Here is a 57,131-nt window from a genome sequence, read left to right on the forward strand (position 1 = left end):
GCTCGATGGGCTGCTTCTTGGCCCGGGAAATCACACCACGCACTGTCTGACTCATCTCAGGGTGCCTCGCTGAGTGCCGCGACCGGGCACGCATCGACTGCCGCGCGAACCGCTGTTTCGATTGCGGTCGGGACCTCTTGCCCCTCGAAGTGGTAGTTCAGATTTCCATCGTCGTCGAGTTCGAAGGCACCGGGTGCTTGGGCGACGCACACGCCGTGGCCCTCGCAGCGGTTGTAATCGACGTTCACATGCATGGTTGTCCTAACTGGTGATGGCGAGCTCGAGCGGGGGTCGCTCGAAGCGGTGAGTTGTCGATTACGCGCGCCTAAGCGGCAATCAGCTTGAGAGGCAGGCGTTCATGGCGGCGGATGATGTTGTTGATCGCCCATTTGGGCGTACCGGTCAGCTCGATCCGGTCCACGCGCTCGAGCAGCGCCCGCAACATGGCGGTGGTTTCCAAACGCGCCAGGCCCTGTCCGGCGCAGGCGTGGGCACCGTGTCCGAATCCGACGTGACGGCCGGCGTCACGTCGGATGTCGAACACCGTGGGGTTTTCCCACTCGCGTTCGTCGCGGTTGGCGGAGGCGTAGATCACCAGGACTCGTGCGCCCGCGGGGATCCGCACTTCAGCGATTTCAGTCTGCTGCGCCGTGCACCGCGCGAAGGCGCGCAGCGGTGGCTCGTAGCGGACGATCTCATTGACCGCGTTCGGCAGGAGGTCGGGTTCGTCCTTGAGCAGTTGCCACTGGTCGGGGTGGGTGGCGAAGAGACTCAACGCGTTGGAGATGGCGCTCATGGTCGTATCGATCGACGGGGCGATGTAGTCGACGAGCAGCGGCGGGCATTCGTGGTGCGCCAGTTTGCCGTCGTCTGCGGCGGCGAGTAGCTCGTGCGCCATGCTGCCCTCGATGACGTCGCGTTCGCGAACTACGCGCCGGGCGAAGTGCAACATGCGCATGGTGTTGGGCACCGCTTTGATCGACTGCCAGTTGAGCGGGCCGAGTACATCGAATGTTGCTCCGGCCCAGGCAATCAGGTGATCGCGTTGATCGTGCGGCCAGCCGATGAGGTCGGGCACGACCGCCAGCGGCAGCGCGGCCGCGAGGTCGCTGACACCGTCGATATCGCCCTTGTCGAGCGCAGTTTCGACGACGCTGCGGGCCGTGTCATCGACGGTGTCACTGATGGCGCGCAGAGCGCGCGGCAGCATGCGGTGCGCGACGCGCTTGCGGCGTTGTTCGTGCTCGACACCGTCGCTGTTGAGCGTGGTGCCGTACGACATTCGGTTGGTGATCGGATTGAGTGCCACACCTTGACCCGACAGAAAGGTCGTGTCGTCGCGGAGCACCGATTTACACTCGGCGTAACGCGGCACCGCATACGCCCGTTGCTTCGCCAGCCATACCACCGGACCGAGGTCGCGCATTCTCTGGTAGTGGGGGTAAGGGTCGGTGATGGCGTCGACAGAGTAGATGTCGGGCTCGTAGACGGGCAGGCCGGCGGGTCGGCGTTGCATTGATGTTCCTCTCATGACTTCGGCGGTGGACGATTACGCGCGGGGCGGGTCAGCGATGAGGGACCGGGCCGACGCGAATCCGGGTATGGCCGCGCAGAGTTTCCACACGTCGCGGCCGGCGCACATCACCGTGCGGTCGGGTCGGACGACGGCGGCGGTGGCGCGGCCGCGGCGTAGCCACCGCTCCAATTCGCCGCCGGGTTCGGCGACATGAACGACGACGCCGTGGTCCTCGAGCAGGGCGAGTTGGAAAGCCGAGGGCCGTGTGCTGGTCAGGAGCGCAAAGCTGTTGCCCAACAGCATGTCCAGGCGTCGTCCGTCGGCCAGTGCCGGGTTGGGGCACAAGGTTCCGGCAAGCCGGCGCGGGCTCCGGCTTTTCACGACCAAGGCAGACTCATGCAGCCGGGGGGTGGTGCCGTTGGTGAGCTTGTCGCGAAGGCCGGGTATCAACCGCAGCCGGGGTGTGACGGTCCGCCGCACCATGTTTCCCGCATGGCCACCGGCCGTCATCGCCCACCCCATGGCCAATGCCAAGCCGATCATGCTGCGCGCGTGGGGTTTCCGTTCCTGTTCGTAGGTCGCCAGCAGTGCCTCGGGTAGCTCTCCGTTGATCACGCCGGCAACTTTCCATGCCAGGTTCATCGCGTCGCGCAGGCCGGCTCCCATGCCCTGCCCGATGAATGGTGGCGTGAGGTGGGCGGCGTCGCCGAGGAGGAACACGTTGCGTTCCCGCCAACTGTCGGCGATCTGGGCGCGAAAGGTGTACTCGGTGACGCGCACGAGGTTGAGTTCCTCGTTGGCCACGTCGCCGATCCAGGGGGCGACCAAGGGCCTTAGGGTCGCCATCGTGCTGAAGTCAGCCGCGGTTTCCGACGGCAGCAGCCGAAACTCCCAGCGGTAGCGGTGGGGCCCGATCCGCATGTACGTCGCGGCCCGGATGGGATCGCAGACCTGGTGCACGCCGTCCCACTGATCGAGTTCGGCCTCGGTGACCACGTCGGCGACCAGCCAGCGCTGCTCGAACCGCAGGTCTTCCATTGCGGCACCGATGGCGGCTCGCACGATGCTGTTGGCCCCGTCGCAGCCCAGCACGTACCCGGCTTCGACGACGTGCTCCGTTCCGGTGGCACGGTCGGAGTAGGTCACCCGGACGCGGCCCGGTTCGTGCTGGGTGATGCCGGTGACCTCGGAATTGCCGCGCAGCTCCACATTTGGGCGCTTGGCCAGGTTGCCGCGCAGCAGTTCTTCCAGTTCGGGTTGGTCGAACATGTTGGCCTGGGGGAAACCATGCCGGCTGCGTGCCGGGTCGCGGTCGAACTGTGCCAGCGTGTGGTGGTTCTGGTCGAGCAGGCGTAACCCGAGCGCGGGTCGGGATATCGCGGCGAACTCGTCGGCCACGCCGAGGCGGGCGAGGATGCGGTGGATCTCATCATCGAGATGCACGGCGCGCGGCTGGGGATACACCGATTCCCAGCGATCGAGAACCAGCGTCGGCACGCCGTGGTCGGCGAGCAACGTCGCCGCGGTGACACCGGTCGGTCCCGCTCCGACGACGATAACGGGCACGGATTTCGTTGCTGGCTCAGGCATTCCAGCCCCCGTCGGTCGATGAGGCGTGGTCACGATCGTTCCTTGATGCCCCACGCGAGCGCATAGCGACCGAGGGTCGCGGCAATGGCGTCGGTGTCGGCCTCGGCGTCCACGATGACGGCCACCGCGACGGAGCCATCGTCGACGGCCCCCTCGACGTCGACGATGCCGGGCGCGCCCGTCAGCGCGTCGGCGACAGCACCGCGGGCGGCGTCGGCCCGAAGCGGCAGCTTGAACGGCTTGCCGACAGCGGTCACGGGGATGGCGTCGATCACGATCACTGATTTGGGCGCCGCGGCCGGCTCGGCGACGCGCTCAACTGCCCACTGCCGCAACAACTCCGGAGTCGCGGCGGCGTCGGGTCGCAAGGTCACATATGCGACCGGCACCTCACCGGCGTGCACATCGGGCCGGCCCACCGCGGCAACGCCTGTGACGTCGGGGTGGGCCAGCAGTGCGTCCTCGATCATCGCCGGGTCGATGTTGTGCCCGCCGCGGATGATCAGGTCCTTGGCGCGTCCGCACAGATGGACGAAGCCCTCGTCGTCGATCCAGGCGAGGTCGCCGGTATCGAGCCGACCGTCGACGAGCTTGCCGTTGCCGTCGAGCACGAAACCATCAGCGTTTCGGCCCATGACATACCCGGGAAACACGGTGGGTCCACCGATCACGAGGGTGCCGATCTGACCGGGCGGCAGTTTATGCCAGACCCCGTCGTCGTCGATGCGTACCGTCGTGAGCTGCTGGTAGGGAAGCCGCTGACCAGCTGAGCCGGGCCGGGGATGGTCGGGGAAGCTGCGCGCACTCGCGCAGGTGGCCTCGGTCAAGCCGTAGCCCTCCAGCAATGGGATGCCGGTGTGCGACTCGAAATCATTGCGCACCGAGGGCGGCAGCGCGGACGCACCGACAATCGCCAACCGCATGCTGGAGATGTCGGCATCGACAGGGCATCGGCTCAGCACCGAGTACACCGTGGGTACGGCGCTCATGGTGGAGATCCCGTAGCGCTCAACGATTTTCCAGAAGCTGCCGTACAGCGCCATGTCCCGGTAGCCGAGCGGGCCGGCCCACAGCACCTGCTGTCCGCGGAGCAGCGGCGCCAGCAGGGTGACCACGAGAGCGTTGACATGGAACAGCGGCAACGCGGCGAACAACACCGACGCTTCGTCGAGCAATGTGTTGGCGGCGATCATCCAGGCGTCGGCGACCTCGTTGGCGTGAGTGTGGGCGGCCAACTTCGGTGCGCCGGTGGTTCCGCCGGTGTGGAACAGCGCGGCCAGATCGGTGGATTCCGGTGTCGTGCCGTGGAATCGAGTGCCGTCGTGTTGCGCGGACAGTCGCGTCAGGTAGTCGACCTTCGCCCCCGTCACCGTGGGCACGTCGATCGGATCGGCGCCTGTTGGTCCGATCAGCAGGACGGTGTCGATCAAGCCGGCGCCGACGAGACGCTCTGCGACCGCCGATGCCGAGGGGTCGAGTTGAGCGTCGGCCGTGATGAGGACGCGGGCGCCGGATCGCAGCACCAGTTCACTGACGTGCTCGGGAGAGAGTGCGCCGTTGATGGGCGCGGCAATGCCGGCGACCTGGGCTGCCAGTGTCGCGGTGATCAGGTCGTCGCAGTTCGGTGCGATGAGCGCGACCGCGGCGCCGCGCTGAACGCCCAAGTCACGCAGCAGGTTTGCGCTCTGGTGCACGTCGTGCAGCAGTTGGCCGAAGGTGCGGCGCACCGGGTGCTCCCAACGCGCGCCGTCGGGCAGGACTGTGACGGCGTTGAGCTCCGGCCACAGCTTGGCCGCCCGTACCAGCATTGCGTAGGTGGAGGTCGGCAGCCCCCGCTCACACAGCGGCACCGACTCGATCGCCGCCAGGTCGGTAGGGCTGGAGTACCTGGGCCACAACAGGTTCGCGTTCATGCGAACTTCACGGTGTTGCGCTGGGCACCAAGGTCGATGGCGCCGTCGTCGGTGGCGACGGTCGTCTCGACGACATCACCGTCGTGCAGGTATTTCGGATTGCGTGCCTGGCTCTTGAAGAATGCCTTCCATTTCACAGCGGGCGGCAGCAGCGAACCGATGAGCGCGACCGCCTTGGGGGGCGCGCTCAGCGCGGTGCCGACGGGCGTACCCGTCAGAATCAGGTCGCCGGCGCTGAGATCCTGGAAGCGCGTCAGCGATTGCAGGGCCTGCAGCGGCGAATAGATCATGTCGCCGGCAACCCGCATGTCTTGCCGCAGCTCGCCGTTCACGCGCAGCTTCAGGCGCAGTTCGCCGAAGCGCTTCAGCTCTGCGGCGGTCAGCAGCACCAGGGCCGGTCCGACGGGCGTGAAGGTGGGGTAGGACTTGGCTTCGTAGAACTGTGTCTGGGGCAGCTGGATGTCGCGCGCGGACACGTCATTGGTGATCACCAGTCCAGCCACGTAGTCGGCGAGGCTGGAGTCGGCGATGGTGCTGCCCACCGGGATATCGATGCCGATGACCAGACCGATCTCCACTTCGTAGTCGAGGAACCGCACGTGGCTCGGTTTGACGATCGCGTCCGACGGGCCGGTGATGGACGCCGACGACTTACGGAAGAAGGTCAACGGGATCGCGGCCGGTTCCATCCCGGCGTCTTTGACATGCGAGGCGTAGTTGGTCATCTGGGCGACCACGCGGCAGGGCGCAGTCACGGGGGACACGAGCTCGAGGCTGTCGACCGGCACCGTGGTGGTGTCGGCGGCAGCGGCTTCGATAGCGGCGCGGTCGGCGAGCAGGGCGCCGGTGGTGGTCGCATCGGTGGCGATCTTGGCGGCTCCGGTGGCGGTGTGCACCCACCACGCGTCGGCGGTGCGCAGAACGGAGATGGTCATGACTTGGCTGCTTTCAGTAGGCCGATGAGGCGGTTGACGTCGAATTCGTTGTGGCTTCGGAGTGCGGTGAGCAGTTCCCGTACTTCGCCGCGTGCGTGCCGGGGACTGGTGCCGAGGAAGTCGGCGGTGGCCGGCGGTCCCCACTGGGCGAGGCCGGATGCGGTGAACTCCGCCCATCCGGGTTCGAGTGTGCTGTCGAACATGTCGCCGTCGGTGAAGTGCTCGACCATGAACCCGTCGGGGTCGCGCCAGTAGTCGAAGATCTGGCTTCCCTGGATGTGCCGCCCGATGCCCCAGGAGCGTTGGTAACCAGAGTCTTTGAGGTATTCGCCACCGGCGGCGAGGGCATCGAGGTCGCTGACCTGATAGGCCGAGTGGACGTAGCGGTTCGCGGGTCCCAGCGCCAGCGCCAGCGTGTGATGGTCGGTCGGGATCGAGCCGCGGTCACACCGGATGAAGCTCATGGTGGGACCGCGCTCGCGCTGCCCCGGGAAGTACAGGAAGTCGCTGACGATCAATCCGAGCGTATCGAGGTACCAGTCCAGTGCTGCACGGTATTTGGTGGACTGGACGACGACGTGGCCGAGGCGTTGCACCGTCGTCGGCACCCGTGGCGGCCGCTGGGTGGCGTTGATCCGCTCGACGCCGTGGCCGAGGTTGTAGGTGTGCGGTGCTTGGGCCGGCAGCGTGCTGAGCGGGTGGGTGCCGGACACGACGCGTACCGGGATACCGCTGGGATCGGTCAATTGCACGCCCAGCCCGCCGATCGATTCCGGTAGGTCGGTGACCCGCGAGCCGGTCTTGTCGGCCAGTCGCACCAGGTCTGCGTCGTCTCCGGCGACGAACGCCATGCCGCGGAAACGCGTCTGCGGGCCCCGCCGGATGAGGACGCACGGGGCGTCGGGATCGCTACCGCGCAAATGCAATTCGGTGTCTGTGCGCACCGCGGTGCCGAAGCCGAACGCATGGGCGAAGGCCTCGGCGCGCGCCAGGTCGGGTTTGTCGAATTCCAGCCAGGCGAGGTCCGTCACCTTGATCAGCGGGTTGCGGGAGCGTCCCGGGTGCTCACCGGCCCGGGCCCCTTGAGCGCTGTGCAGGCCGTTGTGGGCGCCAATGGTGTTGCTGCTCATCGTGAGTACTCCTTTTGCGACGTTCGGACTGCAGTGCCGACCGCACCCCGGACCTTGTCGATCACGGCCGTCGCGTCGGTGGGGCTGTGGTCTCCGCGCCATGCCACGTGCTGATCGGGGCGGATCAGCACCAGGTCGCGTTCGTAGAGCTTCCGGGTGGGCGCGTCGCGGACGTCCACGACGGTCAGCGGTACGCCGCGATCCACGGCAGCGGACGTCAGCTCGGTGACGTCGACATCGGTGAAACGCAGCAGGGTGAACCCGGGCCCGAAGAAGTCGAACAGCGGTGTGCCGTCGGGCAGGAAGACACTCGGCGGGCGGGAGCCCGGCACGGTGCTCGGGATGTACCGATGTGTCGGGCCGGCCGGCTGCCGGCCCGGTTCCGTACAGATGACCGGTGAGGCGTCATAGCGGTACCCGTATTCGATTCCGTCGGCCTCGTTCTCGAGGTTACCGAGGTCCAGAATCTCGCGTCCCAGGCGTGCGCGGTCGCGGTCGCCCGCCCAACCCTGCCCGGAAAGCGCTGCGCGGTTTGCCATTTGAATGGCCAGGCGCACCAGGGTGTGCCGCGCGGAGGCATCCCGATTGGCGATGCCGACGGCGCGCCGCTCGGCGGCATAGGCGCTGAGCAGGCGCGGACCGCCCCAGCCGTTGGCGACAGCGGCAAGTGCCCAGCCCAGCCCGACGGCGTCGCCGACGCCGGTGTTCATGCCGTAGCCGCCGTTGGGGACCACCTGGTGGACGGAGTCGCCGGCCAGCCAGACTCGGCCATGCCCGTACGAGTCGGCCAGCGACAGCCGGGGCCGCCATTCATTGGCAACGATGATGTCGCAATCGAATTCGATGCCCAGCCGGGCGAACAGAAACTGCTTCGGATCGATGTCCTCGGTCTTGACGCCCATGCCGATCAGCGTGTGCAACGTCCAGGTGTCGCGGTCGTTCTGCGAGATCAGGGTCCAGCCTTCGGGGGACTGGGTGTGCCAGGTGGTGCCGAACCGCTCCAGCATCTCCCGTGCCGGGGAGGTGAAGTGCACCATGTAGACGCGGCCGTCCATCGGGGTCTGTCGCTGTTCCACGAATGCCCGCGCGGTCCCCGCGAGAACCTTGCGCAGCCCGATCTCACGCGCGGCCATGCGGCGGATATCGGTGTCGTGCAACGCAATTCCGAGCTGACGGCGGACGATGCTGCCGGCGCCGTCGCAGCCGGCCAGATAGTCCGCGCGGACGGTTCGGGTCTCGCCGGTGGCGCTGCGGCTGATGACGGCGTCGACGCCGTCGGCGTCCTGGCGAAACGACTGCAGCGCCCACCCGTACCGGACGTCGACGTCGGTGCGGGTCTCCAGGATCTCTTTGAGTGCCGGTTCGAGAATTGCCTGCGACACCCGCATCGGCGGCTCCAGCGTCATGGTGCCGTCGGTGCAGGCGCGGATGGCGTCGCGGCGCGCGGCCACGCTGGGGTATTCGAACCGGGCCAACTCCCAACCGCTGAGCTTGGTGACCCAAGCGACGTCGAACGGGTTTTCTTCCGGCACAGCCACTTTGCGGAGCTCGTCGGCGATGCCGAGCCGCCGGTACAGCTCCATGCTGCGGCCGTTGGTGATGTCCATCTTGGGGTGGGTCGTCGTCGCCGGATTGCGTTCGACAAGCAGCGCCTGCACGCCTTGTTGCGCCAAGGTCAGAGCCAAGGTGAGGCCGACCGGCCCGCCTCCGGCGATCAGTACCGGGACTCGGTCAGTCGGCGAGGTTTCGATCATCGTTGATCCCTTCACGTGACAACAACTATGTATCGAATTGAACAGTAGTGTTCAACTCAAGTCAAGGGTGTACTTTGAACAAGGTTGTTCAGAACAGGGATGGTGTGTGCAATCGTCGTTGCTATCGTTTTGAATTGGACACGTGATGCGGGCGGTATGGAAGGAGCGGCGCGATGACCACGACCGACGACCGGATTGTGACGGCGGCAGTGCGGCTCTTCGTCGAGAAGGGCACCACGCAGGTCACCATCAGCGAGCTCGCGCAAGAGGCGAACGTGGCCCGCGGCACCCTGTACCGGAACGTCGGCTCGATGGACGATTTGTTCGATCGGGTCGTCGCCGAGATCACCGCGGACCTGCATCGGCGCGTTTCGGCTTCGTTCGCGGCGATTGATGATTCCGCGACGAGGCTGGCCACCGGCATCCGGATGTGGGTCCGATACGCGCATGAGAATCCGCAGCTGGGCAGGTTCGCCGTCAAGTTCGGCCTGAGCGAGGAGGGGTTGCGGTCGTGGATGGCAGGGCCGCCGAGCGGCGATGTCGACGCCGGTGTTGCGGCCGGCCGCTACCAGCTGGGCGAGGTCGGCGTCGACAGTGTCGCCTCACTGGTCCTCGGCGCCACGGTGAGCGCCATGTGGATGGTGCTCGAAGGTCATCAGACGTGGCGTGAAGCCGGCTCGTCCACTGCGGAACTTGTGTTGCGCGCCTTGGGGATCGATGTCGAAGAGGCGCACCGAATCGCCACCGATCCGCTGCCCGTCCTACCCCCGTCCGCCTGAATGCCTGCTGGCATGGCCCGCGTTCGCCGCTGCTCGAGGTGGCTCGCTGCCGTCATCGGATTGGTCGTCGCACTCGTGGCCGGCAGCTGTCTGTGGGTGCGCCCGTCGCTCGTCGCGATGCCGGTGGTGCCCGCCGGCGGCTACGGATTCAGCGTCGGCGCGCCCCAGTCGTGGATGAGCGACGCCGACGCCGACCGCGAACTCGATGCCGTCGCCCGCACCGGGGCGGAGTGGATGCGCGTGCTGATCGACTGGCACCTCGTGGAACCCGTTAAGGGCCAATACAATTGGCACTATGTCGACCATTGGGTGAACGGCTCGAAAAAGCGCGGGTTGAAGGTACTCGGACTGATCGCGTACAGCCCCACCTGGGCTCGGGCGCCGGGCTCGTATTTCAGCGCGCCACCGGTCAATCCGGCGGACTACGCCGCGTTCGTCACGGCGGTCGTACAGCGCTACGGCGACCGGGTCGCCGACTGGGAGATCTGGAACGAGCCGAACCTGCCGCTGTTCTTCGGGTTCACCGATAACCGCGCCGCGGTCTACACCGAGCTGCTCAAGGCGGCGTATCCGGCGATCAAGGCCATTCAGCCTGACGCCACGGTCGTCGCCGCCGGGCTGAGCCGCGCCACCGGTCCGGACGCGCCGACGAAATTCCTTGCCGACATGTATGCCAATGGTGCGCGGAAGTTCTTCGATGCCACCGCGATGCACCCGTACGTGTTCCCCGGTGGCATCGCCGAGGACGGTGACAACGGGTGGTCGGACCTGGTGCGTGTGCACGACCTGATGACCGTCAACGGCGACGGCGACAAGAAGGTCTGGATGACCGAACTGGGTGCCTCGACGTGCGCGCCGCAGGCCCGGGGCGTCAGCCAGGACGAGCAGGCGCGCCAGATCCTGCAGGTGCTGTCGGGTGTGGCGGGGGCCGGTTGGAGCGGTCCGGCGTTCATCTTCGCGGTGCGCGACACCGACACTGCCAAGCGTGACGACCTCGAATCCAACTTTGGCGCGTTGCTGACGTCGGACTGGAAACCCAAGTTCACGGCCGCGGTGCTGGCTCGGTAGCCCACCACGGCGGCCGCGCCGCTCGTATAGTCGAGGCGTGGCAGGCCGTCCGATTCATACGTTCGAAGTACTCCGCACCCAGCGCCTGACCCCGCACATGATTCGTGTTGTGTTCGGCGGCAACGGGTTCGACACCTTCACTCCCAAGGAATTCACAGATTCCTACGTCAAGTTCGTCATCGTGCCCGCGGGTGTCCAGGTGGCCGGCCTGGCGCAGCCCCTGACGCTCGACAGCTTCGAGGCGCTGCCGGCCGACCAGCGCCCGACGGTGCGCACCTACACCGTGCGCAGCGTCGACGTCGAACAGCGTGAACTCACCGTCGACTTCGTGGTGCACGGCGACACCGGTGTGGCGGGACCGTGGGCGGAGTCGTTGGCGCCCGGCGACCCGGCGTACCTCATGGGACCCAACGGGGCCTACGCCCCGAACCCCGCCGCCGACTGGCACCTGCTGGCCGGCGACGAAGCCGGGCTGCCGGCGCTCAGCACCGCGCTGGAAGCGTTGCCGCCCAACGCGATCGGCCAGGCCTTCATCGAGGTCGGCGGGCCCGACGACGAGCTGGATCTGACCGCGCCCGCAGGCGTGAAGATTCAGTGGATTCACCGTGGTGGCCGCGCCGACCTGGTGCCAGACGACCAGGCGGGGGACAACGCGCCGCTCATCGCGGCGGTCCGGGCGGCCGACTGGCTGCCCGGCCAGGTCCAGGTGTTCGTGCACGGCGAGGCGCAGGCCGTCATGCACAACCTGCGGCCATACCTGCGCAAGGAGCGCGGCGTCGGCGCCGAATGGGCGTCCATCTCCGGCTACTGGCGCCGCGGCCGCACCGAGGAGACCTTCCGGCAGTGGAAGGCCGAACTGGCCAAGGCCGAAGCCGGGGCATAGGCCGAAGCCACCGCGCCGGCCGACGCTAATGTGCGATCCTCAGCCGAAGTGGCAACGGAAGGGCGGGCCTGATGGCGTTCGGTGACTACCAACTCGAGATCTATCTGCAGGGGCTCGGCGGTGTCGTCCCCACGCTGCCGATCTCGTTCGCCGAACTCGAGGAGCGCGCCCAGGCCGCGATGCCGCCGTCGATCTGGTCGTACGTCGCCGGCGGCGCCGGTGACGAGCGGACGCAGCGCGTCAACGTCAGCGCCTTCGACCGCTGGGGACTCATGCCGCGGATGCTGGTCGGGGCCACCGAGCGCGATCTGACGATCGACCTGTTCGGGCTGAAGCTGCCGTCGCCGCTGTTCCTGGCGCCCATCGGCGTCATGGGCATCTGCTCGCGGGACGGCCACGGTGACCTGCATGCCGCGCGGGCCGCCGCCCAGACCGGCGTACCCATGATGGTCTCGACGCTCACCAGCGATCCGCTGGAGGATGTGGCCGCCGAATTCGGTGACACCCCAGGCTTTTTCCAGCTGTACACCCCGAAGGACCGGGACCTGGCGGCCAGCCTGGTCGGCCGCGCCGAAGCCGCGGGGTACCAGGGCATCGTCGTCACCCTCGACACCTGGGTGCCCGGCTGGCGTCCCCGCGACCTGTCGACAGCCAACTTCCCGCAGCTGCGTGGCCACTGCCTGTCCAACTACACCAGCGACCCGGTGTTCCGGGCCAAGCTGCCCGCGCCGCCGGAGCAGAACCCGCAGGGCGTGGTGATGCAGTGGGTGCAGGACTTCGGCAACCCGCTGACCTGGGATGATCTGCCCTGGCTGCGCTCGCTGACGAAGTTGCCGCTGCTGGTCAAGGGCATCTGCCATCCCGACGACGCGCGGCGCGTCCGCGACGCCGGGCTCGACGGCATCTACTGCTCCAACCACGGTGGCCGGCAGGCCAACGGCGGCATTCCGGCCATCGACTGCCTGCCCGGCGTCGTCGCGGCGGCCGACGGCCTGCCGGTGCTGTTCGACTCCGGCGTCCGAACCGGTGCCGACGTCGTCAAGGCGCTGGCGCTGGGCGCGACCGCCGTCGGTATCGGGCGACCCTACGCGTACGGGATGGCACTCGCCGGCACCGCCGGCGTCGTCCACGTGGTGCGGTCCCTGCTGGCGGAGACCGACCTGACCATGGCCATCGACGGCTACCGCGCGCTGGCCGATCTGACGCCGGATGCCTTGCGCCGCGTCGAGGGGCGTTGACGCGCGTACTCGATAAGTGGATGCAATGATCGATATTACATCCACTTAATCTATAAATGGATGTAATATCTCGGTGTGCATCCACTTGACGCCGTCACTTATGAGGATGTGCGCTGGGAGCCGCAGGTTCGTTATGCAGGCATGCCACCCAAGTACGGCACCTATCACCCGGCTGTACCGGCAAGCATCGCCGAACTGGACCTGGCATTGCCCTACGGCGTGGTGGCCGAGGCTGAAGCGGCGAGCCGCGAGATAGCCCGGTTCGACGCCGAACTGGGCGGTGAGATGGTGCCGTTCGCTGCGGTCCTGCTGCGGTCGGAATCCGCCGCCAGCTCACAAATCGAAAACCTCTCGGCGTCGGCACGATCTATTGCTGAGGAAGAGCTCGTCGGTGGCACAGGCAAGCGCAACGCCGTCGACATCGTCGCGAACACCGCCGCGATGCGGGCGGCATTGGCGCTGTCGGGGACCATCGACGCCGCTGCCATCTTGGCGATGCACGCTGCGCTCATGGCCGATCAGCCGCGGCATACCCCGGGGCAGTGGCGTACTGAGCCGGTGTGGATCGGTCGCGGGTCGGCACCGATCGGAGCCACGTTCGTAGGCCCACGTCACGAGCTCATTCCCGCTGCGATCGACGACCTCATCGCGTTCACGAAGCGCACCGACACTGCGGTACTGCCACTCATCGCGGTGGCCCACGCGCAATTCGAGACACTGCACCCGTTTACTGACGGCAACGGCCGCACGGGGCGTGCGCTGGTGCAAGCGCTGCTGCGCAACAAGGCATTGACCCGTCAGATCACCGTGCCGGTGTCGGCGGGTTTGCTGGCCGATACGGACGGATACATCGGGGCACTGATGGCGTACCGGGAGGGTGACGCCGCGCCCATCGTGGAGCGATTTGCCGAGGCGAGCGTGCGCGCGACGGTCAATGGTCGGCAGCTGGTCACAGACTTGCGCACCATCCGCGCCAGCTGGAACGACAGGATCACCGCGCGCGCGGATTCCGGAGCGTGGAAAGTGGCCGACCTACTGACCAGCCGTCCAGTGATCAATGCCGCGTTGCTCGTGGACGCGGGCATCGTGGCCCAAACTGCACATGCCCAGCGAGTGCTGACCCCCTTGGTTGAGGCGGGCGTAATCATCGAGACCACCGCCGGCCGCCGCAATCGCGTATGGCGATCCGCGGAAGTTCTTGCCGCGCTCGATGCGTTCGCCGAACGTGCGGGCAGGCGCGTCGACGTCTGAGGTCACAGCTCGGCCACCGACGGGTGGCGTGACAGGCGATCGGCCGAGGGTTCTGCCAACGTAGGGGAGTGCACCAGGCGGTTCTCGATGAGTTCGATCAGTACCTCGAACTCGAATGCGGCCGTTCCGAGCACACCCGGCGGGCCTATCTCGGTGACCTGCGGTCGCTCGGGGAATTCCTCGGCGACGACGCGACCATCGCGGACCTGGACCTCATGACACTGCGGGCCTGGCTCGCAGAACAGGCAAGCCGGGGCGCCGCGCGCACGACGCTGTCCCGCCGGACCTCGGCGGTCAAGACTTTCACCGCCTGGGCGGTGCGGCGGGGCCTGCTCGAGACCGACCCGGCCGTGCGGCTGCAGACCCCCAAGGCTCATCGTGCGCTGCCTGCCGTGCTGCGTCAGGACCAAGCCGTCGATGCCATGTCGGCGGCGAATTCCGGTGCGGAGCAAGGCGATCCGATGGCGCTGCGGGACCGGCTGATCGTCGAGATGCTGTACGCCACCGGCATCCGCGTCAGCGAGCTCTGCGGCCTGGACATCGACGACGTCGACCAGGGCCGCAGGTTGCTGCGCGTCCTCGGTAAAGGCGACAAGGAGCGCACCGTGCCCTTCGGTGAGCCGGCCTCCAACGCGCTACGGGCGTGGCTGTCCGACGGCCGCCCGGCACTGGCGGTCGCGACGTCGGGCCCGGCGCTGCTGCTCGGGGCGCGGGGACGACGCCTGGACCCCCGCCAGGCGCGGACCGTCGTGCACCAGACGGTCTCGGCGGTCGACGGCGCGCCCGACATCGGGCCGCACGGGCTGCGGCACAGCGCGGCCACCCATCTGCTGGAGGGTGGCGCCGACCTGCGGGTGGTGCAGGAGCTGCTGGGCCATTCGTCGCTCGCGACCACCCAGCTGTACACGCACGTGACCGTCGCCCGGCTGCGCGCCGTCCACGACCAGGCCCACCCCCGCGCCTGACCCACCTGCCCTGGCTCACCCATTCACCTACACCTCCGCGAGCGGTCAAGGCGGCAGGGGTTTGAGGCGCACGGGGGTTTCGGCGAGGAGGCCGAGGGGGTCGACGTAGTCGGCATTGGACGCCGCACCCCACATCGCGCCAAAGTGCAGGCAACTGCCGCATCCCGGATGCCCGGCAACCAGCGTGCCGAGCGGCGATCCCGCGGTGACGGCGGCGCCGGGCCGGACCGCGGCACGAACGGGCTCGTAGCTGGACCGCAGCCCGCCCGGATGCGCCACCGATACGACCGGACGGCCCGCGAGCTCCCCGGCGAACACCACGGTGCCCGGGGCCGCGGCGTACACGGTCTGGCCGGGCGCGCCGGCGAGGTCGACGCCGCGATGCCCGCGCTGCCAGTTCGGCTGTGGCGCGTCGAACGCGCGCACGACGGCCGGCCGCGGGCGCAGCGGCCAGTCCAGCCGGTCGCCGTCGGCGTGCGCCACGCCGGCCGGCCAGACAGTGGCGAGCACCACAAGTAGGACGATTCGCATCAGCCCAGTTCAGCGCTCCGTCCGGGGCTTCGGCACCCCCGCAAACCCGATCTGTGGATAACCGGCGCACTGTGGACAAAAGCACCCTGGCAAGCGTGTAAACTTCCACCTGCAATCCGCATTCGTGGGTTGACTTCGCGCGCCTGCACAGCGGCTCGATCTCGGGTCGCCATCGCATGCCGGGCGGTCCCTCCTCGGGCAACCGAGTTGGGTCCGGCACGCAGCAGACGCCAGGGTCCGGGATCACCCGAAACCGGACGACAACCGATAACTAAGTGAGGCACCAACATGGCCGTAGTGACCATGAAGCAGCTGCTTGATAGCGGCGCACACTTCGGGCACCAGACCCGTCGCTGGAACCCCAAGATGAAGCGGTTCATCTTCACCGACCGCAACGGCATCTACATCATCGACCTGCAGCAGACGCTGACCTACATCGACAAGGCGTACGAATTCGTCAAGGAGACCGTTGCCCACGGTGGCACCGTGCTCTTCGTCGGTACCAAGAAGCAGGCGCAGGAGTCCATCGCTGACGAGGCCACCCGCGTCGGCATGCCCTTCGTGAACCAGCGCTGGCTGGGCGGCATGCTCACCAACTTCTCGACCGTTCACAAGCGCCTGCAGCGCCTGAAGGAACTCGAGTCGATGGAGCAGACCGGTGGCTTCGAGGGTCGCACCAAGAAGGAAATCCTCATGCTGACGCGTGAGAAGAACAAGCTCGAGCGCAGCCTCGGCGGTATCCGGGACATGCAGAAGGTTCCGTCGGCCATCTGGGTCGTCGACACCAACAAGGAGCACCTGGCCGTTTCCGAGGCCATCAAGCTCGGCATCCCGGTCATCGCGATCCTGGACACCAACTGCGATCCCGACCAGGTCAACTACCCGATCCCGGGTAACGACGACGCCATCCGCAGCGCCGCGCTGCTGACCAAGGTGATCGCCTCCGCGGTTGCCGAGGGTCTGCAGGCCCGCTCGGGCGCCAAGACCGAGGCCGAAGGCGCCGAGCCGCTCGCCGAGTGGGAGCAGGAACTGCTCGCCGGCGCCACGGCAGGAACCGAGACCGCGACTTCTGCGGAAGCCGCCACCGAAACCACCACCACAGAAAGCTGAGATGGCTAACTACACCGCTGCTGACGTAAAGCGACTGCGGGAGCTCACCGGCTCCGGCATGCTCGACTGCAAGAACGCACTGGTTGAGACCGAGGGTGACTTCGACAAGGCCGTCGAGGTCCTGCGCATCAAGGGTGCCAAGGACGTCGGTAAGCGCGCTGAGCGCGCCACCGCCGAGGGCCTGGTCGCCGCCAAGGACGGCGCCCTCATCGAGCTGAACTCCGAGACCGACTTCGTCGCCAAGAACGCCGAATTCCAGGCTCTCGCGGATCAGATCCTCACCGCTGCTGTCGCGGCCAAGGCCAACGACGTGGAGACCCTCAAGGCCGCCACGGTCGACGGCACCACCGTCGAGCAGCTGGTCGCGGACCTGTCCGCGAAGATCGGCGAGAAGCTGGAACTGCGCCGGGTCGCCTACTTCGACGGCACCGTGGAGACCTACCTGCACAAGCGCGCCGCGGACCTGCCGCCGGCCGTGGGCGTGCTGGTCGAGTACACCGGTGCTTCGGAAGAGGCCGCCCACGCGGTCGCGCTGCAGATCGCCGCGCTGAAGGCCAAGTACCTCACCCGTGAGGACGTCCCCGCCGACCTGGTCGCCAACGAGCGTCGCATCGCCGAGGAGACCGCCAAGGAAGAGGGCAAGCCCGAGGCCGCACTGCCGAAGATCGTCGAAGGCCGCGTCACCGGCTTCTACAAGGACGTCGTGCTGCTCGACCAGCCGTCGGTGTCCGACAACAAGAAGACCGTGAAGGCCCTGCTGGACGAGGCCGGCGTCACCGTGACCCGCTTCGTGCGGTTCGAGGTCGGCCAGCAGTAAAAACTTGGGCAGCACACCCGCTGCCCACTGACAAAACCCCGCGCACAAACCCGGCGATCCCGGAGTGCGCGGGGTTTTGCTTTTCTTCGGCTAGGGCCGGGGGAGTTTGCGGTGCAACGGATTTGTGGTCACCGGCACGCGCCGGCGACTCGCCGGCAGGCTGCGGACGACGTCCGGGCTGTCCGCCGTCGCACGGGTGGCGTCCTGCACCCGTATGCCCGGCGAGTTGCCGGCGCCCAGCGCGGGCGCGCCTATTCTGCGCCTGGCCTGGCCGCTGCAGCCGGGGCACGGGGTATCGGCGGGCGCGGTCGCCATCGAATGCTGTTCGGTGAAGTCCGGGCAACCCCGTCCACACCGGAATACGTAGGTAGGCACGACGACACCATAAGCCCTCTCCGGCAACGTCATCCGGATGTAACTTGCCCGATCCGCAGACGAGACACCTCCAATATTGAATACTTCCATTCGGAAGTAAGTGTTTTGTGTCGCTACGGAGGTCAAAGTGCCCGAACTGCTGTTCCCGCTGGATTCGACGAAGAAGTTCACCGACCAACAGCTGGTCGGCCACAACCGCTGGCACCCGGATATCCCGCCGGCCGTCACCGTCAAGCCGGGCGACAGCTTCCGGGCACACTGCCGGGAGTGGTTCGACGGTGCCATCCGCAACGACGATTCGGCCGAGGACATCCTCAATGCCCCGCTCAAGGGTGTGCACTGCCTGTCGGGGCCGTTCGCGATCGAGGGCGCCGAGCCGGGCGACCTGCTGATCGTCGACATTCTCGATGTCGGGCCGATTCCGCAGGAAGACTCGGGGCCGCTGGCAGGGCAGGGCTGGGGATACACCGGCATCTTCGCCAAGCAGAACGGTGGCGGGTTCCTCACCGACCAGTTCCCCGATGCCTACAAGGCGATCTGGGACTTCTCCGGTCAGAAGGCCACCTCACGCCACGTGCCCAGGGTGAAGTACACCGGGATCGTGCATCCGGGCCTCATGGGTACCGCGCCGTCGGCGGCCCTGCTGGCCAAATGGAATGCCCGCGAGGGCGCGTTGATCGCCACCGATCCCGACCGCGTGCCGCCACTGGCCTTGCCACCCGAACCTCAGGACGCGATTCTCGGTTCATTGAGCGGTGACGCCTTCACCAAGGCTGCCGCGGAAGCAGCCCGCACCGCGCCGCCCCGCGAGAACGGCGGAAACCAGGACATCAAGAACCTCACCAAGGGCAGCCGGGTGTTCTATCCGGTGTTCGTCCCCGGTGCGAACCTGTCGTTCGGCGACCTGCACTTCTCGCAGGGCGACGGCGAGATCACGTTCTGCGGGGCCATCGAGATGGGCGGGTTCATGGACCTGCACGTCGATCTGATCAAGGGCGGCATGGAGACCTACGGCGTGCACGAGAACGCGATATTCATGCCCGGCAACACCGACCCGCAGTACTCGGAGTGGCTGGCCTTCTCCGGCACATCGGTGACACTCGACGGTGAGCAGAAGTACCTCGACTCGGATCTGGCCTACCAGCGCGCATGTCTGCACGCCATCGACTACCTGACGAAGTTCGGCTACAGCCCCGAGCAGGCCTACCTGCTGCTCGGGTCCGCCCCGATCGAAGGTCGGCTCTCCGGAGTGGTGGACATCCCGAATTCCTGTGCGACGGTGTACATCCCGACGGCGATCTTCGACTTCCCGGTGGCGCCGTCGGCATCCGGGCCGTACCAGATCGATCCCGGAATGGGCGCGCCCCACGCCAGTTTCTGATCCCGCAGCCGGCAGCCAGTTCCCCGATTTCCTTGGGGGACTGGCTGTTTGGCGGGTGTCGTGGTCAGCCGTGGAGATCTGCCGGAGAGCCCGGCTGCTGCAGCGTGCTCAGCAGTTCGGCCAGTGCCTCCGGCTGCAGTGACGTCGACGTGCACAGCGCGGCCAGCTGCTCGGACTTGCCCAGCCGCTCGCGGATCTGGCGGTACAGCGAGCCGCCGCGTCGGGTCTGGTAGACCAGCACCCGGCGGCGATCGACGACATCGGCCTTGCGCAGCACCAGATTGTCGTCGACCATCCCGTCGACGAGCCGGGTCAGACTCGGCCCGGGCAGCAGCGTCACCTCGGCCAGCGCCGTCATCGGTTTTCCGGCGCCGCCTTCGAGCGCGGCCAGCACATGCCATTGGCGCACCGTCAACCCGGCCAGGTGATCGGTCACGACGCGGTCGAGTTCGAACGCGACCGACTTCACCAATCGAGCGAGCTCCTCGATGGTGTCGGCACGGGCGCCGGGCTTCATATCCATGGTGGCGCCCAGCCTACCGTGGCGGGACCTGTCGTCTCGCCGTGAAACAGCGCTGATCGGCAGGTATCTTCAAATTGAATTCTGGTCACCCGGGCGGCGGACGTCGTGGTCGTCGCGACCGGTGTGGCATGGCTGGGCCGGTGTCCCAAGGTGAGGTGATGGTGAACCCGAAACCTGCGACGACTCCCGCGCGCCCCGACCGTGATGTGGTCGACATTGCGCTCGTGGTGCCGTTGAGCGGGCCCGCCGGCATGTTCGGACCCTCCTGCGAGGCGAGCGCCGAACTCGCCGCCGAGGACATCAACGCCGCCGGCGGCATACTGGACCGGCCGGTCCGGATTCATCCGGTCGACGCCGGGGCGCCGTTGAGCGATCTGGCGGACGAGCTGGGCCGCCTGGTCGCCCAGCAGCGGATTGACGCGGTGGTGGGCTGGCACCTGTCCAATGCCCGGCGTGTCATCACGCCGCAGACGGCCGGGCGGGTGCCCTACGTGTACACCACGTTCTACGAGGGCGGCGAGAGCACCGACGGCGTCTACATGGTGGGGGAAACGCCAGAGCAGCAACTGTTTCCGGCGTTGACGTGGTTGCGCGAGCACCTGGGGCTCAAGCGCTGGTGCATCGTCGGCAACGACTACATCTGGCCGCGGCAGACCGCCAGGGTGACCAAGGAATACATGTGGCGATCGGGCCTCGAATTCGTCGGTGAGGCCTTCGTGCCGCTGGGCGGACGAGATTTCCGGCCCATGCTCGACGTCATCGCCAGCTCGGAGGCCGACGGGGTGCTGGTGTTGATGGTGGGTGCGGACAACGCGGCGTTCAATCGCGCGTTCGCCCGTGCCGGCCTGGACCAGAGTGTCGTGCGCCTGTCGTTGATGATCGGTGAGGATGTGTTGTGCGCCAGCGGAAGTGGGGCGACCACCGGCCTGTACACCGCCTGCGGCTACTTCGAGAGCCTGCCCACCGAGGTGAACATGGGATTCGGCTCGCACTATCAGCAACGGTTCGGTAGCGCGGCCCCGGCGCTCAACAACATCGGTGAATCCTGTTACGAGGGACTGCTGTTGCTCACTGCGCTGGCGCAGACGGCCCGCAGCCTGGAGGTGGCCGCGATCGACCGGGCGCGTGCCAATGTCGCCTATCAGGGGCCGCGCGGTGAGGTCGTCATGCGTGGTGCTCATACTCGTCAACCGGTGTACCTCGCCAGCGCCGACCAACTCGAATTCGATGTGATTGCCGAGCTGACGCCCTGACCGACAGCCATGGCCCCGCCCGATGATCTGGACGAGGCCACGGCGGTTCGTCAGCTCGACTGCGGTGTCGTCGCGGTTTTCAGGAGCTCCGTGCTGGTGGCGTCGGTGTAACCGTCCTTCTTGCACATGTCATGGCAGTCCTTCGTCAGGGTGCAGGTCAACGAGGACACGGTGCCGTGATGAAAGGGGCAGTCGTGCACCATGTCCGGCAGTTCGTACCGCTTCTGGTCGACGACGTCGAGCAGCGTCTGGCCTGCCCACAGCGGCTCCTTCTCGATCTCCTCACGAATCGGATTGCGGCGGGCCAGGTAGTACTTGCCCTTGGTCGCGATACAGATCACCGGGGAGAGGACGAACGCCAGCGTCAGCGCGAGATAGGGCGACCAGGCCGCGAGAAAATCACCGAAAGCGTGATAGAAGGCCAGGATCGAGAACACCGAACCCACCAGCATCGAGACGAATCCGACCGGATTGATGCTGTAGAGGTAGGCCCGCTTGAACTCGACGTAGGACGGACTGAGCTTCAGCAGTGGCTTGTTGATCACCAGGTCGGCAACGATCGCGCCGACCCACGCGATCGCGACGTTGGAGTAGAACCCCAGGATGGTGTTGAGCACCGCGAACATGTCGCTGAGCATCAGCGCCAGCGCGATGGCGATGTGCAGACCGAGGTACACCACGCGTCCCGGGTGCACGTGCAGGATGCGGCTGAAGAAGTTCGACCAGGACAACGATCCCGAATAGGCGTTTGTCACATTGATTTTCACCTGGGAAAGCAACACCATCAGCGTTGCCAGAGCGAGCGCGGCGACGTCGTTGTGGATGACCGAACCGAAACCGCCGAGGAACTGCTCGATGGGTTCGGTAGCGGCGGCGAATCCGACCTTGCCCGCGACGTAGAAGGCCAGGAAGGCGCCGCAAATCTGTTTGGCCGCACCGAGGATCACCCAGCCGGGCCCCGCGGCGAGTACCGCACCCCACCAGCGCAGTGGCGGTGTCTCGGACTTCTCGGGCATGAAGCGCAGATAGTCGACCTGTTCACCGATCTGGGCGATGAGTGACAGTGCCACGCCCGCACCCGCACCGACCCCGATGGCCGTCACCTGTTCGCTGCCACCGTTGCCCGCCCAGCTCAGGAAACCGTGGAAGCCCGCGGGATCCGCGGTCGCGATGAACGCGATCGGCGCGACGAACAGGATCAGCCACAACGGCTGGGTCCAGACCTGGAATTTGGCCAGCGCCGTCATGCCGTAGAGCACGAGCGGAATGATGATCAGCGAGCCGATGATGTAGCCCAGTGCCAGCGGAAGACCGAATGCCAATTTCATCGCCTGCGCCATGATGGCGCCTTCGAGCGCGAAGAAGATGAAACAGAAGCTGGCGTAGATCAGGCTGGTCAGGGTCGAGCCGAAGTATCCGAAACCCGCTCCGCGAGTGAGCAGATCCATGTCGATGTTGTACTTGGCGGCGTAGTAGGCGATCGGGATGCCGGTGAGAAAGATGGTGACCGCGGCGACGAGGATGGCGACGACCGCGTTGGCCGCGCCGTGGGTGACGGCGATCGAGGCGCCGATCGAGTAGTCGGCGAGGTATGCGATTCCACCCAACGCGGCCACGGCGCATGCCATCGGTGACCATTTGCGAAAAGACTTGGGCGCGTAGCGAAGTGAGAAGTCCTCGATGGTGTCCTGGTTGGCCCAGGTGACAAAACGGGACCACGGGCCGACGCGTGCCGCGGCCAGCGGTTGGCCGTGCACTTCCTCTAGTGATTGCTCGGTAGTCATGTACGCGTTTCCTGTCGAATCCGTCGTAATCGCCAGTGATGCAATGCATCAGGAAGGCAGGCAGGTCGGATGCGGGCGCCGATGACCGGACCGGTGCGACCTGCAGCAGCCGGGTCGAACGGAAATTAGCACCAGTTACTTCCATATGGCAGTAGTCCAAATGGAACGTTACGGCCGGGAAACTACCTGTTTACACTGCGCATTCGCGCGCGCCTGAAGTCGGTGTCCGGGCTCACAATGCGAAATCTGGGGGTAAGGCGAGCTGGCGGTACTGCTTGGTACCGTGGGTGCCATGACACGCATCAGCACTTTCGGTGACGACGCCCTCGGCGACCTGGACGCGGTCGGTGTCGCCGACGCGATCCGCCGTGGCGAGGTGTCGGCGGCCGAGGCGGTGCAGGCGGCGATCGCCCGTACCGAGAAGGCGCAGCCCGAACTGAACGGCATGGCGTACGAGGCCTTCGACCAGGCGCTCGAAAAAGCGAGGGCGCCAAGACCGTTCGGCGGATTCTTCGACGGGGTGCCGACGTTCATCAAGGACAACGTCGCGGTCGGCGGCTGGCCGACCATGCAGGGCGCCGATGCCTGGGTGCCCAGGCCGGTGTCGGCCGACGGGGAGTGGGCGCGGCTGTACCTGTCGACGGGGCTGGTGGCGCTCGGCAAGACGCAGCTGTCGGAGTTCGGTTTCAGCGCCGCTGCCGAGCATCCGCGGCTGGGCCCGGTGCGCAACCCGTGGGACACCATGGTGACCGCGGGGGCGTCGTCGTCCGGGTCGGGCGCCTTCGTCGCGGCCGGCGTGGTACCCATCGCACACGCGAACGACGGTGGCGGTTCCATCCGAATCCCGGCCTCCTGCAACGGATTGGTCGGCCTCAAGCCCACCCGCGGCCGGTTGCCGCTGGACCGCGAGACCCGGATGCCGCTGCAGATCGTCGCCAACGGCGTCCTCACCCGCAGTGTCCGGGACACCGCGGCGTTCTACCGCGAAGCCGAGCGCGTCTACCGCAACCCGAAACTGCCGACGATCGGCGACGTCACCGCGCCCGGACGGCGCCGGCTGCGCATCGCGGTGTGTACCAGCTCGATCGGGCGGGACGCGAGCCCGGAAATCCGGGAGCTGACCATGCAGACCGCGGCCCGGCTCGAGGAGCTCGGCCATCGCGTCACCGAGATCGGCAACCCGGCACCGGAGCGGTTCCGCGACGACTTCCTGCTCTACTGGTCCTTCCTGGCCTTCGCGCTGGTGCGTTCCGGTAAGCGCACCTTCGGGCCCAGCTTCGATCGCGCCAAGTTGGACAACCTGACGCTGGGGCTGGAAGCGAAGGCGGCCCGCAATCTGCACCGAGTGCCTGGCGCCATCGCCCGGTTGGCCGCGTCGCGGCGCATTCCGGCACGCCTGGCCCGCGACTACGACGTGGTGCTCACCCCGACCCTCAGCGAGGTCACCCCGCCGATCGGGCACCTGGACCCGACCGCCGACTACGACCAGGTCATGTCGCGGCTGATCGACTGGGTCGGCTTCACACCTCTGCAGAACGCCAGTGGAGCACCGGCGGTTTCGCTGCCGCTGGCCCAGTCCGCCGCCGGACTGCCCGTCGGCATGATGTTCGGCGCGGCGGCGGGGCAGGAGGCGACGCTGCTGGAGCTGGCCTTCGAACTCGAGCGGGAGATCGGCTGGCCGTCGCTCGCGGCGCGTTGACGCTGCCCGGAGGGCTGCGGCCAGTCGAACTTCTGCACCGCGGAAGCAGCGGCAACGGCCGCTTTGTCAGGCAGCCAGCCTTATGCTGTCTCACAGGTTGCGTCAATTGGGGGTGTGCATGACTGTCGGGCCCGAGAACGGGGCTGAAAGGCAGCCGTGGAAGAAGGCCGCGCAGGGTAGCGGGCCGGAGCCTGCGCCCGGGTCCGAGCCGAGCCCGCCGCCGGTGCCGCCGGCGACCCCCGCGCCCAATCCCACCCCGGAATCTCAGCAGTTCCAGCCGAGTCCGCCACCGGAAGAGCCGCAGGGTTCCGTCCGCTGGCAGGACCCGGCCACGGCCAAGCCGCGGCAGCCGACCCTCGGTGAGGCGCGGGCCCGGGACAAGGCGCAGAAGGCGCGCGAAGCCGAAGAAGAGATCGAGCGCGTGAAGGCCGAGAAGGCCCGCAAGCGCGCGGCCACCGGCAAGAAGGTGCTCATCGGCTCGGCGGTCGGCGTCGGTGTGGTCGCCGTCGTCGCCGCCGGCTATGCGATCTTCCACCGCGACGATCAGATCAGCGCTTCCTGCGTCAAGGACGGCTCCAACGAAGTGGTACCGGACAGTTACTGCAGCAGCGGCACCAATTACGGCGGCGGCAGCACGTTCCTGTACATGGGATCGCCGTACCGCTACTACTACGGCGGCTCCAACTCCGGTGTCGGCAGCATCGCGCACGGTGGCACCCTGACTCTGCCGAAAGGCACTACGGCGACAACGAAATCCGGCACCTCGATCTCCAAGTCGGGGTCGTCGGTGTCGCGCGGCGGCTTCGGTTCGTCGAGCCACGGAAGCTCCGGAAGCTGATGCGGCGCGAACGTCACGCCCCGCGGCCGGGGTGGCAACAGATCGTTGCCAGTCAGGGCATGTGCTTCGACACCCCTGCCACCGATGCGCACGGCAATGACCGCCCATATTGGGACGAGTCGGTGCATTACGTGTTCGACATGGACGAGGTGCTCTCGATCGAGGCGTCGGTCGAGGTGCTCCACTCGATGTGCCTGGAAGCCGTCGAGAACATCGTGCTGACCGAGCGCTACCGGGACTTCGGGCTCCCGGAGTGGAGCTGGCCGCACATCGAAAAGTCTTGGCGCCGTAGCGATCCGCACCTCTACGGCCGTTTCGACCTGCGCTACGACGGCCGCCGGCCCCCGGTGCTGCTGGAGTACAACGCCGACACCCCGACGTCACTGCTGGAAGCCGCGATCCTGCAGTGGTACTGGAAGACCGACGTCTTTCCTGCCGACGACCAGTGGAACTCGCTGCACGAGAAGCTGGTGGAACGGTGGAAGGAAATCCGGGATCGGTTGCCGGGCAACGAAACCCACTTCACGTGGTCGTCGGCGGACACCAGCGGCGAGGACAACGTCACGCTGGCCTACCTGCAGGAGTGCGCCGCCGAGGCCGGACTGCACACCGTGGGCCTGGCCATCGAGCAACTGGGCTGGGACCGGGACCTGAATCGGTTCGTCGATCTCGAAGACGCCCCGATCTCGACGCTGTTCAAGCTCTACCCGTGGGAATGGGTGCTGGACGACGAGTTCGGCAAGTACGCAGCCGAATCCCTGCCGGAGACCATGTGGATCGAGCCGCTGTGGAAATCGCTGCTGAGCAACAAGGCCATCCTGGCGGTGCTGTGGGAGATGTACCCGGGGCACCCGAACCTGCTTCCGGCATACATCGACGATCCGCACGAGCTCACCGAATACGTCCGTAAGCCGAAGCTCGGCCGTGAGGGGGCGAATGTGACGATCGTCGGTGCGGGGTTCGAGACGCAGACCGGCGGCGTATACGGCGAAGAGGGTTACGTCTACCAGTTGCTCGACCCGCTACCGCAATTCGACGACATGCGTCCCGCGCTGGGTGCCTGGATCGTCGGCGACGAATCGGCCGGACTCGGAATCCGCGAGACCTCGGGTCTGGTCACCGACAACGGCGCAGCCTTTGTGCCCCATCGCATCCCGCAGTGACCGGAAGGAAACGAACTTCATGACCCTCACCGCTCTCGGTAACGACTACTGGTCCATCGTCGGGCACGGCGCGTCGGCCATTGCGCTGTACGCCATCGTCGGCGGCGCGCTGATGATCCTCGGCTTCTTCGTGATCGACTGGACGACGCCGGGACCACTGCGCGAACTGGTCCGTTCGGGCCGGCCCAACGCCGCGGCGGTGGCCGCCTCCGGTGTGGTGTCCATGGCCTTCATCGTGGTGCTCGCCATCTACAGCGCTTCGGGTGACCTGGCGGCAGGTCTGATCAAGACGCTGGTCTTCGGCCTGGTCGGCATTGCCGCACAGGCGCTTTCGGTGCGCCTCATCGGCGCCGTCAAGGGCCTGGACATCGGCGAGATGCTCCACGAGGAGAAGTTCTCGCCGGTCGTGCTCGACGTCGCGGCCTCGTACCTGGCGTTCGGCCTGATCGTCGCTGCCGCGATTCTCTGACCGCTATTCGGGCGGCACCAGGTTCGTCAGCGTCTCGCGGAACTGTCGGCGCTGGGCGGGGCTCAGGTCGGCCAGCAGGGCGTCCTCGGCGGCGCGGATTCCGGCGACCGTCTTGCTCAGCAGGGTGCGGCCGGACCGGGTCAGTTCGGTGGGCCGGGACCGCCCGGCCGCGACCGTCGACGGCCGGGTGATGAGCTCGCGGTCCTGCAGCGCGCGCACCACGATGTTCATCGCCTGGGGCGATACCCCGACGAACCGCGCCATCTCGGCGTTGGACATGCCGGGGCGGTTGTCGACCATTCGCAGGCAGACGAACTGCGGGAACGTCAGGCTCAGTGGATCAAGAACATTGGCGGTGATCTCGGCGCGCAGAGCAGTGGCGACCCGGTTGAGCAGATAGCCCAGGGGAGCGTCTTCACCTTCGAACATGTCAATTATATTGACATATATCAACCTCGTTGATAGACCGGAGGTATGACCAGACCCACTGATGAGATGTTCGAAAGCGCGTACCGCGGCGAGGCTCCCGAGATGGGTGCCCGGCCGCCGTGGAGCATCGGACGGCCGCAGCCCGAGATCGCCGCGCTGATCGACGCCGGCAAAGTGCACGGCGAGGTCCTCGATGCCGGTTGCGGCGAGGCCGCCACCGCGATCTACCTGGCCGAGCACGGCTTCACCACCGTGGGTCTGGACCAGTCGGCCACCGCCATCGAGCTGGCCCGGGCCGAGGCCGCCCGGCGCGGCGCGCACAACGCCAGTTTCGAGGTCGCCGACATCAGCGACTTCACCGGATACGACGGCCGCTTCGGCACCATCATCGACAGCACGCTCTTCCACTCCATGCCCGTCGAACTCCGGGACGGCTACCAGCGCTCGATCGTGCGGGCCGCCGCGCCCGGCGCCACCTACATCGTTCTCGTCTTCGACCGCGGCGGCATGCCTGCCGGTCCGGCAAACCCGGTGACCGAGGATGAGCTCCGGGACGTCGTCGGCAGGTACTGGGTGATCGACGACATCTCCCCGGCCCGCATCCACGGCAACATGCCCGCGGGCTTCGGGGCCGCCGGAGCGCCCGGTACGGGATTCGCGGACGTCGACGTCAGGGACGAGCCCAGCGGACTCAAGTCGGTTCGCGCGTGGTTGTTGCAGGCGCACCTGGGGTAGTCCGCCGGGTAACCGGCTTCCACGGGGTTCCACCCTCCTTGCCTCCGGCTCGATCGCCATGAGGCAGGATGGAGCCGCTGCCGATCGCCGGGGCAGCTGTGACGTGTGGGGACCGAAGGAGTCTGATGGCCAGCCCAGACAACGAGGCAGACAGCGGTGGTCAGGGTTTGATCCGGCCGGCATACAAGCGGGTGCTGCTCAAGCTCGGTGGTGAGATGTTCGGCGGCGGTGCGGTGGGTCTGGACCCCGACGTCGTCGCTCTGGTCGCCCGGCAGATCGCCGAGGTGGTGCGCGCCGGTGCTCAGGTCGCGGTCGTCATCGGTGGCGGCAACTTCTTCCGCGGCGCGCAGCTCCAGCAGCGCGGCATGGAGCGGACCCGCAGTGACTACATGGGCATGCTCGGCACTGTGATGAACAGCCTTGCGCTGCAGGACTTCCTGCAGAAAGAAGGCATCGACACCCGCGTGCAGACCGCCATCACCATGGGACAGGTCGCCGAGCCGTACATCCCGCTGCGGGCGCGCCGGCACCTGGAGAAGGGCCGCGTGGTCATCTTCGGCGCCGGCATGGGCCTGCCGTACTTCTCCACCGATACCACCGCCGCGCAGCGCGCGCTGGAGATCGGCGCCGAGGTGGTCCTGATGGCCAAGGCCGTCGACGGCGTGTTCACCGCGGACCCGCGTGAGGTGCCCGACGCCCAGATGATCACCGCCATCACCCATCGCGAGGTGTTGGAACGCGACTTGAAGGTCGCCGATGCCACCGCGTTCAGCCTGTGCATGGACAATGGCATGCCGATGCTGGTCTTCAATTTGCTGACCGAAGGCAATATCGCGCGCGCCGTCGCGGGTGAGAAGATCGGAACGCTGGTCTCCAGCTAGAGCTGGGGCGGGGCGAGCGGGACTGACGGGAGAAATGAAGTGATCGAGGAAACCCTCTTCGATGCCGAAGAGAAGATGGACAAGGCCGTCGCGGTGGCCCGCGACGACCTCGGGTCGATCCGCACCGGACGGGCCAACCCGGGCATGTTCAACCGGATCAACATCGAGTACTACGGCTCGATGACGCCCATCACCCAGCTGGCGAGCATCAACGTGCCGGAGGCGCGCCTGGTCGTCATCAAGCCCTACGAGGCGGGCCAGCTCAAGGCCATCGAGGACTCCATCCGGAACTCGGACCTCGGCGTCAACCCGAGCAACGACGGCAGCGTCATCCGCATCTCCATCCCGCAGCTGACCGAGGAACGCCGCAAGGAACTGGTCAAGCAGGCCAAGGGCAAGGGCGAGGACGCCAAGGTGTCGGTGCGCAACATCCGGCGCAAGGCGATGGACGAGCTGTCGCGGATCAAGAAGGACGGCGAGGCCGGCGAGGACGAGGTCGCGCGCGCCGAGAAGGATCTGGACAAGACCACCGCCACTTACACGGCCCAGATCGACGATCTCGTCAAGCACAAGGAAGGCGAGCTGCTGGAGGTCTAGCACCTCCCAGCAGTGACTTTCGTGACCACCGACACCGCCCCGACCGGGGAGCCCAAGAAGACATCGCGCGCGGGCCGCAACCTACCCGCGGCCATCTCCGTCGGCGTGGTCCTCGGCGGCACCGTCATCGCGACGTTGTTGTGGGCCCCGCAGCTATGGGTGGCGCTCGTGGCGCTGGCGATCGCGCTGGCCACGCACGAGGTGGTGCGCCGGCTGCGGGAAGGCGGCTACGCCGTCCCGGTCATCCCGCTGCTGATCGGCGGGCAGGCCACCATATGGCTGACGTGGCCCTATCGGGAGGCCGGTGCCCTCGGCGCGTTCGGCGCGACGGTGGCGCTGTGCCTGATCTGGCGATTGCTGTCCGGCGGGCTCAAGGCCGCGCCGGTCAACTACACCCGCGACGTCTCGGTGACGATCTTCCTGGCCGCCTGGGTGCCGCTGTTCGGCGCCTTCACGGCGCTGCTGATCTACCCGCACCACGGCAGTTACCACGAAGGCGCCATGCAGGTGTTCTGCATGATGCTGGGTGTCGTGGCCTCCGACATCGGCGGCTACACCGCCGGCGTGCTGTTCGGCAAGCACCCGATGGTGCCGGCGATCAGCCCGAAGAAGTCCTGGGAGGGCTTCAGCGGGTCGCTGCTGTTCAGCATCGCCGTCTCGGTGCTGTCGGTGCACTACCTGGCCGGCCGGCCGCTGTGGGTGGGCGTGCCACTCGGCATCATGCTCGTCATCACCGGCACCCTGGGCGACCTGGTGGAATCGCAGGTCAAGCGGGACCTCGGCATCAAGGACATGGGCACTCTGCTGCCTGGTCACGGCGGTCTGATGGACCGGATCGACTCGATTCTGCCGTCCGGGGTGGCAGCGTGGCTGGTCCTGGAGCTACTGGCGTCCTGACGGTCCGCGCCACGGCTCGCGAGTTGAGCCAGCAGGCCAGCGCGCCGAGGACCAGGCCGACCACCACGCCGAGGTCCGGTCGCTGGCCCAGAAGCAGCCACGACAGCACACCGGCGATCGCGGGGATGACCGCGAACAGCATGGCCACCGCGGCGGCGCCGTAGCGATCGATCGCCCGCACGTACATCGTCATGCACAACGTCGCGTTGAGCAGCACCACGGCCCCGACCGCCAGGACTGCGGTGTGCAGGTTGGTCACCGTCCACGGCATGAACGCTGCCATGATCGCCACCGGCACCAATGACGCGGCGTTCTGCAGCGCCGCGGTGGCACGGAAATCCACGCCGCGGCAGAACCGCTGCTGGTAGACGCCGCCCGAGGCCAGGGCCAGCAGCGAGACGACCAGCAACACGATCACGGCGTCGACGCCGCCGACCATCAGCAGCCGCTGGGCGCACGCGGCCAGCACCGCCAGCGCACCCAGGATCAGGGCGACGACGCGCATCGCGGTCAGTCGCTCGCCCAGGAAGACGGCGGCCAACAGCGCGGTGGCGACCGGGTTCATCGAGATGACGACGGCGCCCAGCACCGCGGGGGCGCCGTGCATCAGCGCCAGGTACAGGCAGATGAACTGCACGGCCTGCGTCAGCAGGCCGCTGATCACGACGTGCACCAGCCGGCCGCCAGTGGGCCATTTCACACGAGCCACCAGGGCCCAGCTGGTCAGGATCGCGGCCGCCAGGCCGAACCGGAACACCAGCGTCGCCATGGGTGCGAGGGCCGAAACGGCAAGGGCGCCAATGGGATAACCCAACGCGTAGACGAAGGCCAGGAGCGACGCGGGACGGGGTGGCATGGGGCCATGGTCCGTCTTTGTCGGGCTGGGGTCCAATGATTTTCGGCTGTGATTTCGTCCACGGCGTCCGGTCGATGCGATACTGGACCCCGTTATGGCCGTTTCCCTTCCTCTGGTGTTCGATGCACCGCGCCGCGGCATGCCGCCGCGGCACTTGGCCGACCTCGACGCCGACGGCCGGGTCGAGGCCGTCACCGGGCTGGGATTGCCGAAATTCCGGGCCAAGCAGCTGGCCAACCAGTACTACGGCCGGCTGATCGCCGATCCGCACGAGATGACCGATCTGCCCGCCTCGGTGCGCGCGCAGGTCGCGGACGCGTTGTTCCCGGAGTTGATCTCACCGGCGAAGCAGATTCAGTGCGACGCGGGGGAAACCCGCAAGACGCTGTGGCGCGCGGTCGACGGCACGACGTTCGAGTCGGTGCTGATGCGCTATCCGCAGCGCAACACCGTCTGCATCTCGTCGCAGGCCGGCTGCGGCATGGCGTGCCCGTTCTGTGCCACCGGCCAGGGCGGGTTGAAGCGGAACCTGTCGACCGCCGAAATCCTCGAGCAGGTACGCGCGGCGTCGGCGGCATTACGAAACGAACACTTCGGTGGAATTGCCGGCACCGTCGGCGGTGGCCGCCTGTCCAACATCGTCTTCATGGGCATGGGGGAGCCGCTGGCCAACTACAACCGGGTGGTGGCGGCGGTGCGCCGGATCACCGCGGCACCGCCGGACGGCTTCGGTATCAGCGCCCGTTCGGTGACGGTCTCGACCGTCGGTCTGGCGCCGGCGATCCGCAAACTCGCCGACGAGAAGCTTGGCGTGACGCTGGCGGTATCACTGCACACCCCCGACGATGAGCTGCGCGACACCCTGGTTCCGGTCAACAACCGGTGGAAGGTCTCCGAAGTACTCGAGGCCGCACGGTATTACGCCGACGTCACCGGTCGCCGGGTGTCGGTGGAGTACGCGCTGATCCGCGACGTCAACGACCAGCCTTGGCGGGCAGACCTTTTGGGCAAGAAGTTGCACCGCGCGCTCGGTCCGCTGGTGCACGTGAACTTGATTCCCTTGAACCCGACGCCGGGCAGCGAGTGGGACGCGAGCCCCAAGCCCGTCGAGCGCGAGTTCGTGCGCCGGGTACAGGCTGCCGGCGTGTCCTGCACGGTGCGAGACACCCGCGGCCGCGAAATCGCTGCTGCGTGTGGGCAATTGGCAGCCGAGGGCTAGTCGGCTAGCGCAGGCCGACCGCGTGCCGCAGCTGTGCCAGCAACTGCTCGGTGTCGTCGCTCGGGACGAGGTAGTGCGACACCGCGATGCGGATGGCCGTCGCGGCCTTCACTTCGGCGTTCGGTCCCGACAGCAGTTTCTGCAACCGGCTCCGCATGATCGGGACGACGTTGGGCAGCTGCGCAAGCACCGCCTCGGGCTCGATGTCGATGACGCGCACGCCGGAATAGGTCTTCTGGTACTGCACGATGAATTGCAGTGCGGCGTCCAGCTTTTCGTTGCCCCGCAGTCCTTCTGTGGCCGCGGTCATGCCGTCGACGAACAAGTCGCGTTCGTACCGCCCGAACGATTCGAGCAACTCATCCTTGGACGCGAACCAGCGGTACAGGGTGGGGCGGGAGACCCCGGCCTGCGTCGCCACCTCGGACAGGCTGAGCTTGGTTTGGCCCTGACGGGCAAGCACTTCCGCCGTGGCCACCAGGATTCGGCTCGGGGTCGAGGCGTCCTCGACGGAGCTGCCCTGATTGCTCGCCGCGCTGTCCACGAAACCGATGGTACTACCCGGTAACTCAGTCGACGGTTCCGGTGAGACCCAGTTCGTCCAGCGCCTGACGGGTGGAATCTGCCAGCGCCGCTTTGGTGTTCGATTCGCCCGGTTCCCATGCGGTGACCGTCACGATGATCGACGTCGGGGTCTGGCACAACACCAGGAACAGATGGCCGTTCAGGCGTTCGAGGTCCACCGGCGTCAGTCCCGGCTCGACCAGGCGGGCGTGGAAGTTGTCGGCGTCGGTGCCGTCGGGCCGGTTGAAGGCGGGCGGGAACAGGCCGAGGTTCGAGCAGCCGATGGGCTTGCCGACCTTGAGCACCATCTTCTCCAGGCGCCGCACCGCGAACTTCGGCACCAGGGGTGTGAGCGGCAGCGGCGTGAGCATCATCCGGGTCCACTCGTCGACACCGGCGAGTTCACGTTTGATGTCGCCCCGCAGCTCGGACAGGTCGGTGCTGACTTTCTCCGGGTCGGCCATCACGGTGATGGTGCTGAGCGCATTGCCCCGGGTGTCGCCTTCGGTGCGGATGTTGACGGGGAACGACAGCATGGCCTTGCCGTCCTCGCCCAACCGTCCCACCACCTGGCCTACCCGGGCAGCCAGCGCAGCGAACAGGACGTTGCTCGTGCCGCCAAGGGCTTTCGCGCGCTGGTACCACTCCTCGATCTCGACGTGGACCGTGACGAACGGCAGCGTCACCGGCGTGGTGATCCCGCTGGACACCGGCGCGCTCACCGATTTGGCCGACGCCGCGAGGTCGCCCTTCTGATCGCGGGCGATCTTGGCGGCCCCGACGACGGCCTTGAACCAGCTGGGCACCGAGCGCACCGTCTGGCGGAGGTCTTCGCGCAGCGCATCGCGCCGGGTGCGGGCACCGGCGATCGGGTAACCGAGATCGCGCGGCGACCCGTTGACCGCGTCGGCGACGGCCTCGGCGATGGCCAGGCCGTCACCGACGGTGTGCGACACCACGAGCGACACCGCCGCGCCGCCGCCTTCGAGCTGCTGCACGCCGAGGTGCCACGGCGGGCCGTGTTCCGGGTCGACCGGGATGTAACCACGCTCGTTGACCCAGTCGTTCACCTCGGCGACCGGCCGTGTCCCGGGAGAGACGTCGAGGTCCGCCGGCCCGGTGGAGCGGACCCACCGGTGGCGGCCGAACGGCAGCGGCGAGCGTTCGATCCGGCGGCCCAGCAGGCCGCCGCTGCCCAGATTGCGGTGCAGGCGGCGCAGGCCATCCAGGTCGACGGGGTGGTCGTAGATCCAGGTGTATTGGATGAGCGGGCCGCGGCCCAATGCCCGTAAGCCGGTGAAGGAGGCTTGATCTCCCAGGTCGATCGTGTTGTCGGCTACGGTCATGCCGCGAATGTTACCCAGCCCACAACATTTCGCTGCGCGAGCCTGTGGGTTGTCTGGGGGAGCTGATCTCGGCGATCGGTCGGATGGGGCCCGACGCGCTATAGTGGATTGATAATTTCTTCAATCCATCAACTAAAGGTGTGACACGTGGTCGACAGCGTGCTCGATGGTCCCGAACGGCCGCTGTACGAGATCAAGGCGAACCTCTTCAAGGCCCTGGCGCATCCGGCGCGTATCCGGGTGCTGGAAATCCTGTCGACCTCTGACGGGCCGACGCCGGTGAGTGACATCCTCGCGGCCAGCGATATCGAACCGACGCTGCTTTCTCAGCACCTGGCGGTGCTCAAGCGTCATCACGTGGTGAGCGGGTATCGGGCCGGCAACGCCGTGTACTACACGCTGGCGCATCCGAAGATCGCCGAACTGCTGCTCATCGCACGGACCTTCCTCGCCGATACCCTTGCCGCCCAACGTGATCAGCTCGATGCCGTCGGCTCACTGCCGCCGATCGGCACCAACCGATGACCACAGCCGCCGGCCCGCGCATCACCCGGCTGCTGCCGTCCCGCGCGGACTATGCCGGCCTGGGGAGGTCGTGGCGGCGTGATGTCCTCGCCGGGGTGACGGTCGGGGTCGTCGCGTTGCCGCTCGCGCTGGCCTTCGGTATCAGCTCGGGTGTCGGTGCGGCGGCCGGTTTGGTCACCGCGATCGTGGCGGGGCTGGTGGCCGCCGTGTTCGGCGGATCCCATGTTCAGGTGTCGGGGCCGACCGGGGCGATGACGGTGGTCCTGGCCCCGATCGTGGCCCAGTACGGACTCGGCAGCGTCGCCGCAGTGACCATCCTGGCCGGCGTCATCGTCGTGGTGGCCGGCATCACCGGCCTGGGGCGCGCGGTGACCTTCATTCCGTGGCCGGTGATCGAAGGATTCACCCTCGGCATCGCCGTCATCATTTTCCTGCAGCAGGTCCCGGCGGCATTCGGGCAGGCGGCACCCGCCGGGCGGTCGCCGCTGGCGGCCGCCGGCGTCGTGGTCTCGCACATCGACATGGGTGCGGCCCGGCCGGCCCTTGTCGTCACTGTCCTGGTGGCGGTCCTGATGATCGCGCTGCCCAGGTTGCACCCCGCGGTGCCGGCGTCGCTGGTGGCCGTTGTTGCGGCGACTGCCCTGGTGTCGGGTACCGGCTTGTCCGCAACCCGGATTGGGGCGCTGCCGTCGCGGCTGCCCGCGCCCATCTGGCCGCATGCCGACCTGGCGGTACTGCACTCGCTGTTCGGCGCGGCACTGGCGATCGCCGCACTGGCCGCCATTGAGTCGCTGTTGTCGGCGCGGGTCGCGGCGACGATGTCCCCGACCGGTCCCTACGACCCGAACCGCGAACTGGTGGGCCAGGGGCTGGCGTCGGTTGCCTCCGGGGTGTTCGGCGGCATGCCGGCCACCGGGGCCATCGCCCGCACCGCGGTCAATGTGCGATCGGGCGCCCGGACGCGTGTCGCGGCCATCGTGCATTCGGTGGTGCTGCTGGCAGTCGTGTATCTGATCAGCGGACTGGTCGGGACCATCCCGCTGGCGGCGCTCTCGGCGGTGTTGATGGTGACGGCGTTCCGGATGATCTCGCCGCACACCGTCACGCGGGTTCTGCGGTCGACGCGTTCGGACGCGGTGACGTTTCTGTTGACCGCAACTGTCACAGTCTGTTTCGACCTGATCCAGGCCGTCGAGATCGGCATCGCGGCCACGGCGTTGTTCGCGCTGCGTGCGCTGGCTCGGCGCAGCAGCGTCACGCGCGAGGACCTGCCGGGACCCTATGTGGCCGGCGACGAGCGCATCGCGCTGCTGCGGCTCGACGGGGCGATGTTCTTCGGTGCGGCCGAACGGATTTCCACCACGATCACCGACGGCAACCACCCCGAGACGTCGGTCGTCATCATCAGGCTGTCGCAGCTCGGCATGCTCGACGCCACCGGCGCGCACACCCTGACGCAGATCGTCGAAGACCTCGAGGCGCGGGGCATCACCGTGATCATCAAAGGCATCCGGCCCGAGCATCGGGACCTCCTCGCCGGTGTCGGCATCATCGACGCCCTGCGCCATGAGAAGCATCTCGTCGAGAACCTGGATGACGCCGTCGCCCACGCCCGCAGCCACACCGCCCCCGGTAGCGCTTCGAAAACCCATCTAGGCAAAGGAAACCCGATATGAGCCTGACCGACCACGCGCGCCCCAGCGACGATGCTGCCGTCGACGCGACCGTCATCCACCGCGTGATCGACGAACGCGCTGACGACCATGCCCCCCGCCGGCAGTCATCCGAGGTCCGCCCGGGCTCGGGTGTCCTGGCGATCACCCGCGGCCCCGGACCCGGCGGCCAGTTCCTGCTGGCCGATGGCGTCGTCGCCGCCGGCCGGCATCCCGACAGTGTCGTGTTTCTCGACGACGTCACCGTCAGCCGGCACCATGCCGACATCCGTTGGCTCGACGACGAATACTGGATCATCGACGCCGGCAGCCTCAACGGCACCTACGTGAACGGGACCCAGGTCCAGTCGCTCCCGCTGACCAGTGGTGACGAAATCCAGATCGGCAAGTTCCGCCTCAGCTTCACCTGCCGGGCGCAGGACCGGTGACCGCGCCGGGACCGATCTGAGCCGTCCGCCGACCGGTGCCGTACATAATGTGCCGGTGGATGAGCAGTCGCCCGACAGGGTTGTGAGCAAGGAAGCCGCCATCGGACCGGAGGCCCGGTTGTCGTGGCTGCTGTCGTGGTTGGCCGGCATGATCGGCGCCGTCGCGTTCCTGCACAGCGCCGGATACTTCGTCACCTTCATGACGGGCAACACCGAACGCGCCGTGCTCGGCTGGTTCGACGTCGCGGAACGGCAGAAGGTGTCCGGAGCCGGGCCGCAGGCGGCGTTGTGGTTGATGGCGTGCTTCCTGGCGGGGGTGTTCGTGGCGTCGTTCCTGCGACGCAGGTACTGGCAGAACCATCCGCACGGTGCCACGGCCCTGGTCACGGTCGGCTTGGTGGTCGCATCGGTGGTCGAGCTGTACGAGGACGGCTGGTACTACGAGGACGTCAACTTCACCGGCATCCTCATCATCTGTTTCTCGGTCGGCGCGCTGAACACCAGCTTCGTCAAGAACGGTGAAGTGGCCGTGCCACTGAGTTACGTCACCGGAACGGTCGTCAAGCTGGGGCAGGGGCTGGAGCGCCATATCTGTGGCAAGGGCACCGTCTATGACTGGCTTGGATACCTCGCGCTCCTGGGGTCATTCATGATCGGCGCGGGCGTCGGCGGCGGACTGGCCGACCGCATCACCGGCCCGCAGCTCATCGGCACGGTCGGATTGATCTGCGGCGCAACGACACTCGTCACGTTCTTCCATTCGGACAAGAGGCACCGCGAGCCCGAGGCCGCGGCCTAGAACCCGCTGACGACAAAGGCCACGAACTCGCAAGGAGTTCGTGGCCTTTGTCGTGAAAACTGAGGTCAGCGGATCCAGCCGCGACGACGCAGCCACCAGCCGCGGATCACGATGGTGAAGAGCAGGATCGAGAACCCGATGAGCCAGGCGTCCTCGACGTGGCCGACGTGGTTGCCGCGCAGCATCACCAGCAAGAAGATTGCGGACAGGATGCCACCGGCCTGGATGACGCCGCGGTTCATCTTGGACCAGCCCCACTCTGCAGAGGGGACGTCCTCGACGTCGATGCCGGTGCTTCGTTCGACCTCGGTGGTGGCCACGACTACTCCTTAACGATCCGATGGATTGCCGACATTCTTACATACGACGCTCGGTCGTATTTGTCGGTGACCGGGTTGTCACCGCGCTTGTTCAGTCGACCCACCCGAGCGTGGCATCGGATTGACACTTGCTGTGACACCATAGTGGTGTCATGATGGCGTCATGGATCTGCAACCGTATGTCGACGGAGTTCGGCTGGAGCTGGAAATCGCCGCCGCCGCCGGTGGCGAGGAGGCTGCCGAACTCGCCGAACGGCTCACCGCGCCACTGGACTCCGCCCTGCGGCTGGCCTTGCTCGAGGCGCTCTCCGAAGCGGCCGAGCACATCACCCGCGAGCTGGCCCCCGCGTCGGTCGACGTACGTCTGAGGGGCCGCGACCCGGAATTCGCGGTGACCGGAGCGCAGGCCGATGCCGAACCCGCTCCGTCGGCTGTGGCGGATGCCGACGGCGCCGTCGCGGTGACTGACGACGGCGGGACCTGGCGAGTGACCCTTCGCCTGCCCGAGGGGCTGCGCGGCGGTGTGGATGCCGCCGCCCGACGCGACGGCCTGTCGGTCAACGCCTGGCTGGTTCGTGCCGTCGGAGCCGCGCTCGGCGGCTCGACGCCACGTGATCGAAAGCGAGGCAGTTCGGTCACCGGCTGGGTCCGCTGACGACACCGAACAGAACAGAACCCATCCAACCGATCGGAGAGAAGAATGCGAACATTTCCAACGCCCGACCCCATCGCCGCAACGATCGAACTGGGGGCCGGCTCGGTGCGAATCGCCGCCGCCGACCGGAATGACACCGAGGTGCGCGTCACACCTCGTGACCCGCTGCGGGCTGCCGACGTCCGCGCGGCCGAGCAGGCGCACGTCGATCTCGCCAATGGCGTGCTCACGGTGACCGTCGGAAAGAGGCTGCTGGCGCTATCGCGCGGTGCGGTCAACGTCGACGTCGCGTTGCCGTCGTCGTCCCGGCTCGCGGTCGCGGTGTCGTCGGCGGACCTGCGGGTCGACGGAACCGTGGCCGACTGCCGGTTCGACGCCGCCAGCGGCAGCGCTGCCCTCGACGTTGTCGAGGGAAACCTCAAGGGCGCCACGGCGTCCGGTGACATCGCCGTCCGGCGCTTGCTGGGCAACGCCAACGTGTCCACCGCTTCGGGGGAAGTGTCGATCGACGTCCTCGACGGCGGCCTGAAGTTTCAGGCGGCCAGTGGCTCGGTGACCGTCGGGACGTTGCGGGGGACTGTGCACAGCCGAACCGCATCCGGCTCGCTGACCGTGACGGACGCCGAGGCGGGATCAGTGTCTGCCGCGACCGCCAGCGGCGACGTCGAGGTCGGCGTCCGGCAGGGGACCGCCGCGAATCTCGACCTCGACAGCCGCTCTGGCGACGTGCGCAGCGACCTGGCTCCCGCCGCAGGCCCCGAGAGCGACGATCGGCGGCTGGCCGTACACGCCCGGACCGCATCGGGCGACATTGCCATCCGGCGCGCCACGACCGTGCCTGTCTGACGCGGTGCGCCTCGTCGGGGTGTTCGCTCATTGCTGAACCGGATGTGCCACCACTGACGCTGACGCCCGGCAGGGGCGGCACAATAGAGACGTGAGTGAGCGGCTACGAGTCCTGGTGCTCGGCAGTACCGGGTCGATCGGTACCCAGGCCCTGGAGGTGATCGCCGCCAACCCCGACCGGTTCGAGATCGTCGGCTTGGCGGCCGGCGGCGGAAATGCCGAACTCCTGGCCCGGCAGCGGGCCGAGACGGGCGTCACCAATGTCGCGGTGGCCGACCCGGACGCTGCGGTCGAGGCCACCTTCCGCGGACCCGACGCGGCAACGCGACTCGTTGAAGAGACCGAGGCCGACGTCGTCCTGAACTCTCTCGTCGGCGCGCTGGGCCTGAAGCCGACGCTGGCCGCGCTGCAGTCGGGCGCCCGGCTTGCCCTCGCGAACAAGGAATCGCTGGTCGCCGGCGGGCCACTGGTGCTCAAGGCGGCGCAGCCCGGCCAGATCGTGCCCGTCGACTCCGAGCATTCGGCGCTGGCACAGTGCCTGCGCGGCGGCACAGCGGACGAAGTGGCGCGGCTGGTGCTCACCGCGTCGGGCGGCCCGTTCCGTGGCTGGGCAGCCGCAGATCTCGAGGCCGTCACCCCTGAGCAGGCCGGTGCCCACCCGACCTGGTCGATGGGACCGATGAACACCCTGAACTCGGCGTCGCTGGTCAACAAGGGGCTCGAGCTCATCGAGACCCATCTGCTGTTCGGCATCGACTACGACCGCATCGACGTCGTGGTGCACCCGCAGTCCATCGTGCATTCGATGGTCACCTTCACCGACGGCTCGACGCTGGCGCAGGCCAGCCCGCCCGACATGAAGCTGCCCATCGCGCTGGCGCTGGGCTGGCCGGCCCGGGTGCCGGGCGCGGCCCTGGCCTGCGACTGGACCACGGCCTCGACCTGGGAGTTCGAGCCACTGGACGACGACGTTTTCCCGGCGGTCCGGCTGGCCCGTGAGGCCGGCACCCGCGGTGGCTGCCTGACCGCGGTGTACAACGCCGCCAACGAGGAGGCCGCGGCCGCGTTCCTCGACGGCCGCATCGGATTCCCGGCGATCGTGCGGACCGTTGCCGATGTCCTGGGCGCTGCGGATCAATGGGCCGCCGAACCCAGTACCGTGGATGACGTGCTTGATGCGCAGGATTGGGCCCGGGACCGGGCGCGGCGCATCGTCGCACAGGAGGTTGTGCCCGCCCGATGATGTATGCGATCGGCATCGTGCTCTTTGCGTTGGGTCTGCTGATATCGGTGGCCCTGCACGAGTGCGGCCACATGTGGGTGGCGCGCGCCACCGGAATGAAGGTGCGGCGGTACTTCGTCGGCTTCGGCCCGACGCTGTGGTCCACACATCGGCCCAACCGGCTGGGCTCCACCGAGTACGGCGTCAAGGCCGTGCCGCTGGGCGGGTTCTGCGACATCGCGGGCATGACGTCGGTCGATGAGATCGCGCCGCAGGACGAGCCCTACGCGATGTACAAGCAGAAGGTGTGGAAGCGCGTCGCCGTGCTGTTCGCCGGACCCGCGATGAACATCATCATCGGGCTGGTGCTGGTCTACGGAATAGCGGTGGCATGGGGTCTGCCGAACCTGCACGCACCGACCAGTGCGGTGATCGGTGAAACCGCTTGTGTGGCACCGCAAATCGCGAAGACGGGGGACAACCCGTTCGGCCCCTGCCCACGTCCGGGTGCCGGACCGGCGGCGGCGGCGGGCCTGAAGGCCGGCGACACCGTGGTGAAGGTCGGCGACAAGCCGGTGAGCACGTTCGAGGAGATGGCGAAGACCATCCGCGGCCTCAGCGGCGCGGTGCCGGTCGTCTACGAGCGCGGCGGGCAGACATTCACCACCACTGTCAACATCGAGCAGACCCAGCGATTCACGGTCAAGGACTCGGACACCGCCACGACGGTCGGCGCCATCGGCGTCACTGCGCCACCCCAGCCCGGACCGACGCAGTACAACGTGCTGACCGCGATACCCGCGACCTTCACCTTCACCGGTGACCTGTCTGTCGAGCTGGGTAAGTCCCTGGCGAAGATTCCGACCAAGATCGGTGCGCTGGTCCATTCGCTCGCCGGTGGCACCCGCGATCCGGAGACCCCCATCAGCGTCGTCGGTGCCAGCCGCATCGGCGGGGAGACGGTCGAGCATGGCATCTGGGTCATGTTCTGGTTCTTCCTGGCGCAGCTGAACTTCGTGTTGGCCGCGGTGAACCTGCTACCGCTGCTGCCGTTCGACGGTGGCCACATCGCGGTGGCGACGTTCGAGAAGATCCGCAACATGATTCGCGCGGCCCGCGGCAAAGTCGCCGCGGCTCCGGTGAACTACCTGAAGTTGATGCCGGCCACCTATGTGGTGCTGGTGGTGGTCGGCGGCTACATGCTGTTGACCGTTACGGCTGACTTCGTCAACCCCATTCGACTTTTCCAGTAGGAGACCGTGATGACCTCCATCGGTTTGGGTATGCCGGGCGTCGGAAGCGAACCCCCGGCCCCGCCGACGCTCGCGCCGCGCCGTAAGACCCGTCAGCTGATGGTGCGCGACGTCGGCATCGGCAGCGACTATCCGATCGCGGTGCAGTCGATGTGCACCACCAAGACCCACGACGTGAACTCGACGCTGCAGCAGATCGCCGAGCTGACCGCGTCGGGTTGCGACATCGTGCGCGTGGCCTGTCCACGGCAGGAGGACGCCGACGCGCTGGCCGAGATCGCCCGGCACAGCCAGATCCCGGTGATCGCCGACATCCACTTCCAGCCCAAGTACATCTTCGCGGCTATCGATGCCGGCTGCGCCGCGGTGCGCGTGAATCCGGGCAACATCAAGGAGTTCGACGGCCGGGTCAAGGAGGTCGCCAAGGCCGCCGGTGCCGCGGGCATCCCGATCCGCATCGGTGTCAACGCCGGCTCCCTCGACCCGCGGCTGCTCGAGAAGTACGGCAAGGCCACGCCGGAGGCGCTCGTCGAGTCGGCGCTGTGGGAGGCCTCGCTGTTCGAGGAACACGGCTTCGGTGACATCAAGATCAGCGTCAAGCACAACGACCCCGTGATCATGGTGGAGGCCTACCGCCAGCTGGCCGCCAAGTGCGACTACCCGCTGCATCTCGGCGTGACCGAGGCCGGTCCGGCTTTCCAGGGCACCATCAAGAGCGCCGTCGCGTTCGGGGCGCTGCTGAGCGAGGGCATCGGCGACACCATCCGGGTGTCCCTGTCGGCACCGCCGGTCGAAGAGGTCAAGGTCGGCAACCAGATTCTGGAGTCGCTGAACCTGCGGCCACGCGGCCTGGAGATCGTGTCGTGCCCGTCGTGCGGCCGGGCCCAGGTGGACGTCTACAAGCTCGCGAACGCGGTATCGGCGGGCCTCGACGGGCTCGACGTGCCGCTGCGGGTCGCGGTGATGGGCTGTGTCGTCAACGGTCCGGGTGAGGCGCGCGAGGCCGACCTCGGCGTGGCGTCGGGCAACGGCAAGGGCCAGATTTTCGTGCGCGGCCAGGTGATCAAGACCGTGCCCGAGTCGCAGATCGTCGAGACGCTGATCGAAGAGGCCATGCGAATCGCCGCCGAGTCCGGCACCGATGCGAGCGGTTCGCCCGTCGTAACCGTAAGCTGAGCACAGTCTTGTGACTGCCGTCACGGACATATCCCACTAGCACACCAGGTCACACTCACAGAAGGTCGGTGAATGTCGGCACCTCCACTGTTCCGGATCGCAGATGCGCGCCGGATCTCAGTGGTGCGCGAAGTCGCCCAGGTGCAGCAGGTCTTCGACGAGGATCCGGTCGGCACCTGCATGGTTGCCGCCCGGGTGGGCGACCACGGCCTCGATCCCGTGGCCATCGGCGGCGAGCTGTGGACCCGGAGCCAGCCGACCGAGTCGCTGTGCTTTGCCGGGGTGAACCTGATCCCGATGCGGGGCACCGCGGCCGACATGATGGTGTTCGCCGACAAGGTGATGAGTGCGCCGCGGCGGTGTTCGTCGCTGGTGGGTCGCGCCGAATTGGTGCTGCCGATGTGGCAGCAACTGGCCCAGGTGTGGGGTCCGGCCCGTGAGGTCCGGGACTGTCAGCCGCTGCTGACGCTGTCCGACGCTCCGCAGTGCCCGGTCGATCCCGCGGTGCGTCCGGTCCGGATGGACGAGTTGGACGCGTATGTCGTTGCGGCGGTGGACATGTTCATCGGCGAGGTCGGGGTCGACCCGCGCATGGGCGACGGCGGCCGCGGCTATCGCCGCCGGTTGGCGGGGCTGATCGCCGCGGGGCGGGCCTGGGCGCGGTTCGAGGACGGCCAGGTCGTGTTCAAGGCCGAGATCGGCGCCCAGACGTCGAGGGTCGGTCAGATCCAGGGCGTGTGGGTGCACCCGGACTGGCGGGGACGCGGCCTCGGTGCGGCGGGCACCGCGACGTTGGCGTCGGCGGTGCTGCGCAGCGGCCGGACCGCAAGTCTCTATGTCAACGATTTCAACGGCCCCGCGCGGGCGATCTACCGGCGCATCGGGTTCAGTCAGCTGGGCACCTACGCCACGGTCCTGTTGGACTGACCACTCGCGATCCGGGTCCACCCGGATCTCACAAAACTGTCACGGTTCTGTCTCGGTGTGCCTCCGCGCCATGCGGTAGTCACACTTCTAACATCAGCCACAATGGCAACGCACACATCATCCGTTTCACGCTCGGCCGCGTTGTTGTCGGTCGTGGCGGTCGCAGGAGCGATGACGGCCTGCACCCCGAAGCCCAACGGCCCCGAGCCCACCGCGCAGGCGTTCTTCGCCGCGCTCGGCCGCGGCGACACCGGTGCCGCCGCCGACCTGGCCGACAAACCCAACGACGCGCGCACCGCGATCAACCAGGCCTGGTCGGGCCTGCAGGCGACCAAGCTCGACGCGCAGGTGCTCGGCTCCAAGTACACCCAGGACACCGGCAAGATCACCTACCGGTACACCTGGCACCTGCCCAAGGACCGCACCTGGGCCTACACCGGGCAGCTCAACATGATCCGGCAGGACGGCCGGTGGCAAGTCCGTTGGGGCAGCACGGATTTGCATCCCAACCTGGGGGAGCACCAGAGCTTCCAGTTGCGCGCCGACCAACCGATCCGCGCCTCGGTCAACGAACTGGGTGGCACGAATGTTCTGGTACCGGGGTACCACTACAACTACGCGCTGAACGCACGGTCCGCGGCGGGCGACCTGATGCGGACCTCCCGCGTGGTCGCCGATGTCCTGCGGCAGTTCGACAACACCTTGGACGCCCAGCGACTCGCAGAGCAGGCCAGCTCTTCCACCGGACCGCTGAACCTGATCACGCTGCGCCGCGAGGACAACGACAAAGTGTCGGGGGCCCTCGCTCACCTGCCGGGCGTGGTGATCACGCCGCAGCCGGAAATGGTGCCCACCGATCCCCGGTTCGCGCCGGCCATCGTCACCGAGGTCAAGAAGCAGGTGGCCGATCAGCTGGTCGGCCAGCCCGGCTGGCGCGTCGTCAGCGTCAACCAGAACGGCGCCGACATCGATATCCTCAACGAGGTGCCGGGCAAGCCGGCGCCGTCGATCACCATCAGCCTGGACCGCAACGTGCAGAACTCCGCCCAGGATGCGGTGAACATGGTGGGCCGCAAGGCGATGATCGTCGCGATCAAGCCGTCGACCGGCGAAATCCTGGCGGTGGCCCAGAACGCGGCAGCCGACGCCGACGGGCCGACCGCCACCATGGGCCTGTACCCGCCGGGGTCGACGTTCAAGATAGTCACGGCCGGCGCCGCCATCGAAACCGACATGGCCGGGCCCAACACGCTGCTCGGCTGCCCCGGCACCATCGACATCGGGCAGCGCACCATCCCGAACTACGACCGCTTCGACCTCGGTGTCGTCCCCATGTCCAGGGCCTTCGCGAACTCGTGCAACACGACCTTCGCCGAGCTGGCCAGCCGGATGCCGCCGCGGGCACTGACCAATGCCGCCGCCCAGTACGGCATCGGCGCCGACTACCAGGTCGCCGGCATCGACACCGTCACCGGGCACGTGCCGCCGACCGTCAATCTCACCGAACGCACCGAGGACGGCTTCGGCCAGGGCAAGGTGCTGGTCAGTCCGTTCGGCATGGCACTGGCGGCGGCGACCGTCGCCGCCGGGAGAACCCCGCTGCCGCAGCTGATCGAAGGCCGCCCCACCACGGTGTCCGGCAACACCGCGCCGATCACGCCGAAGATGCTCGACGGCCTGCGGCCCATGATGCAGCTGGTGGTGACCAACGGCACGGCCAAGGATCTGCGCAGCAGCGGCGACGTCCGCGGCAAGACCGGTGAGGCCGAATTCCAGGGCGGATCGCATGCCTGGTTCGCCGGTTACCGCGGCGACATGGCCTTCGCGGCACTGGTCGTCGGGGGCGGCAGCTCGGAAACCGCGGTCCGGATGTGCCGGGACATGCTCAAGGGATTGCCGCCCGACTACCTGGCCTGACCGGAGTCCCCGACGTGGGTAGCCTGTTTGGGTGACCAACAGCGACGAGATCGCGGTCCTGCGCGTCTCCGACGCCGACCGCAACGGCACGCTCCGGCGGCTGCACAACGCGGTGGCCCTGGGGCTCATCGACATGGACGAGTTCTCCGAGCGGTCCGCGCTGGTCGCCCTGGCCCGGCAGCAGGCCGAGCTGGCGGTACTGGTCGGCGACCTGCCTGCGCCCAACGCGATCGTGACGGGCTCGGCCGACCGCGTCGAGCTGCGCGGTGTCATGGGCTCGCTCAAGCGCCAGGGGGAGTGGGTCGTGCCGACCCGGCTCGCGCTGGTCCGCCGCGTCGGCTCGATCGACCTGGACCTGACCCGGGCCCGGTTCGGCGGACCCATCGTCGTCATCGAACTCGACCTCAAGTTCAGCTCTCTGGACCTTCGGCTGCCCGAGGGCGCCAGCGCCTCCATCGACGACGTCGAGGTGGCCGTCGGAAGCGCTACCGACCACCGCAAGGACGCACCCGCCGACGGCACGCCGCACGTCATCCTGACCGGGCGGGTGGTCTTCGGCTCGGTCGACATCCGCGGACCGCGACGGGGCTTGTTCGGGCGCGGCGACCGCGGTTAGCCGCACTCGCTAAGCTGGGACGATGTCTGTTCGTACCGCGCTTCGCCCCGGCGAGGTATCTCCGACCCTGCCAGTGCCCAAGTCGATCCCGCGTCCGGAGTACGCGTGGAAGCCGACGGTGCGCGAAGGCAGCGAGCCCTGGGTGCAGACCCCCGAGGTGATCGAGAAGATGCGGGTCGCCGGTCGCATCGCGGCGCAGGCGCTCGCCGAGGCCGGCAAGGCCGTCGCACCCGGCGTCACCACCGACCACCTGGACCGGGTGGCGCACGAGTACATGCTCGACCACGGCGCCTACCCGTCGACGCTGGGCTACAAGGGTTTTCCCAAGTCCTGCTGCACCTCGCTGAACGAGATCATCTGCCACGGCATCCCGGACTCGACGGTGATCGAGGATGGTGACATCGTCAACATCGACGTCACCGCCTACAAGGACGGCGTCCACGGCGACACCAACGCCACCTTCCTGGCCGGCGACGTCTCGGAGGAACACCGGCTGCTGGTCGAGCGCACCCACGAAGCCACCATGCGGGCCATCAAGGCCGTCAAGCCGGGGCGTCAGCTGTCGGTGGTCGGCCGGGTCATCGAGTCGTACGCAAACCGGTTCGGCTACAACGTGGTTCGCGACTTCACCGGACACGGCATCGGGGAGACCTTCCACAACGGGCTGATCGTGCTGCACTACGACAAGCCCGAGGTCGAGACCGTGCTGGAGCCCGGCATGACCTTCACCATCGAGCCGATGATCAACCTCGGGTCGCTCGACTACGAGATCTGGGACGACGACTGGACCGTCGCGACCGTGGACAAGAAATGGACGGCGCAGTTCGAGCACACCCTCGTGGTGACCGACGACGGCGCCGAAATCCTGACCCTGCCGTGACGTGACCGGCGGGGCTCTGCTGGTCGCCGGCACCACGTCGGACGCCGGTAAGTCGATGGTGGTGGCCGGGCTGTGTCGGCTGCTGTCCCGCAAGGGCGTGCGGGTGGCGCCGTTCAAGGCGCAGAACATGTCCAACAACTCGGCCGTCACGGTCGAAGGTGGTGAGATCGGCCGGGCCCAGGCCATGCAGGCGCGCGCAGCCGGGCTGTCGCCGAGCGTGCGGTTCAACCCGGTCCTGCTCAAGCCCGGTGGCGACCGGACATCGCAGCTCGTGGTGCGCGGCGTTGTGTCGGGCACGGTCGCGGCGGGGGACTACTTCACCCGCCGGACGCAGCTGGCGGGCGTCGTGGCGGATGAATTGGCCGCACTGCGAAGCGAATTCGATGTGGTGATCTGTGAAGGCGCGGGCTCGCCGGCCGAGATCAACCTCCGGGCCACCGACGTGGCCAACATGGGCCTGGCCCGTGCCGCGGACCTGCCCGTGGTCGTCGTCGGCGACATCGACCGCGGCGGGCTACTGGCGCACCTGTATGGCACGGTCGCGGTGCTGGAGCCCGCGGACCAGAAACTGATCGCGGGATTCCTGGTCAACAAGTTCCGGGGCGATCCGGCGCTGCTGGAACCCGGTCTGCGGCAACTGGAGTCGCTCACCGGCCGGCCGACCTACGGGGTGATCCCGTACTGCGACGATTTGTGGCTCGACGCCGAGGACTCGTTGTCGGTCACGCCGCGCGGTCAGCTGGGCCGCCCGACGGCGCCGCGGGGTTCTGAGACGCTGACCGTCGCCGCGGTCCGGCTGCCCCGGATCTCGAACTCGACCGACGTCGAGGCCCTCGCGTGCGAGCCGGGTGTGCACGTCCGCTGGGTCGACACCGCGACCGAGCTGGCCGGTGCCGATGTGGTGGTGCTGCCCGGCAGTAAGGCGACGGTCTCCGATCTGAATTGGCTAAACGACCGGGGACTGGCGGAAGCCGTTGTGGCACATGCCCGGTCGGGTCGCGCCGTGCTGGGCGTCTGCGGCGGGTTCCAGATGCTGTGCACGACTATCCACGACACCGTCGAATCGGGCGCGGGCCGGGTGCCCGGCCTGGGGCTGCTCGACGCCGACATCGAGTTCGACGCCGACAAGACCCTCAAACACTGGGATATGCCGTTGTACGGCTACGAGATTCACCACGGCCGGGTCGCGCGGTGCGCGGAGCCGGACTGGCTGGGCGTCGGCATCCGGCGGGGTCCGGTGTACGGCACCCACTGGCACGGGTTGCTGGACAACGACGCCGTACGTCGCGCCTGGCTCGCAGAGGTGGCGACCAGTGCCGGTAGGAGCGGGTTCGTGGTGTCCGACGACGTGAACGTCGCCGGCCTGCGCGACGCGCAACTCGACGTGATGGCCGATCTGCTTGCCGCACATGTGGATATCGACGCAATGCTGGACCTCGTCGAATCCGGTGCGCCGGCCCGGCCGGTCATCACCGGCAGCTTGCTCCCGTGATCAGCCGGGTTCGCCCACGGGCTCCAAAGGGTCGAGCGGCTCCTCGACCTGCTTGATGGGGCCGGTGAACCAGTTCTTCACCGACACATGCCAGTAGATGTAGAGCAGTAACAGGACGCCACCGACCAGCAACGGCGTGTAGTTCACGAACTTCCACTCGAAACTCGGGTCCCACGGCACCCCGCCGAGGGATGTCGGGAACATCGCGATGATCGAGGTGATCGTGATCTCGGCCAGCGCCACGGGTGCCATCCACCGGTGGTGGCCGCGCAGATTCCAACTGCCCGTTTCGAATTCATCGCCGGCCCGCCAGCGGTAGTAGATCGGTACCGCGAAGCACAGGTACACCCCGACGACCCCGATGGAGACCACGGCGTAGAACGCCACGGGAGTCGGGGTGCCGTTGATATCGACCTTCACCAGCGCCGGCAGGGTGAGGGCGGCGGCGACGACCGCGGTGATCGTCACGCTGTGCGTCGGCACGCGGTGCTTGTTGACCTCCGACCACCACCGATGGCCCGGCACGGCGCGGTCCCGGCTGAACGCGAACAGCATCCGGGATGCGCTGGTCTGGCAGGCGACGGCACAGAAGAACTGGCCGGCCGTCGAGATGAACAGCACCGCCGTCGCCCAGTTCGAACTCATCGCCTGGTTGAAGATGGCCGCCACGGCGCCGCCGCCCTTGGACACCCCGTCGGAATCCTGGACCGCAAACAGGAAGGCCAGCAACAGAACCCAGCCGCCGACGGCCGAGTAGAAGATCGACCGCCAGATACCCTTGGCGGCCGCGCCCGCCGCGCTCTTGGTCTCCTCCGACAGGTGGGCCGAGGCGTCGTAGCCGGTGATGGTGTACTGCGTGAGGATCACCGAGATCGGCAGCACCACGAACAGCCAGCCGGCGCCCGAGGTGGCGCCACCGAACATGCCGCTGTTGTTGATCGTCTTGGCGAAGACGTCCGAGAAACTGGCGTGGTGGCTCGGTACGAAGATCAGGATGCCGATGACGGCGGCCGCGCCGAAGACGTGCCACCACACCGAGACGTTGTTGATGATCGCCAGCAGGTGGCTGGAGAAGATGTTGATCAGGGCCGAGATGCCCAGAATGGCCACGAAGATGATGAACGTCCGGGTGAGGCTGTAACCCGCCAGCCAGTCGGCGCTGAGGGTACCCAAGGTGAGGTCGATGAACGTCGCGCAGCCGTAGGCCACCGACGCGAGGATGGCCACCAGGCCGATGAGATTGAGCCAGCCGGCATAGAAGCCGGCCTTTGCGCCACCGAGTTTCGCTGCCCACCAATAGATTCCGCCAGACGTCGGGAAGGCCGACACCAGTTCGGACATACAGAGGCCGATGACGAGGATGAAGGTCGCGACGATCGGCCAGCCCCAGGCGATGGCGGCCGGTCCGCCGTTGTTCCAGCCCAGCCCGAACGAGGTGAAGCACCCCGACAGGATGGAGATGATCGAGAACGAGATGGCGAAATTGCTGAAGCCGGACCAGGAACGCTGCAGTTCCTGGCTGTATCCGAGCTTGGCCAGTAGCAGCTCGTCCTCGGTAAGTGCTTCGTGTCCTTCTGGCACTGCGGCCTCCTTAGGCGCCCCGGATGCTGAAGAACAATAGGGCGCGTCCGGGTTTCGCGCTGGCCAACCGATGCCTTCGTTTCGGCGATGTTTCGGTCCGCTCTCAGCCGTGTAGCACCCGGTATTCCTCGATGGCGCCGGGGTGCAACGGGGTCCGGCCGGTCTGGATCATGGACGGCGGTTGCAGGTACTGCAGCCCACGGACTTCGGGTGGCATGAGTTGCGTCGCGTCGTTCGCCAGTACATCGACGGCGGCTGCCACCAACGGGTTCGGCAGGCCGGGCCGGCACAACAGCAGATCGGGGGAGCCGATGGTGTACACGCTCGACGGCACGTATGCGCCGACCGGTGCGCGCAGCAGCAGATACGGGTAGGACGCCAGTTCGGTCATCGGTGCGATCCACGGCGTCAGATCCAGAATGCGCAGCGGCAGCGTCTTGTCGAGCTCGGCGATGGCGGGCGTCGGAATACCGCCGGACCAGACCAGCGCGTCGATGGTGCGGTTGCCCAGCGCGGCCACCGCATCGTTGAGGCGCATCTCGACCCGCCGGACCCGATCGGTCAGATTCGCCGCGCGAAAGAGCACCGTGGTGACGGCCGCGACGCCGGAGCCCGTCGGCCCGGTTGAAACCGTCAGTCCGGCAAGGTCATTCACCTGGCGGATGGCCGAGTGGTCGGGGACGACCAACTGCACATAGTTTTCGTAGACCCGCGCGACCGCCTGCGGTGCGTCGGTGGCCGGCGCGGCGTGCAACCGCTGCTCGACCACGTCCGCCTGCGCGAGCGCCATGTCGGCCTGGCCGGACCGCAACAGATCGAGATTGTCGACGCTGCCGGCGGTGGGCAGCACGGTGACCGTGATACCCGGATACCGAACCCGGAGGCGCTCGGCGAAGATTTCGCAGACCGCCAGGTACAGACCGCCGCGATCACCCGCGGCCAGCCGGATTGCGCCGGTTGTGTTGTTCGGCAGGCAGGCCGCGAGGACCGTCGCGCCCGAGGAGGCGAGGAATGCGCGCCGGGTGAGGTTCATGATGTGCTCGCCGGCAGGTGATAGCGGACCGCGAGACCGCCGTCGGGGGACCGGTCGACCGACGCCAATCCGCCGTGTGCGGCGGCGATTTCGGTGGCGATGGCCAGGCCGAGGCCGGTGCCCTGGCTGTCGTCGTGCCCGCGCCAGAACCGGGTGGCCGCCTGCGGGACGGCGTCGGCGGGCAGGCCGGGGCCGTTGTCACTGACGGTGAGTTCGATGCCGGTGTCGGTGGGCGCCGTCGACACCGTGACGGTGGTTCCCGTCCCGGAGTAGCGCAACGCGTTGTCCAGCGCGATGTCCAAGAGTTGCTCCACATCGTGGCGCGGCATCTGCACCGCGAGGTGCCGGTGGACGGTTCGGAAGCGCAGTTGCTGCGCGTTGGGTTCGGCGGTGGTCTGCCAGAAGTCCAGTCGCTGCTCCACGACGCTGTCCAGATCTGTCGAATCGTGAACTGCCGCAGCCAGACCGGACCGGTGGCTGTGGCTGGCCTCCTCGGCGCGTGCCAGCCGGAGCAACTGGGCCAGCAGGTTCTCCAAGCGGTCCAGTTCCGCCGACATCGAGTCGTAGGTCGGGCGCCCCGATTCGGCGACGTGGTCTTCGAGGGTGTCGGCCCGCAGCCGCACCGCGGCCAGCGGGTTGCGCAACTGGTGCGAGGCATCGGCGATGAGCCGGCGTTGATGATCGAGCGAGGCGTGCACGGCCTGTGCCATGGCGTTGAACGCCGACGTGAAGCGCCGCAACTCGGGCGGCCCCGACACGTGAGCCGGCTGGCCGGCGATGCCGCCGGCCATGTCTTCGACGGCGCGCTCGAGCCCGACCAGCGGCCGCAGCACCCACCGGGTCACGCTCTGCGCGGTGACGGCGGCAACCCCGAGCAACACGATGCATCCCGCCGCGATCCACAACCAGTCCACGGTGATGTCGTGTGCGGCGGTGGCCGGGTCGATGCCCAGCACCACCGCCCCGACCAGTTCGCCGTTGCGCCGGATTCCCTTGGCCGCCAGGATCGGTCGCCGGCTCCACGGCATGATCCGGGTCCGGGGCGCGGCGGGAGCGTCGGACAACGCCCGCTCCGCGGCGGTCGTCACGCCCGGATCGGTGACGGACAACCCCGCGGCGGCCAGCGTCCGGCCGTCCGCGTCGACGATCACCGCGCCTTCGCCGTACACCCGGTGGTAACGCTCGACCAATTCGGTGTCGAGTGCGCCCGCGCCGGCGGCGATGTCGGCCAGCGTCGTCAGTTGGCGCTCGCGTTCGGTGTGCAGGATTTGGGTGCGGTGGTCGGCCAGGCTCAGGGCCAGCGGGATCGCCAGCGCCGCCGTCGCGATGAGCAGCAGCGTCATCAGGAGCGCACGAACCCGCAGACCCACCTCAGTGGTCCAACCGGTAGCCGAAGCCGCGCACGGTGTGCAGGGGTATGCCCGCCAGCTTGGACCGAATCTGGCCGACGAAGAAATCCAGGGACCGCGAGCGGCCCACCACCGCGGTGCCCCAGCAGTCGAGCATCACCTCTTCGCGGCTGACCGCCTCGCCCTGACGGGCGGCCAGCGTGGCCAGAATCTGGTACTCGGTCTTGGTCAGAGACTGCGTCCGTCCGGCCACGGTGACCTCGTGCCGGTCGCGATCGATGGTCACCGGTCCGGCCACCACGGGTGGGCGCGCGGCGGGGCCGGTGCCGCGCTGCACGCGGCGCATGACGGCCTCGATCCGGGCCAGCAGCACCGCCTTTCGGACGGGCTTGACCAGGTAGTCGTCGGCCCCGGCGCGCAGTCCGAGCACCACGGCGCCGTCGCTGTCGCGCGCGGTCATGATGATGACCGGAGCGGTCGACGCCCGGCGCAGCGTGCGCAGCACGTCCAGCCCGTCCATATCGGGCAGGCCCAGGTCCAGTAACACCAGGTCACAGCCCTTGACGCGGTTGAGTGCGTCGTCGCCGCGGGTGGTGTGGGTGACGGTGAGCCCGGTCTGTTCGAGGAGCTCGACCAGCGCAGCGGCGACCCCCTGATCGTCCTCGACGAGCAGCACGCGCATGGGCCGATGGTAGGGCGCGTGGTGGCGGACCCGCTGATTTCGCGGTGAATCTGAGGATCGTGCAAGGAAAGGCCCGGCGGGGACCGCGGAGTCTTCCGGTGGACCCGGGGCGCGGAAACCATGTGCTCAGCAACAGGCACAAGGAGGTCACGATGTACCCGAACACCGATTTCTCCCGGGCGACGGTCTCCGTGGTGGCAGCCGCCGCAAACCAGGAATCCTCGTGGATCCCGATGATCGTGTGCATCGCGGTCGTGGGGATCATCGTCGGCATGGCCATCCTGATGGGCCGGCGCCGGCCCCGCCGCCGCGCGGGGACGGGCCGTGGCGCGGGGGCGGCCGGTGCCTACGGCTACGGGTACACCAGCTCCGGTGGTGGCTGGGATGCCGGCGGGTCCGGGTGCTCGGACGGTGGTGGCGCCGGTGGCTGCGGTGGTGGTGGGGGTTGCGGTGGCGGCGGTTGCGGGGGTGGTGGTGGTTGCGGCGGTGGTGGCGGGTGCTGAATATCGGTACCGGCGGTCCGGTGGTGTTCGCTACGGTGGCGTCATGCCAATCATCCCGACCGTCGACGGTTTCGGCGCCACCGTCGACGTGTCTGGCCCCGACGCCGCCACGACAGTCGTCATGCTCACGACCAAACCCGCGACGGGCGCCTTGTGCGAATTGCTGCACACCGCCTCGCTGCGCACCGTGGTGATCGAGGCCGACGACCGGCTGACCGTGAATTCGGTTGTCGGCATTCTGGATACGCTCGGGGTGAAGTGGGCGCTGTTGTTCACCGACGGCGGCGCGGGCGAGCTGGCCTGGCGGCTGGCGGCCACTCGACTGGACCGGTTCACCGCCCTGGTGGCCATCGACGGCAGCCATCCGCGGGCCGACGGGGACTCGGGCGACGCGTGCCCGCCGGTCGAGATCAACACCACCGTCGTCGTAACCAGTGCCGATGCCCGCGCGCGGGCGCAAGCCGGACAACGCTTCATCTACGGCGAATTCCGGATGTCGGAGCTGATGGGCCGCCGCAGTGCCGACGAGTTCACCGCCCAGGTGGCCAACGAGATCGTGCTGCGCAGCAGCACCTGGTGACCCGCCGCTCGGCGCGAGCGAAGCGACGGGGCAGGACCATGTCGGTCCCGGCCGTTATCGTGACGACATGGAAGGCACGGACTCGACGGCCGGGCTAGCGCTCGCGCCACACGAGTTGCTTCGTGGCTTCAACGCACAGACGCTGGCCCGCGGCGAGACCTACGCGAACCAGGGCCGCGTGGTCGCCGCCAGGTACGACCCGGTCGACGGGACGCTCACCGGCTCGTGCCTGGGTTCGAAATCCGAGTACTACGACGTCGAAGTGGCGTTGTCGGGTCCCCGCACCGGCCTGGAGATCGAGTACACGGTATGTACCTGCCCGGTGGGGCGCTACTGCAAGCATGCCGTCGCGCTGCTGTTGGCGGCGATCCCGAGTGCACCCGACCGGGCGGCCCCGCAACGCTGGCAGGTGGTGCTGGGATCGCTGCTCGACGAGATGACCGACGCCGACACCGTCACCGACGCCAAACCGCTGGCCCTGGAGTTCGGGATGCTGCCGGCGGGCCGGTACCACACGACGCCGATCGCGACGCTCCGTGCGCTGACGGTCGGCAAGCGCAGAAACTGGATCAAGAGCGGCATCAACTGGCGGCGCCTGTTCGACACGGCAGACCCGGGCGAGTTCGACCGGGACCAGTACAGCGCGCTGCGGGCGCTGGTGCTCGCCGTGCCCGGCTACTACCCGTACAGCAGCGACCAAATCGTGCTTTCCGCTGTGGGACAGAGCTTTTGGAACGATCTGGACCTGGCGGTCGAAGCCGGCGTCACCCTGCTTCCCGGGCCCGCAATCCGGGCCGTGGAGCTCGCCAAGGACGTGCAGTTGCGGCTGGACTTCACCGTGTCCGACACCGGCGGCGCGCAGATGTCGACGGTGCTCGTCGTCGATGGTGAACCGCGGGCCCCCGACGGCGTCGGGCTGGTGGGTACACCCACCCCGCACGGCTTCCACCAGTTGGTGGACGGCATCCTGCATCTCGGCGCCTTCGCGCCGGTGCCCGGTCCCACGCTGCTCAGGCTGATCGCCGGTCGCGAGAAGGTGCAGATTCCGCCCGAGGCGCTGTCCGAGTTCGCGGCGGACGTGCTGCCGCGGCTGCGCCGGACGGTGCCCGTCGACATGCCGGAGGGTCTGTTCGCCGAACCGGACATCGTGGGGCCGCTGCCGGTCCTGTGCATCACGGCCGACGAGGTCGACGGCCGCGTGCAGTGGCGCACCCGCTACCAGGTGAACGGGCAACGCCAGGAGTTCGACGCGGTGGGCGTCACGCGCACGAGCGGTATCCGGGACAACGCCGCGGAGGATGCGATGTGGCGGGCGATAGCGCCGGCGCTGGAACTGATTTCGGGACTGTCTGCGGCGGATGACCCGCTGGCCTCGCTGTTGCTGTCGCGCCGGCTGTCCCTGCCCCAGATCGCGGTGCTGTGCCACGAGGTGCTGCCGCAGCTCGCCGGGTACGAACAGCTGATCATCGAAATCGATGAGCGGGCCGCCGCATTCCGGCGCTCGGTCGCCGGTGCGCAACTCGGGTTCGGTACCGCGTCCGCCGACGAGCCGCCGGCGCAGGACTGGTTCGACCTGCACATCACCATCGATGTCGACGGCTACCCGGTGGCGCTGTCGGCTGTCATCGCCGAATTGGCAACGGGCGCCACCCACATGCTGCTGTCGAACGGCGTGTACTTCCGGCTCGACACCCCGGAACTGCTCAAGCTGCGGGCCCTGATCGAGGAGGCCCAGGCGCTGGGGGAGCTCGACGGCGACCGGGTGAACGCGTCATCGCTGAACGCGACATTGTGGGACGAGCTGCTGGGCCTCGGCGTCGTCGACCGGGAACTGGCGCAGTGGCGGGACAACATGGCGCGGCTGGCCGCGGCGCACCCGCCCGTTCCCGTGCCGACGCCCGGCGGGTTGCAGGCCGAGCTGCGCGACTATCAGCGTGACGGGCTCGACTGGCTGGCGTTCCTGTGGGACAACGGACTCGGCGGTGTGCTGGGCGACGACATGGGCCTCGGCAAGACGGTCCAGACCCTGGCCCTCATCAGCAGGGCCGTCGAGCAGGGCGCCGGCAAGTTTCTCGTCGTGGCGCCGACCAGCGTGGCCTCCAACTGGGCCGCGGAGTGCGCGAAGTTCGCGCCGGGGCTCACCACCGTCGTCGTGTCGAGCACCGAAGCCCGCGGCGCGGTGTCC

General features: G+C 67.8%; 56 protein-coding genes (1 of these 56 running past the window's edge). 36 read left to right on the forward strand and 20 right to left on the reverse strand.

All coding sequences use genetic code 11. The features are described from left to right. Positions 1-56 precede the first annotated feature (56 nt). The 7 genes from QRN63_RS23485 to QRN63_RS23515 all read right to left on the reverse strand — a co-directional run bounded on the left by QRN63_RS23485 (position 57) and on the right by QRN63_RS23515 (position 8,838). Positions 57-254: a ferredoxin gene (locus QRN63_RS23485; protein WP_285033407.1), complete on the reverse strand. Its 198-nt coding sequence runs from the start codon at positions 252-254 to the stop codon at positions 57-59. A 71-nt stretch (positions 255-325) separates the two neighbouring features. Continuing rightward, positions 326-1,516, reverse strand: coding sequence for a cytochrome P450 (locus QRN63_RS23490; protein WP_285033408.1), 1,191 nt, complete (start codon positions 1,514-1,516; stop codon positions 326-328). Between the two features lie 33 nt (positions 1,517-1,549). Then, positions 1,550-3,106, reverse strand: a complete 1,557-nt coding sequence (mhpA, locus tag QRN63_RS23495; RefSeq protein ID WP_285033409.1) for a bifunctional 3-(3-hydroxy-phenyl)propionate/3-hydroxycinnamic acid hydroxylase MhpA — start codon at positions 3,104-3,106, stop codon at positions 1,550-1,552. Between the two features lie 29 nt (positions 3,107-3,135). Further along, positions 3,136-5,019: an acyl-CoA synthetase gene (locus QRN63_RS23500; RefSeq protein WP_285033410.1), complete on the reverse strand. Its 1,884-nt coding sequence runs from the start codon at positions 5,017-5,019 to the stop codon at positions 3,136-3,138. Then, on the reverse strand, positions 5,016-5,954 hold the full coding sequence (locus tag QRN63_RS23505; RefSeq protein ID WP_285033411.1) for a fumarylacetoacetate hydrolase family protein: 939 nt from the start codon (positions 5,952-5,954) through the stop codon (positions 5,016-5,018). The genes QRN63_RS23500 and QRN63_RS23505 overlap by 4 nt, the downstream gene beginning before the upstream one ends. Next, complete coding sequence (locus QRN63_RS23510) at positions 5,951-7,084, reverse strand: VOC family protein (RefSeq protein ID WP_285033412.1); 1,134 nt, start codon at positions 7,082-7,084, stop codon at positions 5,951-5,953. The genes QRN63_RS23505 and QRN63_RS23510 overlap by 4 nt, the downstream gene beginning before the upstream one ends. Next, complete coding sequence (locus tag QRN63_RS23515) at positions 7,081-8,838, reverse strand: FAD-dependent monooxygenase (protein WP_285033413.1); 1,758 nt, start codon at positions 8,836-8,838, stop codon at positions 7,081-7,083. Before QRN63_RS23515 ends, QRN63_RS23510 begins: the two co-directional genes overlap by 4 nt. 173 nt (positions 8,839-9,011) lie before the next feature. Between QRN63_RS23515 and QRN63_RS23520 the strand changes: the two genes are divergently transcribed. The 6 genes from QRN63_RS23520 (at position 9,012) to QRN63_RS23545 (ending at position 15,022) form a co-directional block, all read left to right on the forward strand. Further along, positions 9,012-9,617 (forward strand): TetR/AcrR family transcriptional regulator, encoded by a 606-nt coding sequence (locus QRN63_RS23520; RefSeq protein ID WP_285033414.1) that lies wholly within the window; start codon positions 9,012-9,014, stop codon positions 9,615-9,617. A gap of 12 nt (positions 9,618-9,629) precedes the next feature. Further along, the gene (locus QRN63_RS23525; RefSeq protein WP_285033415.1) at positions 9,630-10,685 is read left to right on the forward strand and encodes a cellulase family glycosylhydrolase; all 1,056 of its coding nucleotides are present in this window, start codon (positions 9,630-9,632) and stop codon (positions 10,683-10,685) included. Positions 10,686-10,722: 37 nt separating this feature from the next. Beyond that, a complete protein-coding gene (locus QRN63_RS23530; RefSeq protein WP_267316972.1) occupies positions 10,723-11,568 on the forward strand; it encodes a siderophore-interacting protein in 846 nt (281 codons plus the stop codon). A gap of 71 nt (positions 11,569-11,639) precedes the next feature. Continuing rightward, positions 11,640-12,806: a lactate 2-monooxygenase gene (locus QRN63_RS23535; protein WP_285033416.1), complete on the forward strand. Its 1,167-nt coding sequence runs from the start codon at positions 11,640-11,642 to the stop codon at positions 12,804-12,806. A 75-nt stretch (positions 12,807-12,881) separates the two neighbouring features. Further along, positions 12,882-14,057: a Fic family protein gene (locus QRN63_RS23540; RefSeq protein WP_350224469.1), complete on the forward strand. Its 1,176-nt coding sequence runs from the start codon at positions 12,882-12,884 to the stop codon at positions 14,055-14,057. Between the two features lie 68 nt (positions 14,058-14,125). Beyond that, positions 14,126-15,022, forward strand: coding sequence for a tyrosine recombinase XerC (locus QRN63_RS23545; protein WP_285033417.1), 897 nt, complete (start codon positions 14,126-14,128; stop codon positions 15,020-15,022). A 45-nt stretch (positions 15,023-15,067) separates the two neighbouring features. On the opposite strand, the gene QRN63_RS23550 is transcribed toward QRN63_RS23545, so the two are convergent. Then, the gene (locus QRN63_RS23550; protein ID WP_285033418.1) at positions 15,068-15,553 is read right to left on the reverse strand and encodes a murein hydrolase activator EnvC family protein; all 486 of its coding nucleotides are present in this window, start codon (positions 15,551-15,553) and stop codon (positions 15,068-15,070) included. 288 nt (positions 15,554-15,841) lie between these two features. On the opposite strand from QRN63_RS23550, the gene rpsB reads away from it, so the two are divergent. Together rpsB and tsf are read left to right on the forward strand one after the other, a co-directional pair. Further along, a complete protein-coding gene (gene rpsB, locus QRN63_RS23555; RefSeq protein WP_267316976.1) occupies positions 15,842-16,663 on the forward strand; it encodes a 30S ribosomal protein S2 in 822 nt (273 codons plus the stop codon). Position 16,664: 1 nt separating this feature from the next. Beyond that, a complete protein-coding gene (gene tsf / locus QRN63_RS23560; RefSeq protein WP_285033419.1) occupies positions 16,665-17,480 on the forward strand; it encodes a translation elongation factor Ts in 816 nt (271 codons plus the stop codon). 90 nt (positions 17,481-17,570) lie between these two features. Here tsf and QRN63_RS23565 read toward each other — a convergent pair whose 3' ends face one another. Then, positions 17,571-17,855, reverse strand: coding sequence for an FmdB family zinc ribbon protein (locus tag QRN63_RS23565; RefSeq protein ID WP_285033420.1), 285 nt, complete (start codon positions 17,853-17,855; stop codon positions 17,571-17,573). Positions 17,856-17,982: 127 nt separating this feature from the next. Here QRN63_RS23565 and fmdA point away from each other — a divergent pair, with 127 nt between their 5' ends. Continuing rightward, a complete protein-coding gene (fmdA, locus tag QRN63_RS23570; RefSeq protein WP_285033421.1) occupies positions 17,983-19,236 on the forward strand; it encodes a formamidase in 1,254 nt (417 codons plus the stop codon). 64 nt (positions 19,237-19,300) lie between these two features. Here the strand turns inward: fmdA and QRN63_RS23575 are convergent, their stop codons facing one another. Continuing rightward, positions 19,301-19,759 carry a MarR family winged helix-turn-helix transcriptional regulator gene (locus tag QRN63_RS23575; protein ID WP_285033422.1) on the reverse strand — a complete coding sequence of 153 codons (459 nt, stop codon included), beginning with the start codon at positions 19,757-19,759 and terminating at the stop codon, positions 19,301-19,303. A gap of 158 nt (positions 19,760-19,917) precedes the next feature. Here QRN63_RS23575 and QRN63_RS23580 point away from each other — a divergent pair, with 158 nt between their 5' ends. After that, positions 19,918-21,012 (forward strand): substrate-binding domain-containing protein, encoded by a 1,095-nt coding sequence (locus tag QRN63_RS23580; protein WP_267316981.1) that lies wholly within the window; start codon positions 19,918-19,920, stop codon positions 21,010-21,012. A 50-nt stretch (positions 21,013-21,062) separates the two neighbouring features. Here QRN63_RS23580 and QRN63_RS23585 read toward each other — a convergent pair whose 3' ends face one another. Then, the gene (locus tag QRN63_RS23585) at positions 21,063-22,796 is read right to left on the reverse strand and encodes a purine-cytosine permease family protein (protein ID WP_267316982.1); all 1,734 of its coding nucleotides are present in this window, start codon (positions 22,794-22,796) and stop codon (positions 21,063-21,065) included. Between the two features lie 292 nt (positions 22,797-23,088). Between QRN63_RS23585 and QRN63_RS23590 the strand changes: the two genes are divergently transcribed. The 4 genes from QRN63_RS23590 to QRN63_RS23605 all read left to right on the forward strand — a co-directional run bounded on the left by QRN63_RS23590 (position 23,089) and on the right by QRN63_RS23605 (position 26,965). Continuing rightward, a complete protein-coding gene (locus QRN63_RS23590; RefSeq protein WP_285033423.1) occupies positions 23,089-24,495 on the forward strand; it encodes an amidase in 1,407 nt (468 codons plus the stop codon). Between the two features lie 223 nt (positions 24,496-24,718). Next, the gene (locus tag QRN63_RS23595; protein WP_323848881.1) at positions 24,719-25,333 is read left to right on the forward strand and encodes a hypothetical protein; all 615 of its coding nucleotides are present in this window, start codon (positions 24,719-24,721) and stop codon (positions 25,331-25,333) included. Next, on the forward strand, positions 25,333-26,496 hold the full coding sequence (locus QRN63_RS23600) for a glutathionylspermidine synthase family protein (RefSeq protein WP_285033425.1): 1,164 nt from the start codon (positions 25,333-25,335) through the stop codon (positions 26,494-26,496). Before QRN63_RS23595 ends, QRN63_RS23600 begins: the two co-directional genes overlap by 1 nt. 19 nt (positions 26,497-26,515) lie before the next feature. Beyond that, a complete protein-coding gene (locus QRN63_RS23605; protein WP_267316986.1) occupies positions 26,516-26,965 on the forward strand; it encodes a DUF350 domain-containing protein in 450 nt (149 codons plus the stop codon). Between the two features lie 3 nt (positions 26,966-26,968). Here the strand turns inward: QRN63_RS23605 and QRN63_RS23610 are convergent, their stop codons facing one another. Continuing rightward, the gene (locus QRN63_RS23610) at positions 26,969-27,394 is read right to left on the reverse strand and encodes a MarR family winged helix-turn-helix transcriptional regulator (RefSeq protein ID WP_267316987.1); all 426 of its coding nucleotides are present in this window, start codon (positions 27,392-27,394) and stop codon (positions 26,969-26,971) included. A 45-nt stretch (positions 27,395-27,439) separates the two neighbouring features. Between QRN63_RS23610 and QRN63_RS23615 the strand changes: the two genes are divergently transcribed. The 4 genes from QRN63_RS23615 to QRN63_RS23630 all read left to right on the forward strand — a co-directional run bounded on the left by QRN63_RS23615 (position 27,440) and on the right by QRN63_RS23630 (position 30,504). Continuing rightward, positions 27,440-28,129, forward strand: a complete 690-nt coding sequence (locus QRN63_RS23615; RefSeq protein ID WP_267316988.1) for a class I SAM-dependent methyltransferase — start codon at positions 27,440-27,442, stop codon at positions 28,127-28,129. Positions 28,130-28,254: 125 nt separating this feature from the next. Next, positions 28,255-29,010: a UMP kinase gene (gene pyrH, locus QRN63_RS23620; protein WP_267316989.1), complete on the forward strand. Its 756-nt coding sequence runs from the start codon at positions 28,255-28,257 to the stop codon at positions 29,008-29,010. A gap of 39 nt (positions 29,011-29,049) precedes the next feature. Then, a complete protein-coding gene (frr, locus tag QRN63_RS23625; RefSeq protein ID WP_267316990.1) occupies positions 29,050-29,607 on the forward strand; it encodes a ribosome recycling factor in 558 nt (185 codons plus the stop codon). A 21-nt stretch (positions 29,608-29,628) separates the two neighbouring features. Further along, positions 29,629-30,504, forward strand: coding sequence for a phosphatidate cytidylyltransferase (locus QRN63_RS23630; protein WP_267316991.1), 876 nt, complete (start codon positions 29,629-29,631; stop codon positions 30,502-30,504). Here the strand turns inward: QRN63_RS23630 and QRN63_RS23635 are convergent. Continuing rightward, on the reverse strand, positions 30,392-31,360 hold the full coding sequence (locus QRN63_RS23635; RefSeq protein WP_285033426.1) for a DMT family transporter: 969 nt from the start codon (positions 31,358-31,360) through the stop codon (positions 30,392-30,394). The two genes, QRN63_RS23630 and QRN63_RS23635, sit on opposite strands and share 113 nt — an antisense overlap. A gap of 94 nt (positions 31,361-31,454) precedes the next feature. Here QRN63_RS23635 and rlmN point away from each other — a divergent pair, with 94 nt between their 5' ends. Then, on the forward strand, positions 31,455-32,579 hold the full coding sequence (gene rlmN / locus QRN63_RS23640; RefSeq protein WP_285033427.1) for a dual-specificity RNA methyltransferase RlmN: 1,125 nt from the start codon (positions 31,455-31,457) through the stop codon (positions 32,577-32,579). A 4-nt stretch (positions 32,580-32,583) separates the two neighbouring features. On the opposite strand, the gene QRN63_RS23645 is transcribed toward rlmN, so the two are convergent. Together QRN63_RS23645 and QRN63_RS23650 are read right to left on the reverse strand one after the other, a co-directional pair. Then, positions 32,584-33,123, reverse strand: a complete 540-nt coding sequence (locus QRN63_RS23645; RefSeq protein ID WP_267316994.1) for a TetR/AcrR family transcriptional regulator — start codon at positions 33,121-33,123, stop codon at positions 32,584-32,586. 25 nt (positions 33,124-33,148) lie between these two features. After that, positions 33,149-34,489, reverse strand: a complete 1,341-nt coding sequence (locus tag QRN63_RS23650) for a condensation domain-containing protein (protein WP_267316995.1) — start codon at positions 34,487-34,489, stop codon at positions 33,149-33,151. Positions 34,490-34,636: 147 nt separating this feature from the next. Here QRN63_RS23650 and QRN63_RS23655 point away from each other — a divergent pair, with 147 nt between their 5' ends. From QRN63_RS23655 to QRN63_RS23670, 4 genes are read left to right on the forward strand one after another with little or no spacing between them, the layout of a single operon-like run. Then, on the forward strand, positions 34,637-35,014 hold the full coding sequence (locus QRN63_RS23655; RefSeq protein WP_267316996.1) for an ArsR/SmtB family transcription factor: 378 nt from the start codon (positions 34,637-34,639) through the stop codon (positions 35,012-35,014). Continuing rightward, a complete protein-coding gene (locus tag QRN63_RS23660; protein ID WP_285033428.1) occupies positions 35,011-36,690 on the forward strand; it encodes a SulP family inorganic anion transporter in 1,680 nt (559 codons plus the stop codon). Before QRN63_RS23655 ends, QRN63_RS23660 begins: the two co-directional genes overlap by 4 nt. Then, entirely contained in the window at positions 36,687-37,115 is a 429-nt protein-coding gene (locus QRN63_RS23665) for an FHA domain-containing protein (protein WP_285033429.1), read from the forward strand. The genes QRN63_RS23660 and QRN63_RS23665 overlap by 4 nt, the downstream gene beginning before the upstream one ends. A 55-nt stretch (positions 37,116-37,170) precedes the next feature. Next, positions 37,171-37,914, forward strand: a complete 744-nt coding sequence (locus QRN63_RS23670; protein WP_285033430.1) for a YoaK family protein — start codon at positions 37,171-37,173, stop codon at positions 37,912-37,914. A 65-nt stretch (positions 37,915-37,979) separates the two neighbouring features. On the opposite strand, the gene QRN63_RS23675 is transcribed toward QRN63_RS23670, so the two are convergent. After that, positions 37,980-38,234, reverse strand: coding sequence for a DUF2631 domain-containing protein (locus tag QRN63_RS23675; protein ID WP_285033431.1), 255 nt, complete (start codon positions 38,232-38,234; stop codon positions 37,980-37,982). Between the two features lie 163 nt (positions 38,235-38,397). On the opposite strand from QRN63_RS23675, the gene QRN63_RS23680 reads away from it, so the two are divergent. From QRN63_RS23680 to QRN63_RS23725, 10 genes are all read left to right on the forward strand, one after another. Then, the gene (locus tag QRN63_RS23680) at positions 38,398-38,889 is read left to right on the forward strand and encodes a histidine kinase (RefSeq protein ID WP_267317001.1); all 492 of its coding nucleotides are present in this window, start codon (positions 38,398-38,400) and stop codon (positions 38,887-38,889) included. A gap of 45 nt (positions 38,890-38,934) precedes the next feature. After that, the gene (locus QRN63_RS23685) at positions 38,935-39,735 is read left to right on the forward strand and encodes a DUF4097 family beta strand repeat-containing protein (RefSeq protein ID WP_285033432.1); all 801 of its coding nucleotides are present in this window, start codon (positions 38,935-38,937) and stop codon (positions 39,733-39,735) included. A 91-nt stretch (positions 39,736-39,826) separates the two neighbouring features. After that, the gene (dxr, locus tag QRN63_RS23690; RefSeq protein ID WP_285033433.1) at positions 39,827-40,978 is read left to right on the forward strand and encodes a 1-deoxy-D-xylulose-5-phosphate reductoisomerase; all 1,152 of its coding nucleotides are present in this window, start codon (positions 39,827-39,829) and stop codon (positions 40,976-40,978) included. Continuing rightward, entirely contained in the window at positions 40,975-42,210 is a 1,236-nt protein-coding gene (locus tag QRN63_RS23695) for a M50 family metallopeptidase (RefSeq protein ID WP_267317004.1), read from the forward strand. The genes dxr and QRN63_RS23695 overlap by 4 nt, the downstream gene beginning before the upstream one ends. Before the next feature lie 9 nt (positions 42,211-42,219). Further along, the gene (ispG, locus tag QRN63_RS23700) at positions 42,220-43,386 is read left to right on the forward strand and encodes a flavodoxin-dependent (E)-4-hydroxy-3-methylbut-2-enyl-diphosphate synthase (protein WP_267317005.1); all 1,167 of its coding nucleotides are present in this window, start codon (positions 42,220-42,222) and stop codon (positions 43,384-43,386) included. 72 nt (positions 43,387-43,458) lie between these two features. Beyond that, complete coding sequence (locus QRN63_RS23705; RefSeq protein ID WP_267317006.1) at positions 43,459-44,313, forward strand: GNAT family N-acetyltransferase; 855 nt, start codon at positions 43,459-43,461, stop codon at positions 44,311-44,313. A 102-nt stretch (positions 44,314-44,415) separates the two neighbouring features. Continuing rightward, on the forward strand, positions 44,416-46,230 hold the full coding sequence (locus QRN63_RS23710; protein WP_285033434.1) for a penicillin-binding transpeptidase domain-containing protein: 1,815 nt from the start codon (positions 44,416-44,418) through the stop codon (positions 46,228-46,230). 31 nt (positions 46,231-46,261) lie between these two features. Next, positions 46,262-46,846 (forward strand): DUF1707 SHOCT-like domain-containing protein, encoded by a 585-nt coding sequence (locus tag QRN63_RS23715; RefSeq protein WP_267317008.1) that lies wholly within the window; start codon positions 46,262-46,264, stop codon positions 46,844-46,846. 22 nt (positions 46,847-46,868) lie between these two features. Next, entirely contained in the window at positions 46,869-47,726 is an 858-nt protein-coding gene (gene map / locus QRN63_RS23720; RefSeq protein ID WP_133426004.1) for a type I methionyl aminopeptidase, read from the forward strand. Position 47,727: 1 nt separating this feature from the next. Beyond that, positions 47,728-49,218, forward strand: coding sequence for a cobyric acid synthase (locus QRN63_RS23725; protein ID WP_285033435.1), 1,491 nt, complete (start codon positions 47,728-47,730; stop codon positions 49,216-49,218). Here QRN63_RS23725 and QRN63_RS23730 read toward each other — a convergent pair whose 3' ends face one another. The 4 genes from QRN63_RS23730 to QRN63_RS23745 all read right to left on the reverse strand — a co-directional run bounded on the left by QRN63_RS23730 (position 49,219) and on the right by QRN63_RS23745 (position 53,863). Further along, on the reverse strand, positions 49,219-50,799 hold the full coding sequence (locus QRN63_RS23730; RefSeq protein ID WP_267317010.1) for an amino acid permease: 1,581 nt from the start codon (positions 50,797-50,799) through the stop codon (positions 49,219-49,221). Positions 50,800-50,902: 103 nt separating this feature from the next. Beyond that, positions 50,903-51,832 (reverse strand): TAXI family TRAP transporter solute-binding subunit, encoded by a 930-nt coding sequence (locus QRN63_RS23735; protein WP_267317011.1) that lies wholly within the window; start codon positions 51,830-51,832, stop codon positions 50,903-50,905. Continuing rightward, positions 51,829-53,202, reverse strand: a complete 1,374-nt coding sequence (locus QRN63_RS23740) for a sensor histidine kinase (protein WP_267317012.1) — start codon at positions 53,200-53,202, stop codon at positions 51,829-51,831. The genes QRN63_RS23735 and QRN63_RS23740 overlap by 4 nt, the downstream gene beginning before the upstream one ends. 1 nt (position 53,203) lies before the next feature. Further along, a complete protein-coding gene (locus tag QRN63_RS23745) occupies positions 53,204-53,863 on the reverse strand; it encodes a response regulator transcription factor (RefSeq protein ID WP_285033436.1) in 660 nt (219 codons plus the stop codon). Between the two features lie 152 nt (positions 53,864-54,015). Here QRN63_RS23745 and QRN63_RS23750 point away from each other — a divergent pair, with 152 nt between their 5' ends. The 3 genes from QRN63_RS23750 to QRN63_RS23760 all read left to right on the forward strand — a co-directional run. After that, positions 54,016-54,366: a hypothetical protein gene (locus tag QRN63_RS23750; RefSeq protein WP_285033437.1), complete on the forward strand. Its 351-nt coding sequence runs from the start codon at positions 54,016-54,018 to the stop codon at positions 54,364-54,366. A gap of 43 nt (positions 54,367-54,409) precedes the next feature. After that, complete coding sequence (locus tag QRN63_RS23755; RefSeq protein WP_267317015.1) at positions 54,410-54,946, forward strand: alpha/beta hydrolase; 537 nt, start codon at positions 54,410-54,412, stop codon at positions 54,944-54,946. A 67-nt stretch (positions 54,947-55,013) separates the two neighbouring features. Next, on the forward strand, positions 55,014-57,131 hold the 5' portion of the coding sequence (locus QRN63_RS23760; RefSeq protein ID WP_285033438.1) for a DEAD/DEAH box helicase. Its footprint extends 1,119 nt past the window's final position; only the first 2,118 of its 3,237 coding nucleotides appear in the window; its start codon is at positions 55,014-55,016; its stop codon lies beyond the right edge, outside the window.

It is taken from the genome of Mycolicibacterium sp. lyk4-40-TYG-92 (assembly GCF_030209435.1).
Classification (GTDB): Bacteria; Actinomycetota; Actinomycetes; order Mycobacteriales; family Mycobacteriaceae; genus Mycobacterium.

Coding starts and splice junctions, on each gene's coding strand:
- QRN63_RS23485 (WP_285033407.1), bottom strand. CDS start 254: ATGCATGTGAACGTCGATTACAACCGCTGCGAGGGCCACGGCGTGTGC.
- QRN63_RS23490 (WP_285033408.1), bottom strand. CDS start 1,516: ATGCAACGCCGACCCGCCGGCCTGCCCGTCTACGAGCCCGACATCTAC.
- mhpA (WP_285033409.1), bottom strand. CDS start 3,106: ATGCCTGAGCCAGCAACGAAATCCGTGCCCGTTATCGTCGTCGGAGCG.
- QRN63_RS23500 (WP_285033410.1), bottom strand. CDS start 5,019: ATGAACGCGAACCTGTTGTGGCCCAGGTACTCCAGCCCTACCGACCTG.
- QRN63_RS23505 (WP_285033411.1), bottom strand. CDS start 5,954: ATGACCATCTCCGTTCTGCGCACCGCCGACGCGTGGTGGGTGCACACC.
- QRN63_RS23510 (WP_285033412.1), bottom strand. CDS start 7,084: ATGAGCAGCAACACCATTGGCGCCCACAACGGCCTGCACAGCGCTCAA.
- QRN63_RS23515 (WP_285033413.1), bottom strand. CDS start 8,838: ATGATCGAAACCTCGCCGACTGACCGAGTCCCGGTACTGATCGCCGGA.
- QRN63_RS23520 (WP_285033414.1), top strand. CDS start 9,012: ATGACCACGACCGACGACCGGATTGTGACGGCGGCAGTGCGGCTCTTC.
- QRN63_RS23525 (WP_285033415.1), top strand. CDS start 9,630: ATGGCCCGCGTTCGCCGCTGCTCGAGGTGGCTCGCTGCCGTCATCGGA.
- QRN63_RS23535 (WP_285033416.1), top strand. CDS start 11,640: ATGGCGTTCGGTGACTACCAACTCGAGATCTATCTGCAGGGGCTCGGC.
- QRN63_RS23550 (WP_285033418.1), bottom strand. CDS start 15,553: ATGCGAATCGTCCTACTTGTGGTGCTCGCCACTGTCTGGCCGGCCGGC.
- rpsB (WP_267316976.1), top strand. CDS start 15,842: ATGGCCGTAGTGACCATGAAGCAGCTGCTTGATAGCGGCGCACACTTC.
- tsf (WP_285033419.1), top strand. CDS start 16,665: ATGGCTAACTACACCGCTGCTGACGTAAAGCGACTGCGGGAGCTCACC.
- QRN63_RS23575 (WP_285033422.1), bottom strand. CDS start 19,759: ATGGATATGAAGCCCGGCGCCCGTGCCGACACCATCGAGGAGCTCGCT.
- QRN63_RS23580 (WP_267316981.1), top strand. CDS start 19,918: ATGGTGAACCCGAAACCTGCGACGACTCCCGCGCGCCCCGACCGTGAT.
- QRN63_RS23585 (WP_267316982.1), bottom strand. CDS start 22,796: ATGACTACCGAGCAATCACTAGAGGAAGTGCACGGCCAACCGCTGGCC.
- QRN63_RS23590 (WP_285033423.1), top strand. CDS start 23,089: ATGACACGCATCAGCACTTTCGGTGACGACGCCCTCGGCGACCTGGAC.
- QRN63_RS23600 (WP_285033425.1), top strand. CDS start 25,333: ATGCGGCGCGAACGTCACGCCCCGCGGCCGGGGTGGCAACAGATCGTT.
- QRN63_RS23605 (WP_267316986.1), top strand. CDS start 26,516: ATGACCCTCACCGCTCTCGGTAACGACTACTGGTCCATCGTCGGGCAC.
- QRN63_RS23610 (WP_267316987.1), bottom strand. CDS start 27,394: ATGTTCGAAGGTGAAGACGCTCCCCTGGGCTATCTGCTCAACCGGGTC.
- QRN63_RS23615 (WP_267316988.1), top strand. CDS start 27,440: ATGACCAGACCCACTGATGAGATGTTCGAAAGCGCGTACCGCGGCGAG.
- pyrH (WP_267316989.1), top strand. CDS start 28,255: ATGGCCAGCCCAGACAACGAGGCAGACAGCGGTGGTCAGGGTTTGATC.
- QRN63_RS23635 (WP_285033426.1), bottom strand. CDS start 31,360: ATGCCACCCCGTCCCGCGTCGCTCCTGGCCTTCGTCTACGCGTTGGGT.
- rlmN (WP_285033427.1), top strand. CDS start 31,455: ATGGCCGTTTCCCTTCCTCTGGTGTTCGATGCACCGCGCCGCGGCATG.
- QRN63_RS23650 (WP_267316995.1), bottom strand. CDS start 34,489: ATGACCGTAGCCGACAACACGATCGACCTGGGAGATCAAGCCTCCTTC.
- QRN63_RS23660 (WP_285033428.1), top strand. CDS start 35,011: ATGACCACAGCCGCCGGCCCGCGCATCACCCGGCTGCTGCCGTCCCGC.
- QRN63_RS23665 (WP_285033429.1), top strand. CDS start 36,687: ATGAGCCTGACCGACCACGCGCGCCCCAGCGACGATGCTGCCGTCGAC.
- QRN63_RS23680 (WP_267317001.1), top strand. CDS start 38,398: ATGGATCTGCAACCGTATGTCGACGGAGTTCGGCTGGAGCTGGAAATC.
- QRN63_RS23685 (WP_285033432.1), top strand. CDS start 38,935: ATGCGAACATTTCCAACGCCCGACCCCATCGCCGCAACGATCGAACTG.
- QRN63_RS23695 (WP_267317004.1), top strand. CDS start 40,975: ATGATGTATGCGATCGGCATCGTGCTCTTTGCGTTGGGTCTGCTGATA.
- ispG (WP_267317005.1), top strand. CDS start 42,220: ATGACCTCCATCGGTTTGGGTATGCCGGGCGTCGGAAGCGAACCCCCG.
- QRN63_RS23705 (WP_267317006.1), top strand. CDS start 43,459: ATGTCGGCACCTCCACTGTTCCGGATCGCAGATGCGCGCCGGATCTCA.
- QRN63_RS23710 (WP_285033434.1), top strand. CDS start 44,416: ATGGCAACGCACACATCATCCGTTTCACGCTCGGCCGCGTTGTTGTCG.
- map (WP_133426004.1), top strand. CDS start 46,869: ATGTCTGTTCGTACCGCGCTTCGCCCCGGCGAGGTATCTCCGACCCTG.
- QRN63_RS23735 (WP_267317011.1), bottom strand. CDS start 51,832: ATGAACCTCACCCGGCGCGCATTCCTCGCCTCCTCGGGCGCGACGGTC.
- QRN63_RS23745 (WP_285033436.1), bottom strand. CDS start 53,863: ATGCGCGTGCTGCTCGTCGAGGACGATCAGGGGGTCGCCGCTGCGCTG.
- QRN63_RS23750 (WP_285033437.1), top strand. CDS start 54,016: ATGTACCCGAACACCGATTTCTCCCGGGCGACGGTCTCCGTGGTGGCA.
- QRN63_RS23755 (WP_267317015.1), top strand. CDS start 54,410: ATGCCAATCATCCCGACCGTCGACGGTTTCGGCGCCACCGTCGACGTG.